This is a genomic window from Frigidibacter sp., from assembly GCF_030695035.1.
Lineage (GTDB): Bacteria > Pseudomonadota > Alphaproteobacteria > Rhodobacterales > Rhodobacteraceae > Frigidibacter.
This window is the reverse complement of record NZ_JAUYTT010000016.1, coordinates 1-54,117: the sequence shown is the minus strand read 5'-3', so window position 1 is coordinate 54,117 and position 54,117 is coordinate 1. Positions and strand designations below refer to the sequence as shown.

The 54,117-nt window shown below is 67.3% G+C and carries 59 protein-coding genes, 1 other RNA gene and 1 pseudogene (1 of these 61 only partly in view); 31 read left to right on the top strand and 30 right to left on the bottom strand.

Annotation, left to right across the window (positions count from 1 at the left end; all coding sequences use genetic code 11):
- From Q8S30_RS16395 to ffs, 5 genes are all read left to right on the top strand, one after another.
- Positions 1–605 carry the 3' portion of an ABC transporter substrate-binding protein gene (locus Q8S30_RS16395; RefSeq protein ID WP_371135542.1) on the top strand. Its footprint begins 391 nt before the window's first position, so only the last 605 of its 996 coding nucleotides appear in the window; the start codon falls outside the window, past its left edge; it ends in the stop codon at positions 603–605.
- 62 nt (positions 606–667) lie between these two features.
- A complete protein-coding gene (locus Q8S30_RS16390; protein WP_305667100.1) occupies positions 668–1,456 on the top strand; it encodes an ABC transporter ATP-binding protein in 789 nt (262 codons plus the stop codon).
- Positions 1,456–2,220: an ABC transporter permease gene (locus Q8S30_RS16385; RefSeq protein ID WP_305667099.1), complete on the top strand. Its 765-nt coding sequence runs from the start codon at positions 1,456–1,458 to the stop codon at positions 2,218–2,220. Before Q8S30_RS16390 ends, Q8S30_RS16385 begins: the two co-directional genes overlap by 1 nt.
- 146 nt (positions 2,221–2,366) lie before the next feature.
- Positions 2,367–2,711, top strand: a complete 345-nt coding sequence (locus Q8S30_RS16380) for a hypothetical protein (protein WP_305667098.1) — start codon at positions 2,367–2,369, stop codon at positions 2,709–2,711.
- Positions 2,712–2,782: 71 nt separating this feature from the next.
- An RNA gene (gene ffs, locus Q8S30_RS16375) (signal recognition particle sRNA small type) lies at positions 2,783–2,881 on the top strand.
- 71 nt (positions 2,882–2,952) lie between these two features.
- On the opposite strand, the gene cysW (Q8S30_RS16370) is transcribed toward ffs, so the two are convergent.
- The 10 genes from cysW (Q8S30_RS16370) to Q8S30_RS16325 form a co-directional block, all read right to left on the bottom strand.
- The gene (gene cysW, locus Q8S30_RS16370; protein WP_305667097.1) at positions 2,953–3,777 is read right to left on the bottom strand and encodes a sulfate ABC transporter permease subunit CysW; all 825 of its coding nucleotides are present in this window, start codon (positions 3,775–3,777) and stop codon (positions 2,953–2,955) included.
- The gene (gene cysT, locus Q8S30_RS16365; protein ID WP_305667096.1) at positions 3,777–4,619 is read right to left on the bottom strand and encodes a sulfate ABC transporter permease subunit CysT; all 843 of its coding nucleotides are present in this window, start codon (positions 4,617–4,619) and stop codon (positions 3,777–3,779) included. The genes cysW (Q8S30_RS16370) and cysT (Q8S30_RS16365) overlap by 1 nt, the downstream gene beginning before the upstream one ends.
- Entirely contained in the window at positions 4,616–5,617 is a 1,002-nt protein-coding gene (locus Q8S30_RS16360; RefSeq protein ID WP_305667095.1) for a sulfate ABC transporter substrate-binding protein, read from the bottom strand. The genes cysT (Q8S30_RS16365) and Q8S30_RS16360 overlap by 4 nt, the downstream gene beginning before the upstream one ends.
- The gene (locus Q8S30_RS16355; protein ID WP_305667094.1) at positions 5,614–6,711 is read right to left on the bottom strand and encodes a sulfate/molybdate ABC transporter ATP-binding protein; all 1,098 of its coding nucleotides are present in this window, start codon (positions 6,709–6,711) and stop codon (positions 5,614–5,616) included. The genes Q8S30_RS16360 and Q8S30_RS16355 overlap by 4 nt, the downstream gene beginning before the upstream one ends.
- A gap of 227 nt (positions 6,712–6,938) precedes the next feature.
- Positions 6,939–7,670 carry a sulfate/molybdate ABC transporter ATP-binding protein gene (locus tag Q8S30_RS16350; protein WP_305667093.1) on the bottom strand — a complete coding sequence of 244 codons (732 nt, stop codon included), beginning with the start codon at positions 7,668–7,670 and terminating at the stop codon, positions 6,939–6,941.
- 10 nt (positions 7,671–7,680) lie between these two features.
- A complete protein-coding gene (gene cysW, locus Q8S30_RS16345; protein ID WP_305667092.1) occupies positions 7,681–8,541 on the bottom strand; it encodes a sulfate ABC transporter permease subunit CysW in 861 nt (286 codons plus the stop codon).
- On the bottom strand, positions 8,534–9,340 hold the full coding sequence (gene cysT, locus Q8S30_RS16340) for a sulfate ABC transporter permease subunit CysT (protein WP_305667091.1): 807 nt from the start codon (positions 9,338–9,340) through the stop codon (positions 8,534–8,536). The genes cysW (Q8S30_RS16345) and cysT (Q8S30_RS16340) overlap by 8 nt, the downstream gene beginning before the upstream one ends.
- 38 nt (positions 9,341–9,378) lie before the next feature.
- Entirely contained in the window at positions 9,379–10,494 is a 1,116-nt protein-coding gene (locus Q8S30_RS16335; protein ID WP_305667090.1) for a sulfate ABC transporter substrate-binding protein, read from the bottom strand.
- Between the two features lie 98 nt (positions 10,495–10,592).
- Positions 10,593–10,844: a hypothetical protein gene (locus Q8S30_RS16330; RefSeq protein WP_305667089.1), complete on the bottom strand. Its 252-nt coding sequence runs from the start codon at positions 10,842–10,844 to the stop codon at positions 10,593–10,595.
- A 184-nt stretch (positions 10,845–11,028) separates the two neighbouring features.
- Positions 11,029–11,493, bottom strand: coding sequence for an Rrf2 family transcriptional regulator (locus Q8S30_RS16325; protein ID WP_305667088.1), 465 nt, complete (start codon positions 11,491–11,493; stop codon positions 11,029–11,031).
- A 187-nt stretch (positions 11,494–11,680) separates the two neighbouring features.
- On the opposite strand from Q8S30_RS16325, the gene Q8S30_RS16320 reads away from it, so the two are divergent.
- The 13 genes from Q8S30_RS16320 to Q8S30_RS16260 all read left to right on the top strand — a co-directional run bounded on the left by Q8S30_RS16320 (position 11,681) and on the right by Q8S30_RS16260 (position 22,914).
- Positions 11,681–12,154, top strand: a complete 474-nt coding sequence (locus Q8S30_RS16320; protein WP_305667087.1) for an Lrp/AsnC family transcriptional regulator — start codon at positions 11,681–11,683, stop codon at positions 12,152–12,154.
- A gap of 106 nt (positions 12,155–12,260) precedes the next feature.
- On the top strand, positions 12,261–12,830 hold the full coding sequence (locus Q8S30_RS16315) for an alpha/beta hydrolase (protein ID WP_305667086.1): 570 nt from the start codon (positions 12,261–12,263) through the stop codon (positions 12,828–12,830).
- The gene (locus Q8S30_RS16310; RefSeq protein ID WP_305667085.1) at positions 12,827–12,982 is read left to right on the top strand and encodes a hypothetical protein; all 156 of its coding nucleotides are present in this window, start codon (positions 12,827–12,829) and stop codon (positions 12,980–12,982) included. The genes Q8S30_RS16315 and Q8S30_RS16310 overlap by 4 nt, the downstream gene beginning before the upstream one ends.
- A gap of 36 nt (positions 12,983–13,018) precedes the next feature.
- Entirely contained in the window at positions 13,019–13,177 is a 159-nt protein-coding gene (locus Q8S30_RS16305; RefSeq protein WP_305667084.1) for a hypothetical protein, read from the top strand.
- Positions 13,174–14,595, top strand: coding sequence for an FAD/NAD(P)-binding protein (locus Q8S30_RS16300; protein WP_305667083.1), 1,422 nt, complete (start codon positions 13,174–13,176; stop codon positions 14,593–14,595). Before Q8S30_RS16305 ends, Q8S30_RS16300 begins: the two co-directional genes overlap by 4 nt.
- 170 nt (positions 14,596–14,765) lie before the next feature.
- Entirely contained in the window at positions 14,766–15,944 is a 1,179-nt protein-coding gene (locus Q8S30_RS16295; protein ID WP_305667082.1) for an efflux RND transporter periplasmic adaptor subunit, read from the top strand.
- 1 nt (position 15,945) lies between these two features.
- Positions 15,946–17,925 carry a MacB family efflux pump subunit gene (locus tag Q8S30_RS16290; RefSeq protein ID WP_305667081.1) on the top strand — a complete coding sequence of 660 codons (1,980 nt, stop codon included), beginning with the start codon at positions 15,946–15,948 and terminating at the stop codon, positions 17,923–17,925.
- A gap of 125 nt (positions 17,926–18,050) precedes the next feature.
- A complete protein-coding gene (locus Q8S30_RS16285; RefSeq protein ID WP_305667080.1) occupies positions 18,051–19,808 on the top strand; it encodes a DNA polymerase III subunit gamma/tau in 1,758 nt (585 codons plus the stop codon).
- A 12-nt stretch (positions 19,809–19,820) separates the two neighbouring features.
- Positions 19,821–20,165: a YbaB/EbfC family nucleoid-associated protein gene (locus Q8S30_RS16280; protein ID WP_305667079.1), complete on the top strand. Its 345-nt coding sequence runs from the start codon at positions 19,821–19,823 to the stop codon at positions 20,163–20,165.
- Positions 20,166–20,172: 7 nt separating this feature from the next.
- The gene (recR, locus tag Q8S30_RS16275) at positions 20,173–20,772 is read left to right on the top strand and encodes a recombination mediator RecR (RefSeq protein WP_305667078.1); all 600 of its coding nucleotides are present in this window, start codon (positions 20,173–20,175) and stop codon (positions 20,770–20,772) included.
- 136 nt (positions 20,773–20,908) lie between these two features.
- Positions 20,909–21,301 (top strand): MAPEG family protein, encoded by a 393-nt coding sequence (locus tag Q8S30_RS16270; RefSeq protein WP_305667077.1) that lies wholly within the window; start codon positions 20,909–20,911, stop codon positions 21,299–21,301.
- A 13-nt stretch (positions 21,302–21,314) separates the two neighbouring features.
- Positions 21,315–21,674, top strand: a complete 360-nt coding sequence (locus Q8S30_RS16265) for a YciI family protein (protein WP_305667076.1) — start codon at positions 21,315–21,317, stop codon at positions 21,672–21,674.
- A gap of 4 nt (positions 21,675–21,678) precedes the next feature.
- The gene (locus tag Q8S30_RS16260) at positions 21,679–22,914 is read left to right on the top strand and encodes an RNA polymerase sigma factor (RefSeq protein WP_305667075.1); all 1,236 of its coding nucleotides are present in this window, start codon (positions 21,679–21,681) and stop codon (positions 22,912–22,914) included.
- Between the two features lie 66 nt (positions 22,915–22,980).
- Here the strand turns inward: Q8S30_RS16260 and Q8S30_RS16255 are convergent, their stop codons facing one another.
- Positions 22,981–23,745 (bottom strand): DUF1013 domain-containing protein, encoded by a 765-nt coding sequence (locus Q8S30_RS16255; RefSeq protein WP_305667074.1) that lies wholly within the window; start codon positions 23,743–23,745, stop codon positions 22,981–22,983.
- 126 nt (positions 23,746–23,871) lie between these two features.
- Between Q8S30_RS16255 and Q8S30_RS16250 the strand changes: the two genes are divergently transcribed.
- A complete protein-coding gene (locus tag Q8S30_RS16250; RefSeq protein ID WP_305667073.1) occupies positions 23,872–24,519 on the top strand; it encodes a ribonuclease T2 in 648 nt (215 codons plus the stop codon).
- A gap of 14 nt (positions 24,520–24,533) precedes the next feature.
- Here Q8S30_RS16250 and Q8S30_RS16245 read toward each other — a convergent pair whose 3' ends face one another.
- Positions 24,534–25,529: an NAD(P)H-quinone oxidoreductase gene (locus tag Q8S30_RS16245; RefSeq protein WP_305667072.1), complete on the bottom strand. Its 996-nt coding sequence runs from the start codon at positions 25,527–25,529 to the stop codon at positions 24,534–24,536.
- Entirely contained in the window at positions 25,526–26,227 is a 702-nt protein-coding gene (locus Q8S30_RS16240; protein ID WP_305667071.1) for a COQ9 family protein, read from the bottom strand. Before Q8S30_RS16240 ends, Q8S30_RS16245 begins: the two co-directional genes overlap by 4 nt.
- 109 nt (positions 26,228–26,336) lie before the next feature.
- Between Q8S30_RS16240 and rpsU the strand changes: the two genes are divergently transcribed.
- Positions 26,337–26,543, top strand: a complete 207-nt coding sequence (gene rpsU, locus Q8S30_RS16235) for a 30S ribosomal protein S21 (protein ID WP_011748553.1) — start codon at positions 26,337–26,339, stop codon at positions 26,541–26,543.
- Positions 26,544–26,754: 211 nt separating this feature from the next.
- On the opposite strand, the gene map is transcribed toward rpsU, so the two are convergent.
- Complete coding sequence (map, locus tag Q8S30_RS16230; RefSeq protein WP_305667070.1) at positions 26,755–27,576, bottom strand: type I methionyl aminopeptidase; 822 nt, start codon at positions 27,574–27,576, stop codon at positions 26,755–26,757.
- 124 nt (positions 27,577–27,700) lie between these two features.
- On the opposite strand from map, the gene Q8S30_RS16225 reads away from it, so the two are divergent.
- The 4 genes from Q8S30_RS16225 to Q8S30_RS16210 are packed head-to-tail and all read left to right on the top strand — an operon-like array spanning position 27,701 to position 30,335.
- Positions 27,701–28,432, top strand: coding sequence for a molybdopterin-binding protein (locus Q8S30_RS16225; protein ID WP_305667069.1), 732 nt, complete (start codon positions 27,701–27,703; stop codon positions 28,430–28,432).
- Positions 28,429–29,130 (top strand): N-acetyltransferase, encoded by a 702-nt coding sequence (locus tag Q8S30_RS16220; RefSeq protein WP_305667068.1) that lies wholly within the window; start codon positions 28,429–28,431, stop codon positions 29,128–29,130. The genes Q8S30_RS16225 and Q8S30_RS16220 overlap by 4 nt, the downstream gene beginning before the upstream one ends.
- A gap of 54 nt (positions 29,131–29,184) precedes the next feature.
- Complete coding sequence (locus tag Q8S30_RS16215; RefSeq protein ID WP_305667067.1) at positions 29,185–29,373, top strand: hypothetical protein; 189 nt, start codon at positions 29,185–29,187, stop codon at positions 29,371–29,373.
- Positions 29,370–30,335: an OmpA family protein gene (locus tag Q8S30_RS16210; protein ID WP_305667066.1), complete on the top strand. Its 966-nt coding sequence runs from the start codon at positions 29,370–29,372 to the stop codon at positions 30,333–30,335. Before Q8S30_RS16215 ends, Q8S30_RS16210 begins: the two co-directional genes overlap by 4 nt.
- Positions 30,336–30,421: 86 nt before the next feature.
- Here the strand turns inward: Q8S30_RS16210 and Q8S30_RS16205 are convergent.
- The 6 genes and pseudogenes from Q8S30_RS16205 to ilvD form a co-directional block, all read right to left on the bottom strand.
- Positions 30,422–31,328, bottom strand: a pseudogene (locus tag Q8S30_RS16205) (LysR family transcriptional regulator).
- 198 nt (positions 31,329–31,526) lie between these two features.
- Complete coding sequence (locus tag Q8S30_RS16200; RefSeq protein WP_305667065.1) at positions 31,527–33,545, bottom strand: NADPH-dependent 2,4-dienoyl-CoA reductase; 2,019 nt, start codon at positions 33,543–33,545, stop codon at positions 31,527–31,529.
- Positions 33,546–33,623: 78 nt separating this feature from the next.
- Entirely contained in the window at positions 33,624–34,004 is a 381-nt protein-coding gene (locus Q8S30_RS16195; protein ID WP_305667064.1) for a hypothetical protein, read from the bottom strand.
- A gap of 9 nt (positions 34,005–34,013) precedes the next feature.
- On the bottom strand, positions 34,014–34,787 hold the full coding sequence (locus tag Q8S30_RS16190; RefSeq protein WP_305667063.1) for a DUF6478 family protein: 774 nt from the start codon (positions 34,785–34,787) through the stop codon (positions 34,014–34,016).
- A 139-nt stretch (positions 34,788–34,926) separates the two neighbouring features.
- Positions 34,927–35,550: a cation transport ATPase gene (locus tag Q8S30_RS16185; protein WP_305667062.1), complete on the bottom strand. Its 624-nt coding sequence runs from the start codon at positions 35,548–35,550 to the stop codon at positions 34,927–34,929.
- 25 nt (positions 35,551–35,575) lie between these two features.
- The gene (gene ilvD, locus Q8S30_RS16180; RefSeq protein WP_305667061.1) at positions 35,576–37,309 is read right to left on the bottom strand and encodes a dihydroxy-acid dehydratase; all 1,734 of its coding nucleotides are present in this window, start codon (positions 37,307–37,309) and stop codon (positions 35,576–35,578) included.
- Positions 37,310–37,574: 265 nt separating this feature from the next.
- On the opposite strand from ilvD, the gene accD reads away from it, so the two are divergent.
- The 3 genes from accD (at position 37,575) to Q8S30_RS16165 (ending at position 40,958) form a co-directional block, all read left to right on the top strand.
- Entirely contained in the window at positions 37,575–38,555 is a 981-nt protein-coding gene (gene accD / locus Q8S30_RS16175; protein ID WP_305667060.1) for an acetyl-CoA carboxylase, carboxyltransferase subunit beta, read from the top strand.
- A complete protein-coding gene (locus Q8S30_RS16170) occupies positions 38,552–39,829 on the top strand; it encodes a folylpolyglutamate synthase/dihydrofolate synthase family protein (RefSeq protein WP_305667059.1) in 1,278 nt (425 codons plus the stop codon). The genes accD and Q8S30_RS16170 overlap by 4 nt, the downstream gene beginning before the upstream one ends.
- Before the next feature lie 100 nt (positions 39,830–39,929).
- Positions 39,930–40,958 (top strand): LLM class flavin-dependent oxidoreductase, encoded by a 1,029-nt coding sequence (locus Q8S30_RS16165; RefSeq protein WP_305667058.1) that lies wholly within the window; start codon positions 39,930–39,932, stop codon positions 40,956–40,958.
- A gap of 31 nt (positions 40,959–40,989) precedes the next feature.
- On the opposite strand, the gene Q8S30_RS16160 is transcribed toward Q8S30_RS16165, so the two are convergent.
- The gene (locus tag Q8S30_RS16160) at positions 40,990–41,997 is read right to left on the bottom strand and encodes a GlxA family transcriptional regulator (protein WP_305667057.1); all 1,008 of its coding nucleotides are present in this window, start codon (positions 41,995–41,997) and stop codon (positions 40,990–40,992) included.
- A gap of 100 nt (positions 41,998–42,097) precedes the next feature.
- On the opposite strand from Q8S30_RS16160, the gene Q8S30_RS16155 reads away from it, so the two are divergent.
- Positions 42,098–43,090 (top strand): GlxA family transcriptional regulator, encoded by a 993-nt coding sequence (locus Q8S30_RS16155; RefSeq protein WP_305667056.1) that lies wholly within the window; start codon positions 42,098–42,100, stop codon positions 43,088–43,090.
- Here Q8S30_RS16155 and zapE read toward each other — a convergent pair whose 3' ends face one another.
- Entirely contained in the window at positions 43,091–44,167 is a 1,077-nt protein-coding gene (zapE, locus tag Q8S30_RS16150; protein WP_305667055.1) for a cell division protein ZapE, read from the bottom strand.
- A 141-nt stretch (positions 44,168–44,308) separates the two neighbouring features.
- Between zapE and Q8S30_RS16145 the strand changes: the two genes are divergently transcribed.
- Complete coding sequence (locus Q8S30_RS16145) at positions 44,309–45,547, top strand: MFS transporter (protein ID WP_305667054.1); 1,239 nt, start codon at positions 44,309–44,311, stop codon at positions 45,545–45,547.
- Between the two features lie 440 nt (positions 45,548–45,987).
- On the opposite strand, the gene Q8S30_RS16140 is transcribed toward Q8S30_RS16145, so the two are convergent.
- From Q8S30_RS16140 to mbfA, 6 genes are all read right to left on the bottom strand, one after another.
- Positions 45,988–46,911: an ornithine cyclodeaminase family protein gene (locus Q8S30_RS16140; RefSeq protein ID WP_305667053.1), complete on the bottom strand. Its 924-nt coding sequence runs from the start codon at positions 46,909–46,911 to the stop codon at positions 45,988–45,990.
- Positions 46,908–47,528 carry an HAD family phosphatase gene (locus Q8S30_RS16135; protein WP_305667052.1) on the bottom strand — a complete coding sequence of 207 codons (621 nt, stop codon included), beginning with the start codon at positions 47,526–47,528 and terminating at the stop codon, positions 46,908–46,910. The genes Q8S30_RS16140 and Q8S30_RS16135 overlap by 4 nt, the downstream gene beginning before the upstream one ends.
- On the bottom strand, positions 47,518–47,985 hold the full coding sequence (locus Q8S30_RS16130) for a YaiI/YqxD family protein (RefSeq protein WP_305667051.1): 468 nt from the start codon (positions 47,983–47,985) through the stop codon (positions 47,518–47,520). The genes Q8S30_RS16135 and Q8S30_RS16130 overlap by 11 nt, the downstream gene beginning before the upstream one ends.
- On the bottom strand, positions 47,985–48,818 hold the full coding sequence (fghA, locus tag Q8S30_RS16125) for an S-formylglutathione hydrolase (protein WP_305667050.1): 834 nt from the start codon (positions 48,816–48,818) through the stop codon (positions 47,985–47,987). Before fghA ends, Q8S30_RS16130 begins: the two co-directional genes overlap by 1 nt.
- A gap of 18 nt (positions 48,819–48,836) precedes the next feature.
- A complete protein-coding gene (locus tag Q8S30_RS16120) occupies positions 48,837–49,769 on the bottom strand; it encodes an AEC family transporter (RefSeq protein WP_305667049.1) in 933 nt (310 codons plus the stop codon).
- A 273-nt stretch (positions 49,770–50,042) separates the two neighbouring features.
- A complete protein-coding gene (gene mbfA, locus Q8S30_RS16115) occupies positions 50,043–51,020 on the bottom strand; it encodes an iron exporter MbfA (protein WP_305667048.1) in 978 nt (325 codons plus the stop codon).
- Between the two features lie 186 nt (positions 51,021–51,206).
- On the opposite strand from mbfA, the gene Q8S30_RS16110 reads away from it, so the two are divergent.
- Both Q8S30_RS16110 and Q8S30_RS16105 read left to right on the top strand, forming a co-directional pair.
- Positions 51,207–51,377, top strand: coding sequence for a hypothetical protein (locus tag Q8S30_RS16110; protein ID WP_305667047.1), 171 nt, complete (start codon positions 51,207–51,209; stop codon positions 51,375–51,377).
- A 92-nt stretch (positions 51,378–51,469) separates the two neighbouring features.
- Positions 51,470–52,087, top strand: coding sequence for a TetR/AcrR family transcriptional regulator (locus Q8S30_RS16105; RefSeq protein WP_305667046.1), 618 nt, complete (start codon positions 51,470–51,472; stop codon positions 52,085–52,087).
- A 3-nt stretch (positions 52,088–52,090) separates the two neighbouring features.
- Here the strand turns inward: Q8S30_RS16105 and Q8S30_RS16100 are convergent, their stop codons facing one another.
- Both Q8S30_RS16100 and Q8S30_RS16095 read right to left on the bottom strand, forming a co-directional pair.
- The gene (locus tag Q8S30_RS16100; protein ID WP_305667045.1) at positions 52,091–52,846 is read right to left on the bottom strand and encodes an NYN domain-containing protein; all 756 of its coding nucleotides are present in this window, start codon (positions 52,844–52,846) and stop codon (positions 52,091–52,093) included.
- A gap of 136 nt (positions 52,847–52,982) precedes the next feature.
- The gene (locus tag Q8S30_RS16095; RefSeq protein WP_305667106.1) at positions 52,983–54,113 is read right to left on the bottom strand and encodes an S-(hydroxymethyl)glutathione dehydrogenase/class III alcohol dehydrogenase; all 1,131 of its coding nucleotides are present in this window, start codon (positions 54,111–54,113) and stop codon (positions 52,983–52,985) included.
- Positions 54,114–54,117 lie beyond the last annotated feature (4 nt).

Below are 54,117 nucleotides of genomic sequence, written 5' to 3'. Positions count from 1 at the left end.
CGCCCGACGGCGCCTGGGCGCAATTCCCGATCTTCGCCGCCGAAAACGGCCTCGACATGGCCTCGATCACCGTCGAGCCGCTTGGCTTCCCGGTGCGCGAGCCGATGCTGGCCGAAGGCAAGGTCGCGTCCGTCACCGGCTTCAGCTTCACCTCCACGCTGAACGTCAAGCGGCTTGGCGTCCCGGCCGACGACATCTCGGTGATCCTGATGGCCGACCACGGCGTCGCGCTTTACGGCAACGCGGTTATCGTCAACACCGACTTCGCCGAAGCCAACCCAGAACTGGTCACCGGCTTCCTCAAAGCCGTCGCCCTTGGCTGGAAAGACGCCATCGCCGACCCCGCGAAGGCCATCGAGGGGCTAATCGAACGTAACCCCGCCGCCGATCCCGCGCTGGAGACCGAGCGCCTGCAGATGTCGATCGAGGACAATGTGCTGACCGACTGGGTCAAGGCCAACGGCCTCGGCGGCATCGACGCCGAACGCATGGCCAAGGCCATCGAGCAGACCGGGACCGTCTACAGCTTCGTCAACGCCCCCGATGCCGCGATGTATTTCGACAGCAGCTACCTGCCCACCGATGGCAGCCTGATGCTGGAATAAGCCGGCGATCTGAACAACCGCACCGGGCGCCCGCGCCCGGTGCAAAGGCGGGGCGGGGAACAGTGGCAAATCTGATCGACATCAAGGGCGTCACGCACGCCTATCGTACCAAGGCGGGCCCGCTTCCGGTGCTGCGCGACCTCAATATCGCGGTGCCCGAAGGCGAGTTCTGCGCCGTCGTCGGCCCGTCGGGCTGCGGCAAGTCCACCCTCACCCGCCTTGTCGCCGGGCTGATGAAGCCTGACACGGGCGAGGTCTGGTTGCATGGCGAGCTGGTGAAATCGCCGCGCAAGACCGTGGGCATGGCCTTCCAGAACCCGGTGATGCTGGAATGGCGCACGATCCTGCAGAACGTGATCCTGCCGCTGGAAATCGTGGCCCCCTCCATGCCCCGCGCCAAGAAAGAAGCCCGCGCGATGGAACTGCTGGAGATGGTCGGCCTCGCCGGCTTCGAGAACAAGACCCCCAGCCAGCTTTCGGGCGGGATGCGCCAGCGCGCCAGCCTCTGCCGCGCCATCGTCCACAAGCCCGATGTGCTGATCATGGACGAACCCTTCGGCGCGCTCGACAATTTCACGCGCGAGGATCTGTGGCAGACCATGCGCGACCTGCGCGCCAAGGAACCCTTCACCTGCGTCCTGATCACCCATGACCTGCGCGAAAGCGTCTTCCTCGGCGATCAGGTCATCGTGCTCTCGGGCCGCCCCGCCACCACGCAATATGTGATGGACGTGACCCTGCCCGCAGACCGCACCCTCGACATCCTCTACACGCCCGAGGTGGCCGACATGCTGCATATCCTGCGCGACCAGATCCGCATCGCCCAGGGCCGCGACGGGGCGGTGCATTGATGGACAACCTGCAGAAATTCGCTGTCCCGCTTGGCGCCATCCTCGGCTTCCTGCTGCTGTGGGAGGGGATCGTTTGGGTCAATGACTGGCCCAACTACGTCATGGCCTCGCCCTCCGACCTGCCCGCCGCCTATATCCGCTTCTGGCCGCTGTTCCTGGAAATGGGCTGGCAGACGCTGTGGCGCACCATCGCCGGCCTTGCGCTGGCGGTGGTCTTCGGCACCTTCCTCGGCATGATGATGGGCTTCTCCCGCATCGCCCGCGACGCGCTCTACCCGCTGCTGGTCGGCTTCAACGCCATCCCCAAGGCCACGCTGGTGCCGGTGCTCGCCCTCCTCTTCATCGGCCAGCATGATTTCAACACCGTGCTGATGGCCTTCCTGATCAGCTTCTTCCCCATCGCCGTCTCCGTCGGCATCGGCCTCTCGACGCTGGAACCCGAATACCGCGACATCCTGCGCTCGCTCGGCGCCTCCAAGATCACCATCTTCCGCAAGATCGCGCTGCCCAAGACGCTACCGGAGTTCTTCGGCGCCCTGAAGGTCTCGGTCACTCTCGCCTTCATCGGCACCAACCTGGTAGAGATCGTCTCCCCCCACGGCCGCGGCCTCGGCGCCCTGTTCAAGTCGGGCGAGACCAATGGCGACTACCCGCTGATGTTCGCCGTCCTCATCGCCCTCGCCTTCCTCGGCATCGTCCTCTACTACGGCGTCGTCGCGCTAGAAAAGACCTTCGCAGGCTGGGCCGAACGCCCCGCGCACTGACCTACTTCTCCTTCGTTTTGGTCCAAATATCCCGGGGGTCCGGGGGCAGCGCCCCCGGCCTTGGGCTGGTCCAGGCGCAGCGCTCGACAACCGGCGCTCCGCAGGGCATACCGCAGGCCAGATCCCGCGCCCCCCGGAGGTTCCCAATGCGCCTGCTCACCCTGCTCGTCCTGCTCCTCGCCGGGGTCGGCATCGCCGCCTTTGCCACCCGCCCCGGCCCCGCCGAGTTCGACGCGACGCTCGAAGCCGCGATCCGCGACCGCGTCGCCAATACCGATGTCGGGGAGGGCAGCGATCCCTTCGCGCAGATCGCCCTGGTCGGCTGCAAGCTCCGCCCCTCCGACTGCATCCGCCTGGTGCGCGACAGCCTCGATGTCACCTTCGAGGACCGCCCCTTCACCACCCGCGTCACGGTGGAAGGTTTGAACCGCTCCGCCACCTGCACCGGCGCCTTCGGCCGCTTCTTCTGCAAGGACCTGCTGGCGAACTGACCGGGGCCTCGCCTCGCGGGGCAGCCTTCGCCCCACTTGCATCGCGCATCGCCCCGTCTTATATCCCTCCGCGAGAGGTTGGCGCGGGCGAGCGCCTCGCCAACCCGGTCAGGTCCGGAAGGAAGCAGCCGTAACGAGCCCCGCTTGGGTCGTTGTCCAGCCTCTCACCCCTCCCCCTTCAGCACCCTGATTTGCGCGGCACCTGAAACCAGGGTGCACGCCGGCCAGACTCACGCCGAAGCTACCGCGCCTTCCGCGCCTCCAGCACGGTCTTGGCGACCAGCGCCACGAGGGCCAGCAGCGTCAGCACCGAGGCTGCGGCAAAGGCGCCTGTCGCGTTCAGGTCGTTGAACAGCAGCTCTACATGCAGCGGCAAGGTGTTGGTCTGGCCGCGAATGTTGCCCGACACGACCGACACCCCGCCAAACTCGCCCACCGCCCGCGCCGTGCACAGGACCGCGCCATACAGCAGCGCCCATTTGATGTTGGGCAGCGTCACGCGGCGGAAGACCTGCCAGCCGCTGGCGCCAAGGGTTACGGCAGCCTGCTCCTGATCCGACCCCTGCGCCTGCATCAGCGGCAGCACCTCGCGCGCGACAAACGGCGCGGTGACGAACATGGTCACCAGCACGATGCCCGGCAGCGCGAACATCACCTGCAGGTCATTGTCCGCCAGCCACGGCCCCAGCAGCCCCTGCCGCCCGTACAGCAGCAGGTAGCAGATGCCCGCGATGATCGGCGAGATCGAGAAGGGGATCTCGATGGCGGTGACCAGCAGGCTCCGCCCCGGAAAGCGGAAGCGCGCGACGACCCAGGCGGCAGAGATGCCGAAGGCGATGTTCACCGGCACCACGATCAGCGCGGTGATCGTGGTCAGCCAGACCGCGTGCAGCGTCGCGGGGTTCAGCAGGTTCTCTGCATAGACCCGCCAACCCTCACCGAAGGCGCGGGCGAAGATATAGACCAGCGGCGCCACGACGATCAGCAGCGTCAGCGCGACGGCCAGCCCGATCAGCAGCCGGGGCACAAGCGACGTCTGCGTAGGGTTGAAGGTGGCAGCCTGCATCACACCCCCTTGTGCCGCATCGCCCAGGCCTGCAGCCGGTTCGACACGAACAGCAGCACCAGCGCGAAGACCAGCAGCACCAGCGCAATCGCCGAGGCGCCGTTGTAGTCGAACTCCTCCAGCCGGATGAAGGCCAGCAGCGCCGCGATCTCGGTCTTCATCGGCAGGTTGCCAGCGATGAAGACGATGGCCCCGAACTCACCCAAGGACCGGGCAAAGGCGATGGTGCAGCCCGCCAGCCAGGCCGGCAGGATCTGCGGGAAGATCACCCGCGTGAAGATGGTGACCTCGGAGGCTCCCAGCGTGCGCGCCGCCTGCTCATAGGCCGGGTCAAGGTCCTCCAGCACCGGCTGGACCGTGCGCACGACGAAGGGCACCGAAGTGAAGGCCATGGCCAGCGCAATGCCCCAGATCGTGTAGACGACGGAAATACCCTGCGGCTCCAGCCAGGCCCCGATCCAGCCATTGGCCGAGAAGAGGGCCGTCAGCGACAGGCCGGCCACCGCCGTGGGCAAGGCAAAGGGAATGTCCATCAGCGCATCCAGCAGCCGCTTGCCCGGAAACTCATAGCGCACAAGCACCCAGGCCATCAGCAGGCCATAGACCGCGTTGAACACCGTGGCGATCACCGCGGCGGTGATCGTCACCTGAAACGCAGCCACCGCGCGGGGTGCCGTGACGATGGCCCAGAACCTTGCGGGGCCGATCTCGGCCCCCTTCAGGATCAGCGCCAGAACCGGGATCAGGATGACCACGGTGAGATACAGCAGCGTCGTGCCGAGGCTCAGCGTGAACCCCGGCAGGACGCGTTTCGCGCGGATGGGTGCCGCGGCAGCGATCATTGGTTGACGAAGACCTGATCCAGAATGGCGCCATCGGCCAGATGCTCTTCGCGCACGGCATCCCAGCCGCCGAAGACCTCATCCACCGTGACCAGCCGGACCTCGGGGAAGTCCGCCGCGTATTTCGCCGCCACCTCGGCATCGGTCACCCGGTAGTCATGCTGCGCCAGGATCTCCTGCGCCTCGGGCGAATAGAGCCATTCGAGATAGGCGGTCGCCACCTCGGCCGTGCCGTTCTTCTCGGCATTCTCGGTCACCACCGCCACCGGGAAGGCGGCAAACAGCGACAGGCTCGGCGTCACGCGGACAAAGCCCTTGTCGGCATATTCCGCGGCGATCTGGCCGGTTTCCGCCTCGAAGGTCACCAGAACGTCGCCGATCTCGCGTTCGGCAAAGGTCTGGGTCGCGGCGCGCCCGCCAGTGTCGAAGACCGGAACCGAGGACAGGATCGCCTTCACGAACTCCTGCGCCTTGGCCTCGTCGCCGTTGTTCTGCTCCAGCCCATAGGCATAGGCGGCCAGATAGGTGTAGCGCGCATTGCCGCTGGTTTTCGGGTTCGGGAAGACCGGCGCCACGTCTTCGCGCGCCAGATCAGACCAGTCCTGAATGTTCTTGGGGTTGCCCTCGCGCACCAGGAAGGCGGGCAGCGAGTAATAGGGCGAGGCGCCGTTGGGCAGCGCGTCGCGCCATGCCGGATCGACAAGGCCGCCCTCGGCCAGCACGTCAATGTCGGTCTCCTGATTGAAGGTCACCACATCGGCGGCGAGGCCTTCCAGAATGGCGCGTGCCTGGCGCGACGATCCGCCGTGACTCTGGTCGATGGTCACATCGCGGCCGCTCTCGGCCTTCCAGGTCGCCACGAAGGCCGGGTTCAGCGCCTCGAACAGCTCGCGCGCGATGTCGTAGCTGACGTTCAGCAGGCTGTCCTGCGCGGCGGCCGGGGCAGCGGCGCCGAGGCCGACGGCCAGAAAGGTCGCCTTGATCAATCCGTGTTTCATTTGCGGTGTTCCTTGAGAAGGGGAAGCGGGCTTGGGCCGCCGCTCTGCGCGGCACCCTCAGCGGAGAAGACTGCGCCGGTCAGCGGACGCAGACGATAGGCAGCGCCGAGGGTGACCTCGGGCGCGGAATGGCGCAGCAGGTCGACGGGCAGTTCCGTGCCGTCCTCGCGGCGCAGCGTGGCGCGGATGACGGCGCCGTTGCTGGCCTTGTGCGACAGGACCCACGGGCTGGCCGCATCCGGCTCCAGCGCGATGGCGTCGGGGCGCAGGAACAGCCGGGCCGGACCATCGGCCATGGCGCGGCGCTCCAGCGCGCTTGCGTCCAGCCCCGCAGCCTCGACCCGGCCGGCGCGCAGGGCCACTGGCAGTTCGACCACCGCGCCCATGAAGCGGGCGACGAAAGGCGAGGCAGGATGGTCATGGATCTGGTCGGCGGTGCCGATCTGCTCGATCCGCCCCTCGCCCATCACCACCACGCGGTCGGCCATCTCGAAAGCCTCTTCCTGATCGTGCGTGACGAAGATGGTGGTGGATTTCGTCGCCTCATGCACCTCGCGCAACCAGCGCCGCAGGTCGCGGCGGATGGCGGCATCCAGCGCGCCGAAGGGCTCGTCCAGCAGCAGCACCGACGGCTCGATGGCCAACGCCCGCCCCAGCGCCACGCGCTGGCGCTGGCCACCCGACAGCTGGGTGGGAAAGCGGTCCGCCAGATGCGGGATCTGCAGCAGGCCGAGGAGCTGATCGACCCGCGCCGCGATGACAGACTTGCCGGGGCGCTCGGCCCGGGGCCGCACGGTCAGACCGAAGGCGATGTTGTCGCGCACGGTCATGTGCGGGAACAGGGCATAGCTCTGGAACACGAACCCGATGCGCCGCTTCTGCGCCGGCAGGGCCAGCCAGTCCTGCCCGTCCACCGCCAGTGCGCCCGCGTCCGGCCAATCGAGCCCGGCGATGATCTTCAGCAGCGTCGTCTTGCCCGAACCCGAGGGGCCCAGCAGCGCCACCAGCTCCCCGGCCTCGATGCCAAGGTCGATGCCGCGCAGGACATGTGTGGGCCCGAAGCTCTTGGTCAGCGATGAGATGGCGATGGTCATGGCGGGATTCCTGTTGCCCCCGGGAAATGGTTCCAAATCGGGGCGGATTCAATCCGAAAATGCCGGGTACCAAGCCAGTCTTGACTACGAGCGCGAACGTTGTTCCGTTCGCGCCCGGGCCACCCGGCTGCCGTCCGTCCTCCGAACGGCGCGGCGGAACACTGTGCTTCCCCGCACAGAGTCGCCGAGAGGGGGTTCTTTTCACACGCGCAGATCCCCTGCCGGGGTCATGCCGCGATGAACTCCCGCACAAAGGCCGACGCAGGCTTGCTGCGAATATCCTGCGGCTTGCCGATCTGCTCGATCCGGCCCCCCGATTGCGATCCGGACATCACCACCACGAGGTCGGCCAGCTCCATCGCCTCGTCCTGATCATGGGTCACGAACACCGTCGTCAACCCGGTCTCGTCATGGATGTCGCGCAGGCCTTGCCGCAGCTCCTTGCGGACCTTGGCGTCGAGGGCGCCGAAGGGTTCGTCCAGCAACAGCATCCGCGGCTCGATCGCCAGCGCCCGGGCCAGCGCCACCCGCTGGCGCTGGCCGCCCGACAGCTGGCTGGGATAGCGCGCGCCGATATCCGGCAGTTGGATCAGATCCAGCAGCCTGGTCACCCGCCGCGCCACCTCCACCTTGTTCGGGCGGCTGGCACGCGGCCGGGCGTTCAGGCCATAGGCGATGTTGTCAAAGACGGTCATGTGCCGGAACAGCGCATAGCTCTGGAACACGAAGCCCGCCCGCCGCTCCTGCACGCTCAGCCCCGTGGCGTCCTGCCCGTCAAAGAGCACGCGGCCGGAGGTGGGGAACTCGAGGCCCCCCAAAATGCGCAGCAGCGTGGTCTTGCCGGAACCGGAGGGGCCAAGCAGCGCTACCAAGGCGCCCGAGGGCAGCGACAGCGACACCGGATGCAGCGCCGCGGTGGTGCCGAAGGTCTTGGCGATTTCGTCGATCTCGATATGCATGGGCGGCCTCCTAAGGATGCAGGGCGGCAAGCTGGTCCGCATGGCGGATCTCCAGCGCGGTTTTCAGCAGCAGGGTGACGAGGGCGAGCAGGGTCAGCACGGCGGCCAGGCTGAAGGCCGCGACCGAGAGGTATTCGTTGTAGAACATCTCGATGGTGATCGGCATGGTTGCGGTCTGGCCGCGGATCTTGCCCGACACGACGGCAACCGCCCCGAACTCCCCCATCGCGCGGGCGTTGCACAGCAGCACGCCATAAAGCAGCGCCCACCGGATGTTCGGCAGCGTCACCGTCCAGAACACCCGCCAGCCCGAGGCGCCAAGCGTCAGCGCCGCCTCCTCCTCGGCGCGGCCCTGCTCGATCATCACCGGGATCAGCTCGCGCGCGACGAAGGGGAAGGTCACGAACATCGTCGCCAGCACGATGCCCGGCAGCGCGAAGACGATGGGATAACCGCTGGCCACCAGCCAGCCGCCGACAAGGCTGTTGGTGCCGAACATCAGCACGATGCACAGGCCCGCGACCACCGGGCTGACCGAGAATGGAAGGTCGATCAGCGTGATCAGGAAGGCCTTGCCGCGGAAGTCGAACTTGGTGATGAACCAGGCTGCGGCGATGCCGAAACCGGCGGTCAGCGGCACCGAGATGCCGGCGATGGTCAGCGTCAGCCTTATCGCCGACAGCGCGTCGCGGTTTCCCAGCGAGGCAACAGCGGCAGCCCATCCCTGCGCCAGCGCCTCGGCGAAGACCACGATCAGCGGCGCGGCGACAAGGATGCCAAGGCCAAGGACGGCGACGGCGATCAGCGCCCGGCGCGCCAGCGGGGTTTCCTCGGTGGCGGACCGGAAACGGACCTGTGCGATATCAGACATAGCCAATCCTCCGGCGGCTCCAGACCTGGATCAGGTTGATCACCAGCAGCATCGCAAAGCTGATCAGCAGCATGGCGATGCCGATGGCGGCGGCGGCGTCATAGTTGAACTCTTCCAGCTGGATCACGATCAGCAGCGGCGCGATCTCGGTCACCAGCGGGATGTTCCCGGCGATGAAGATGACCGACCCATATTCCCCCACCGCCCGCGCCAGCGCCAGCGCGAAGCCGGTCAGCGCTGCCGGGGCCAGCATCGGCGCGATCACATGGCGCAGGGTGTGCAGGCGCGTGGCGCCAAGCGTGGCGGATGCCTCCTCGACCTCGCGCTCGATCTCCTCCACCACCGGCTGCACGGTGCGGGTGACGAAGGGCAGTCCCACGAAGACCAGCGCCAGGAGGATGCCCCATTGGCTATAGGCGATCTTCCAACCGATGCTGGCCGCGAGCGAGCCAAAGGCCCCGTTCGGGGCATAAAGCGCGGTCAGTGCGATGCCCGCCACTGCGGTCGGCAGCGCGAAGGGCAGGTCCACGGAGGCGTCCAGAATCCGCCTGCCGGGGAAGCGGTAGCGCACCAGCACCCAGGCCAGCAGCACCCCGAAGATCAGGTTGAACACCGCCGCGAACAGCGACAGGCGGAACGACAGGAACAGCGCCGCCCAGACCCTCTCGCGGTTGACTGTCTCCCAGATCCCCTCGATCCCGTAGCTGGCGCCCTTCAGAAGAAGGGCGCCGATGGGCAGCAGCACGACGAGCGACAGCATCGTCAGGGTGATCCCCATGCTGAGGCCGAGGCCGGGCATGGGGGAGCGGTGAACAAGGGGCCTGCCCATCGCCAGCCTCACTTCGCCACGTAGATCTGGTCGAAGATGCCGCCATCGCCGAAATGCTCGGGCTGCACCTTTGCCCAACCGCCGAAGCTGGCGATGTCCACCAGCTCCAGATCGGGGAAGCGGGCGACATCTTCCGGCGCGGCGGCCGAAGCATCCCACGCCCGGTAAAAGTGCTTGAAGGCCAGCGCCTGCCCTTCGGGCGTGTAGAGGAAGTTCAGATACGCCGTCGCCAACTCGCGCTGCGCACCCGACTTGATGTTCCCCTCCACCAGCGCCACCGGCGGTTCGGCCAGCACCGAGACCGAGGGCACCACGATGTCGAACTGATCCTCCCCCAGCTCCTTCAGCGCCAGATACGCCTCATTCTCCCAGGCCAGCAGTACATCGCCGATCCCGCGCTGCGCGAAGGTGGTGGTGGACCCGCGCGCGCCGCTGTCCAGCACCGGCACGTTCTTGTAGAGCTTGCCGACGAACTCCTGCGGGTCCTGCCCGTTCTTCTCGGCCCAGGCCCAGGCGGCAAGGTAGTTCCACCGTGCCCCGCCTGAGGTTTTCGGGTTGGGCGTGATCACCTCCACCCCCTCCGCCACCAGATCTCCCCAGTCGGCCAGCCCCTTGGGGTTCCCTTCCCGCACCAGGAACACGATCGTCGAGGCATAGGGCGAGGAGTTGTGCGGCAGCGTGCCCTGCCAACCCGCCGGCAGCTTGCCCGCCTGTGCGATCCTGTCGATGTCCGAGGCCAGCGCCAGCGTCACCACCTGCGCCTCAAGCCCGTCGATCACCGCGCGCGCCTGACTCCCCGACCCGCCATGCGAGGTCTCGAGGATTGGCGCCTCATTGCCCTGCGCCACCCACCAGTCGGCAAAGGCCTCGTTCACCTCGCGATACAGCTCGCGCGTCGGGTCATAGCTGACATTCAGCAGCGTTTCTGCCTGAACCGGGGCCGGTGCGGCACCAAGGGTCAGCGCCAGCGCCAGCACGGGCAGCGCGCCCCGGGCAAAGGCCGGCACCGGCCAGCCGGTCACCCGCTCGCGCCCCGTCTCGATGGTGACGCGGCCATCGGTCAGCTCGGCGACCTTCAGGCCCTGGGCCGTGGCGTTGCCGGACAGCAAAATCGTGGTCTGCATGGTAGTCTCCGTGGAAGCGGGGCGCGCCGTGCGGGCGGCCAGAAAGCGGGGAAGCAACGGCACGAGGCCGTGGAGCATCGGGGGGTGGCCAAAGGGGGTCATTGCCGCACCTCCGGCTCAATGGGATCGATCCGCACCTCCCAGAGCGAGGCATCGCGCCCCTCCAGCAGCTCGGCCGCAGCCTCCTGCGGGCGGCGGGTGAACAGCGTCAGCGGCCGGCCGTTGATCCGATGCGCGGCGCCGGTGCGACGGTCGATCAGGCGGACGGCGCAGGCACGCGGCATCGGGGGGGCGGCAACAGGCATCGCCAGCCCGGCCTGCGCGAAAGGGTGAAAGGCGAAAGCGGTCATCGTCGTTCTCCTTCGGTGCCGGCAAGGATCCGTCCCTGCCATGACCGTAATAACGACACGACTTGTCGAGTATTGCAAAAGCAAATTCACGCTAAATATTGTCGTGTTTATAGAAGAAAATTCTCCGGCCGCAGGAGGCTGTCACGCCTGTCCTGCGGTAGAAAAACCGATAATTATCAGCTAATTAGGCTTGCGCCGCCTCGCCCATGACCTGCTCCGCCACCGCGTCCGACCGCAGCATGTCGGCCAGGGTCAGCGAGTCGATCAGCACCAGATAGGACCAGAACACCTCGGCAAAGATCTTGCGGATCCGGCAGCTTGCCTCATCCGTGCAATCCTCGCAGCGCTGATAGGCACTGCGCGAGAGGCAGGGCAGCGGCGCAATCGGCCCATCTATCGTGCGCAGCAGCGCCGAGATCGACACCTCGGCCGGCGGCTTGATCAGGCTGTAGCCGCCCGAACGCCCGCGGGTCGAGGCGATCACGCCCGCATTGCGCACCTCGAGCAGGATGTGCTCCAGGAACCGCTTGGGCGTGCCCGACCGCTTGGCGATCTCCTCGATGGTCAACGCCCTCGGCTGCTCCTGCGCCGCCTCATCCGCGAGGGCCAGAAGCGCCTTGAGGGCGTATTTCATCTTCTGCGTGATCATCCCCCAGCGATACGCGACCGAATGGCGAGAATCAATGTCGTGATTGTCTGGGCCCGTCGGCCGGCGCGCACCCTTCAAAACAGCGGTAAAACGCCGGCTCGTAAATACACGATAAACACGATAGACTTTAGCGCGCTTTGGTGCATTCTAAGGACAGCCCTCCCGCCCCGCACGGAGCCTTGAGCAGATGACAGAGCTTGACCTCATAGACCGCAAGATCCTCGCAGAGCTGATGCGCGACGCCACCCAGCCCGTTGCCCAGATCGCCGACAAGGCCGGCCTGTCCCAGACCCCCTGCTGGAAGCGGATTCAGAAGCTGGAGGCAGCGGGCGTGCTCACCGGCCGGGTTGCCCTCGCCGACCCGGCAAGGCTGGGCTTCGGCCTCACGGTCTTTGTCGGCATCGAGGCGCCCGACCACTCGGCAGAGTGGCGCGAGGCCTTCGCCACCGCCACGCAAACCATCCCCGAGATCATGGAAGCCTACCGCATGGCCGGAGAGATGGACTACCTGCTGCGCATCGCCGTGTCCGACATGGCAGGCTTCGACAGGCTCTACAAACGCCTGACAGATGCCGTGCCGATCAAGAACGTCACCAGCTACTTCGCGATGGAGCGGATGAAGTTCACGACGGCCTATCCCGTGGACACAAACTCGCGCTGAAGGCGCACCAGAGAGAAGGGCCTTCCCTTCTGCACCTGATCTTTGGAAGCATTAATCACGACAATCTTGCTAGATTATGTGGGACACGAGTCGAAGGAACACGGACATGACCAAGACATTGATCGTCCCCGGCCTGGACGGATCCCCGGCGCCGCATTGGCAGCACTGGTGGGCCGCAACCGAGCACGGCGCGCTGATGGTCGATCTGGCGGATCCGGCGCATCCGGTTCCCGCGGTGTGGGAAATCGAGCTGGCCTCGATGATCCTGCGCCACCCCGACTGCGTCCTTGTCGGCCACTCGCTAGGAGCCGTGCTGATCGCCCGGTTGCTGGCGGCCTGGCCCCACCTTCGCGTGCGGGCTGCGTTGCTGGTGGCCCCGGCCGAGACCCGGGGCAATGACCGAATCGGCCATTTCGGCCCCATACCCGAGCTTCGGCTCGACATCCCGGCCACGGTAGTCGCCAGCCGCAATGACCCGTGGATGCACTTCGATCGCGCAAGACACCTAACGCAGGCATGGGGCAGCAACCTCGTCGATCTTGGGAACGCCGGCCATATCAACGTCGCCTCGGGCTTCGGTCCGTGGGCCAGCGGGAAGGCCCTGCGGGATAACCTGCTCGGGCGCTCTGCCGGATCGCTGTCCCAGCAAAGGCCAGCTCGGAGGTTCGCCCTGTGAAACATCTGTTCCGCCGCCCCGATTCCGGCCTGTCCGGTTACGCCGCACTGGCGCTGTTCGCCGCGGCGTATCTCGCAGTCATCGCCGTGGTGATCGCGCCCGATGCGGTCAAGTCGGCCTTTGACGCGTCCGCGCACCGGACCTTTGACTGACAGCCCCCAGACCCCCAGTCCCAACAGGAGCCGACCATGATGATCGACGGACGCTTCGACCAGGACTTCGCCGAGATATTCGCAGCCTCGCTGGCAAATGAAGGACACGGTGACATGACGGGCCCGGCAATGGCAGCGCTGTTCGCGGCTGCACTTGGGCTCGCAGCGGTCTTCTCCATGCTGGTCCTCGGATGATGGATCACCAGGTTATCCAGAGCCCCTCAGCAAGCCCCAAGCTGCATGGCCCCCATGTCGTGGTCATCGGCGGCGGGGCCAGCGGTGTGCTGATGGCCACGCACCTGCTCTCGCGGCAAGATGTCGCCTTCCGGGTCACGATCATCGAGGGGCGGCATGCACCCGGGCGCGGGGTGGCCTATTCCACCGATGATCCGGACCACCTGCTCAACACCCGCGCCCACAACATGAGCGCGTTTCCGAATGACCCGGGGCATTTCCTGAATTGGCTGCGGACACGGTCGGACGGTCGGGGCGTGACCGGCCAGTGTTTCGTCAGCAGATCGACCTATGGCAGCTACCTGTCCAGCCTCATCTCCCCGTGGCTGCAGGGAGCCGGGCCGCAGCGCCTCAGGTTCGTCCACCAGACCGCCTTGCGCCTGCAAGAGACCCCGGCGGGTGTCGTGGTGCATCTGGGCGACGGGCAAAGCGTGATCGGCGATATCGCGGTTCTCGCCACCGGCCATGTGCTCGAAGCGCCGGATCCCCAAGGCCTGCTGCTTGGTGCATGGGACGATCCGGATGATTTTGACAGGGGCGCCCGCGTCGTTATCATCGGGTCCGGCCTGTCGATGGTGGACCGGGTCATCACCTTGCTGAAGGCAGGCCATCGCGGCGAGATCCTCTGCGTGTCGCGCCGCGGCCAGTTACCCCGAACCCACCGGCCGACCAAACCGTTGGCGCTGACCTTGGCGGAGATTCCGCTGGGAGCACCGATGACAGTGCTGATTGGTTGGGCCCGCGGTCTTGCCAGACAGGCCGAACAGCAAGGCGGCACCTGGCGGGATGCCGTGGATGGCATCAGGCCCCACGTCAAGGCGATCTGGAGAAACCTGCCACTGGCAGAGCGATCCCGTTTCCTGCGCCACGCGGCGACCTGGTGGGACGTCCATCGTCATCGCATTCCGCCCGCGTCCGAGGCGACACTTCAGCAAGCGATGGCTACGGGTCAGATGCGGGTAATGCGGGGCAGCTTTCTGCGCGCCGAGCGTCTGCCCGGTGGACAGGCGGGTGCCCGCATCCTGCCCTCAGGGTCCGCAACTCCGCTGATCCTTCCAGCGACCCTGATCTTCGACTGTCGCGGCATCCGGCGCGACCCTGCGCGCCATGCCTCGCCGCTCATCGCCGATCTGCTGCGCCGCGGAAGCGCCCGGGTGGATCCTCTGAACATCGGGCTCGATGTCGGGTCATCCTGTCGCTTGCTTGGCAAGGATGACTGGGCCTCGGGCAAACTGTTCGCCATCGGCCCCGTCTCTCGCGCAGCGTTCTGGGAGATCACCGCAATTCCGGATATCCGCGAACAGACCTCACGCCTGGCCGCTGTTCTCGCCTTGCTGTCAGCCGATGCCCGGCGCGCCAACGCCCGCGACAAAGCCTAGAAGCGGACGATGCCGGCACAGTCAAGGTAAAGGACTTCTCTCGAACACCTCGCCAGAGGATGGTTCCCTCTCACCCTCTCTCCCAGTATTGCCGCTCGTGCGGGCGCCCGACCGACGGAACCGCTGCGCTGCCGCGTATCATCCGCGGCCTTATCTGCAGGAGCCCCGCAATGAAGAAACCCCTCATGATCGCACTGATCGCCGCGCTTGCCCTCGGCGGCGGCTGGTGGGGGTGGCAAACCTACTCAGGCGACACCGCCGCCCCGCCGGTCACCGTCGCCGTGACCCGCGGCACCGTGGAACGCAGCGTGCTCGCGACTGGCGCCATCGAGGCTTCGCAGCTCGTGTCGGTCGGCGCCCGCGTCTCGGGGCAGGTGGAAACGCTGGCGGTGGAGCTGGGGCAACTGGTGCAGAAGGGCGACCTGATCGCCCAGATCGATTCCGACGACCAGAAGAACGCCGTCCTGCAGGCCGAAGCCACGCTGAAGCAGATCGAGGCGCAGATCGCCGCCAAGCGCGCCTCGATCCTGCAGGCCGATCTGCTGCTGGAGCGTCGCCGCACCCTCAACGAAAAGAACCTGACCTCCAGCGAGGATCTGCAGGCCGCCGAGGCCGGGCTGACCGTCGCCGAGGCGGAACTGGACCAGATCGAGGCCGAGAAGGCGCAGGCCGAGGTCTCGCTCTCCTCGGCCCGCACCGAACTCGACCGTACCCGGATCACCGCACCGATCACCGGCACCGTCGTCGCCATCGTCACCGATGAAGGCGTGACGGTGAACGCCAACACCTCCTCGCCGACGCTGGTCAAGCTCGCCGCACTCGACAAGATGGTGATCAAGGCCGAGATTTCCGAGGCGGATGTGGTCCAGGTCGCCCCCGGCCAGACCGTCAGCTTCACCCTCTCGGGCGCGCCCGACCTGCAGTTCGACGCGACGCTCCGCGCCATCGAACCCGCCCCCGCCACCATCGAGGAAAGCGATACCGTCTCGACCGATACCGCGATCTACTACAATGCCCTCCTTGACGTGGACAATCCCGACGGCATCCTGCGCATCGGCATGACCGCCGAGGTCCGCATCCTGCTGGCGCAGGCGACAGACGTGCTGACCATCCCCTCCACCGCCCTGGGCCCTCGCGCCGAGGATGGAACCCGCTCTGTCAGTGTCTATGACCCCGCCACCGGCGCGGTCGCGGAACGGGCGGTCAAGGTCGGGCTCAACACCAATGTCACCGCCGAGATCACCTCGGGGCTGGAGGAGGGCGAGCGCGTCGTCGCCTCGGCTGGCGCCGCTGCCGCCGCAACCGGCAGCTCTGGCGGCATGGGTGGCCCGCCGATGATGGGCTTCTGACATGGCCAGCTCCGATCGGGCCCCCGACCCAACCGCCCCACTGATCTCGATGCGCGATATCCGCCGCGAATTTACCGCCGGTGACCAACGCATCACCGTCCTCGACGATATCGACCTTGATATCTGGCCCGGTGAGATGATCGCAATCATGGGCGCCTCCGGCTCAGGCAAGTCCACGCTGATGAACCTCATCGGCTGCCTCGACCGCCCCACCGCCGGCCAGTACCACTATGCCGGGCAGGACGTGGCGCAAATGCCCGAGGAAGACCGTGCCCGCCTGCGCCGTGCGCATTTCGGCTTCATCTTCCAGCGCTACCAGTTGCTGCCCGATCTCGACGCCGTCTCGAATGTCGAGGTGCCCGCCATCTATGCCGGCGCCGCCCGGGCCGAGCGCCGTGTCCGCGCCACCGCCCTTCTCGACCGGCTCGGCCTCGGCGACCGCAAAAGCCACCGCCCCGGCGCGCTGTCGGGCGGCCAGCAGCAGCGCGTCTCCGTCGCGCGGGCGCTGATGAATGGCGGCGAGGTGATCCTGGCCGATGAACCCACCGGCGCGCTCGATTCGAAATCGGGGGCCGAACTCCTCGCCCTGCTCGACGACCTGCATGCCCGCGGCCATACCATCGTCATCATCACCCATGACGCCGCCGTCGCCGCCCGCGCACAGCGCGTGGTGGAACTGCGCGATGGCCGCATCACCTCCGACAGCCGCAGCGGCCCGCCTGAAACTCCGCCAATCGCCACGCCAGACCCGGTGCCGCCCGAAAAGTCCGGCCTCGCCGCGCTTGGTGGCCGCATGTCCGAGGCGTTCATCATGGCGGTGCGCGCGCTCAACGCCCACCGGATGCGCAGTTTCCTGACCATGCTGGGCATCATCATCGGCATCGCCTCGGTGGTGTCCGTGGTGGCACTCGGCACCGGCAGCCAGGAAAAGGTGCTGGAAAACATCTCCTCGCTCGGCACCAGCACCATCACTATCCGCCCCGGCACCGGCTTTGGCGACAGGCGGGCCGGCGCCATCGACACGCTGATCTCTGCCGATGCCGATGCGCTGGCCCTCCAGCCCTATGCGGCCTCGGTCTCGCCCGAGGTCAATACAACCTCCAATGTCACCCGCGGCTCTGTCTCCGCCTCCGCCTCGGTGCTCGGCGTCGGCATCGCCTATTTCGATGTGGGCGCCTATACCGTCACGCAAGGTCAGCTGTTCACGGATGCGTCCTTGCAGGCCCGCGATCAGGTGGCGGTGCTCGATGCCGATGCCGCCAGCACCTTCTTCCCGGATGGCGAAAACCCGGTGGGCAAGACCGTGCAGGTCGGCCGGGTGCCACTGCGGGTGATCGGCGTCGTCGAATCCTCGGGCGCCAGCTTCGGCCCTCAATCGATCCGCGTCTTCCTGCCCTACACCACCGCCGTGCTGCGCATCACCGGCGGCAACACCGTCGATGCCATCACCGTCCGCGTCGGCGACGACTACGACATCGACGCCGCCGAGGCGCAGATCGACGCGCTGCTGCGCTCGCGCCACGGCGGCACCAAGGACTTCTTCCTCACCAACTCCGACAGCATCCGCGACAGCATCACCTCCACTGCCCAAACGCTGACCCTGCTGGTCTCGGCCATCGCGGTGATCTCGTTGCTGGTCGGCGGCATCGGGGTGATGAACATCATGCTGGTGTCCGTCACCGAACGCACCAAGGAGATCGGCGTGCGCATCGCCGTCGGCGCCCGACGCTCCGACATCATCGCGCAGTTCCTGACCGAGGCGATTCTGGTCTGCCTTCTGGGCGGCATCATCGGCGTCTTGCTGGCCCTCGGCTCCGGCTGGCTGATCGGCAGCCTGCAAGACACCATGCGCCTGACCTATTCGGCCTCGACCGTGGTGCTGGCCTTCGCCTCCTCCACCGCGATCGGCGTCACCTTCGGTTATCTTCCCGCAAGGTCTGCCGCCCGGCTGGACCCGGTGGTGGCGCTGACGCGGGAGTAAGACCTGTGGCAAATCGTATGTATGACATGCGCATGGGTTCTGCATGATTTCCATATTCGCGGGGGCTGGTTTACGCCGCCCCCGCAAGCGCCTAGATTGGGTCCGTGAATGACCCTGAGGCGCCCATGTCCGAAACCCAAGCCACCGGCTATCAGGTTCTTGCGCGCAAGTATCGGCCGGCCACCTTCGCCGACCTGATCGGGCAAGAGGCGATGGTGCGCACCCTGCGCAACGCCTTCGCCGCCGACCGCATCGCCCATGCCTTCGTGATGACCGGCGTGCGCGGGGTGGGCAAGACCACGACGGCACGGATCATTGCCAAGGGCTTGAACTGTATCGGAAAAGACGGCACCGGCGGGCCGACGACAGAGCCGTGCGACGTCTGCGAGAACTGCCGCGCCATCGCCGACAGCCGCCATGTCGACGTGATGGAAATGGACGCCGCCAGCCGCACCGGCGTCGGCGATATCCGCGAGATCATCGAAAGCGTCCACTACCGGGCCGCCTCGGCGCGCTACAAGGTCTACATCATCGACGAAGTCCACATGCTGTCCACCAACGCGTTCAACGCGCTGCTGAAAACGCTTGAGGAACCCCCCGCCCATGTGAAGTTCATCTTCGCCACGACCGAGATCCGCAAGGTCCCCGTGACCGTCCTTTCGCGCTGCCAACGCTTTGATCTTAAACGGATTGAGCCAGAGGTGATGATCGCCCACCTCGCCCGCATCGCCGGGCTGGAAGGCGCCTCCCTCGCCCCTGACGCGCTCGCCCTGATCACCCGCGCCGCCGAAGGCTCGGCCCGCGATGCCATGTCCCTGATGGACCAGGCCATCGCCCATGGTGCGGGTGAGACCACCGCCGAACAGGTCCGCGCCATGCTCGGCCTCGCCGATCGCGGCCGGGTGCTGGACCTCTTCGACCTCATCATGCGCGGCGACGCCGCCGCCGCCCTGTCGGAACTCTCGGGCCAATATGCCGACGGCGCCGACCCGATGGCCGTGCTGCGCGATCTGGCTGAGGTAACCCATTGGATTTCCGTGGTGAAGATCACCCCGGACGCCGCCGAAGACCCGACCGTGACCCCCGATGAACGCAGCCGCGGCCAGCAGATGGCGACGGCTTTGCCCATGCGCGCCCTGACGCGGATGTGGCAGATGCTGCTGAAATCGCTGGAAGAAGTGGCCCAAGCCCCCAATGCGATGATGGCCGCGGAAATGGCGATCATCCGCCTGACCCATGTCGCTGAACTCCCCGACCCCGAGGCGCTGCTGCGCCGGTTGCAAGACGCGCCGCCCGCCTCCGCCCCGCCGCAAGGCCGCGGCCCCACCCCCGGCGGCAGCCCCGTCCACGCCCCGCCCCGCGCCATCGCCAGCGCCCCGATCAACACTGTCGCCGTCTCTGGCTCAGGCGCCGCCACCGCCCTCGCCACCGCGCCCGATATCGGCCTCGCCCGCTATGCCAGCTTCGACGGTGTGGTCGACCTGATCCGCGAGCGCCGCGACATGAAGCTGCTGGTCGAGGTGGAAACCAACCTCCGCCTCGCCCGCTACAGCCCCGGCCGGATCGAGTTCGAACCCGGTCCCGCCGCCCCCCGCGACCTCGCCTCGATGCTGGCGCAGCGCCTGCAGCTCTGGACCAATGCCCGGTGGGCCGTGTCCGTCGTCGGCCAGGGCGGCGCCGCGACCATCGCCGAACGCCGCGACGAAGGCCGCCTTGCCGCCGAGGCCGAGGCGCAGAAGAACCCGCTGGTGCAGGCGGTCTTCGCCGCCTTCCCCGGTGCGAAAATTACCGACATCAGAACACCCGATGCAAAATCGGCCGAGGCTGCCGTGGAAGCGCTACCCGAGGTCGAGGATGAATGGGATCCGTTCGAGGACAACTGAGGAGAAAGACGCATGTTCAAAGGTTTGGGCGGAATGGGCGACATGGCCAAGATGGTCAAGGCCGCGCAGCAGATGCAGACCCGCATGGCCGAGATGCAAGAGCAGCTCGCCAGCACCATCGTCACCGGCGAGGCCGGCGGCGGGCTGGTGAAGGTCGAGGCGACGGCGAAGGGCGACCTCACCGCGCTCAGCATCGACGCGTCGATCTTCAAGCCCGAAGACAAGGAAGTGGTCGAGGATCTGATCCTCGCCGCGGTGAAGGACGCGCAGAAACGCGCCACCGACCGGGCGCAGGACGAGATGCAGAAGCTGTCCGCCGAGCTTGGCCTGCCGGCCGACATCAAGCTGCCGTTCTGATGCAGGCATGAGCCAGGGCACCCGCGACATCGAGGCATTGATCGAGACGATGGCGCGGCTGCCCGGCCTCGGCCCGCGCTCGGCCCGGCGCGCGGTGCTGCATCTGATCAAGAAGCGCGCGGCGCTGATGGCGCCGCTGGCCACGATCATGGGCCATGTCGCCGCCAGTGCCCGCGAATGCAGCCGCTGCGGCAATATCGGCACCGAAGATATCTGCGCCATCTGCGCCAACCCCGCCCGCCAGACCGGCGAAATCTGCGTGGTCGAGGATGTCGCCGACCTCTGGGCAATGGAGCGTGGGCAGGCCTTCCGCGGCCGCTATCACGTTCTGGGCGGCACCCTGTCGGCGCTGGATGCCGTGGGGCCGGACGAGCTGCACATCCCCCGCCTGCTGGACCGGATCGCCGAGGAAGGCGTCACCGAGGTCATCCTCGCGCTGAACGCCACCGTCGATGGCCAGACCACCGCCCATTACATCGCCGAGGCGCTGGAGGCCTCGGGGGTGCAGGTCACCAGCCTCGCCCAGGGCGTGCCGATTGGCGGAGAGCTGGACTATCTGGATGACGGGACCATTCAGGCGGCACTGAGGGCGCGGAAGCGGTTCTGAGCGGGCGAGGCGTGCCACCAGCACACCGCCATCGACAAAATCGGTCGCGGCATGTGAAATTTTTCTGAACCCTGTCGAAATCTGCAAACCTTGGGCGTCCTTGGGGTATCGAAACCTCACATGCAAAGGAAGGCTCATGGTTTTCGCAACAACCCCCCTCTACGCGCTGCCGGTGGCGGTGATCTATCTGGTCCTGTGGTTCCGCGTCTCGTCGCTGCGCTCGGCCACGGGCGTGTCCTTCGGCGATGGCGGCGACGCCCGGCTGCTGCAGCGGATGCGCCAGCACGGGAACTGCGCCGAATGGTCGGCCTTCGTGCTGATCCTGATGATGCTGGCCGAAGGCATGGGCACGCCCGCGATCTGGCTACATGCCTCGGGCGCGCTGCTGCTGATCGGGCGCATCGCGCATCCCTTCGGCCTGCTGCCGGGCAATGCCGGGCACCCGCTGCGCTATGTCGGCAACGGCACCAACCTGCTGGCCGCGCTGAATGCGATGGTCTGCATCGGCATCCACATCCTTGGCCTCTGACAGGACAAATCCCATGCAATACATGCTGCTGATCTACAACGACCCCGCGCTGGAACCCGCCTATGGCACGCCCGAGTTCAACGAGATGATGGGCGGCTATTTCGCCGCGAACGAGCGGATGAAGGCCGATGGCGTGCTGCGCGGCGGCGAGGGGCTGCAGGGGGTGGAAACTGCCACCTCGCTGCGCATCAAATCGGGCAAGGTCGAGACGATGGACGGCCCCTTCGCCGAAACCCGCGAGCATCTGGGCGGGTATTATGTGATCGACGTGCCCGATCTGGATGCGGCGCTGACCTATGCCGCGCTGATCCCCTCGGCGCATTTCGGCACCATCGAGCTGCGCCCGCTGATGGACTACAACCCCGCGTCCTGAGCCCATGAGCCCCGCCGCCCCCGGGCCTGCAGCTGCCATCGCGGTGGCGAGGGAGCTTGACCGCGTGATGCGGTCAGACCGGGGGCGGCTGCTGGCCGCCCTTGCCGCCGGGCTGCGCGACCTGTCGCTGGCGGAAGAGGCGCTTCAAGAGGCCGCGATCTCGGCACTGGGGCATTGGGCGCGGTCGGGCCTGCCCCGCTCGCCTCAGGGATGGCTGCTGCAGGTGGCGCGGCGCAAGGCCATTGACCGGCTGCGCGGTGCTGGCCGCGATGCCCGCAAGGCCGAGGCGCTGGCAAGGCTGGTGGTGGATGAGGCCGCGCCCGAGCCCGAGGCCATCCCCGACGAGCGCCTGCGCCTGATCTTCGCCTGCTGCCACCCCTCGCTGGAGATGAAGTCGCGGGTGGCGCTGACGCTGCGCACGGTCTGCGGGCTGACCACGCCCGAGATCGCCCGCGCCTTCCTGGATGCCGAACCGACGATGGGCCAGCGCCTCAGCCGCGCCAAGGCCAAGATCGCCGCGGCGGGCATCCCCTTCGCCGTGCCCGAGGCAGAGCTTTGGCCCGCGCGACTGGAGGCGGTGCTGACGACGGTCTACCTGATCTTCACCACCGGCTATGTCGCGGGGCCCGGCGAGCCGCGGGATCTGTGCCATGAGGCCGAATATCTGATGCGCCTGATCGACCGGCTGAGGCCCGAAGACCCGGAAATCGAGGGCGCGCTGGCAATGATGCTGCTGACCGCCGCCCGCCGTGCCGCCCGGATCGGGGCGGATGGGGCCAGCCTGCCGCCCGCCGTGCAGGATCGCAGCCTGTGGGATGGCGCCCGCCTGGCCGAGGGCCGCGCCATCCTCGCCGCAGCGGTCGCCCGCCGCCGACCGGGGCCATTCCAGATCAAGGCCGCCATTGCCGATTGCCAAATGGCCGAGCCCGGCCCCGACTGGCCGCAGATCGCCGCGCTCTATGGCGCGCTATGGCGCCACGAGCCGACGCCGGTGGTCAGCCTCAACGCCGCCGTCGCCCTGGCCGAAGCGGGGGAGCCGGCCCGTGGGCTGGCGATTGTCGAAAGCCTCGAGGGGCATCTTGCCGGCTACCAGCCCTGGCACGCGGCGCGCGCCGCCCTTCTTGCCATGACGGGCGACCGCGCCGCGGCCGCCAGCGCCTACCAACAGGCCATCGCCCTCGCACCCGGACCGGCCGAGGCGCTGTTCCTGCAACGGATGCTTGCCAGCCTGGGCACCTGAGTCCGACCCCAAGCAAAAAGGCCCCGGTCTTCCGACCGGAGCCCCCTCATCCGCCTTGCGCCGCAATCAGCGCTTGTTGTCGTCTTCGTCCTCGTCGTCTTCATCATCCGCGTCGGGCAGGTTGAAGAAGCTCTCGGCATCCGAGAAGTCCTTCGCCGGCCGCTCATCCGCGTCGCTCTGCGACAGCGAGAAGTTTTCCAGCCCGGCAATCGAGGACGGCATCCGCGGCTCGGTGCCCATCCCCAGCGACTGCTCGGTCGAGACCAGCTTGCGCCGCTCGTCATCGGTCATCAGCCCGCCCTCGGCGGCCTTCTTCTTGGCGGCCTTCTGCACGGCCGCATCCAGTTCGGTCTGCCGGCACAGGCCAAGCGCCACCGGGTCGATCGGCTGGATGTTCTGGATGTTCCAGTGCGTCCGCTCGCGGATCGTGGCGATGGTCGGCTTGGTGGTGCCGACCAGCTTGGCGATCTGCGCATCGGCCAGTTCCGGGTGGAACCGCACCAGCCACAGGATCGCGGCGGGCCGGTCCTGGCGCTTGGACAGCGGGGTATAGCGCGGGCCGCGGCGTTTTTCCTCGCCGGTGGCGGCGGCGTTGAACTTCAGCTTCAGCTTGTAGCCCGGATCCTTCTCGCCCTTCTCGATCTCGCCCTGATCAAGCTGGCTGGAAGCGACAGGGTCGAAGCCCTTCACGCCGGTGGCCACGTCGCCATCCGCGATCCCCTGCACCTCAAGCTCGTGCATCCCGCAGAAATCGGCGATCTGCTTGAAGCTGAGCGTGGTGTTGTCGACGAGCCAGACGGCAGTTGCCTTGGCCATCAGAGGTTTCGTCATCGGATCACTCCTTTACAAATCTCTCCCGCGCCGGGAAAACGGCTGCGGCCCGGAGGTCCGCCTTTCCACGTTTTCGGGGAAGTCATCGGCCGATATAGTGCCGATACCGGGCGGAGGAAAGAGAAAATGCGCCAATTGTCCCTATCTGCCGCGCTGCTGGCGCTGGTTCTTGCCGCAACGCCCGCGGCGGCCGAGGGCGAGCGGGCCGGCGCGTTCGACTATTACGTACTGGCGCTCAGTTGGTCCTCCAGCTTCTGCACGCTGGAAGGCGATGCTCGGGGCGAGGATCAGTGCGATCCGCGGCATGATCATTCCTTCACCCTGCACGGGCTTTGGCCGCAGAATGAACGCGGCTGGCCCAGCTATTGCCCCAGCGCCGCCCGCGATCCCTCGCGCCGCGAAACTGCCGCGATGGCCGACATCATGGGCTCGGGCGGGCTGGCCTGGCACCAGTGGAAGAAGCATGGCCGCTGCTCGGGGCTTCCGGCTGCGGAGTATCTGGACGCGTCGCGCGATGCCTACGAGGCGGTGACGATCCCCCCGGTCCTCGCCCGGCTGAACCGTGACGTGACCCTGCCCGCCAAGGTGGTGGAGGATGCGTTTATTGAGGCGAACCCGGGCCTGACACCGCAGGCCATCACCATCACCTGCGCCCAAGGCATGATCCGCGAGGCGCGGATCTGCCTGACCAAGGATCTGGAGTTCCGCGCCTGCGGGGCCGATGTGTCCCGCGACTGCACGCTGCCGAATGCGCTGATGGGGGCGGTTCGCTAACCCGCCACCCTTCGCTAACCCGCCACCCGCAGCACGATCTTGCCGACATGGGTGGAGCCTTCCATCCGCGCATGGGCGGCGGCGGCCTCTTCCAGCGCGAACTCGCTGTCCATTACCGGCGCGACCGTGCCCGCCGCCAGCAGCGGCCAGACCTTCTCGCGCAGCTCGCCCGCAATGCGCGCCTTCGCCAGATCGGACTGGGGCCGCAGCGTGGAGCCGGTCACCAGCAGCCGCCGCGCCATGATCTGGGCAAAGTTCAGCTCGGCCTTCGGGCCCTCCAGAAAGGCGATCATCACCAGCCTCCCGTCATCGGCGAGGGCCTTGATGTTGCGCGGGATGTAGCTGCCGCCCACCATGTCGAGGATCAGGTTCGCCCCGCCTTCCGCCGCCAGCACCTGCACGAAATCCGCCTCGCGGTAGTTGATCGCGGTGGCCCCCAGCCCCTCGCAAGCCGCGCATTTCTCCGCCGATCCGGCGGTGGCAAAGACCCTCGCCCCGAACGCCCGCGCCAACTGGATCGCCGTGGTGCCGATGCCCGACGATCCACCCTGCACCAGGAACCGCTCGCCCGCCTTCAGCCCGCCGCGCATGAAGACATTGGACCAGACGGTAAAGAAGGTCTCCGGCAGGCAGGCCGCCTCGCGCAGCGCCATCCCCTCCGGCACCGGCAGCGCATGGGCCGCGGGCGTCACCACATATTCGGCATAGCCGCCGCCCGGCAGCAGCGCGCAGACCGCGTCGCCAACCTGCCAGCCAGTCACGCCCGGCCCCACGGCGGCAACATGCCCCGAAGCCTCCAGCCCCGGCAGCGGCGAGGCTCCCGGAGGCGGCGCATAGCTGCCCGCGCGTTGCAGCGCATCGGGCCGGTTCACCCCGGCATAGGCCACGCGGATCAGGATCTGGCCGTGGCCCGGCACCGGCACCGGCCGCGTGCAGGGCGCCAATACCTCAGGCCCGCCCGGCGCCGAAATCTCGACCGCGCGCATCATCGTAGGGAGATCGGCGCTCATGCCACCGGGTCCTTGGTCTGCCCCGGCAGATCCTCGGCCCGCGCCCCCGGCGCCTTCACCTTGCCCGCCAGCCACATCGGCCCGGCAAACACCGTCCGCAGCACCTTGTTCTCGCGCACCTGCGCCTTCAGCTTCTCGACCTGCATCACATTGTCGATGCGCCGGTCCAGAAACTCCCAGGTCGCGGCATCGCCCTCGCTGGTATCGCCCAGCCAATACAGCACCGTCGCCGAATAGACCGCCGCCAGCGTCGTGCGCTTGGAATACCAGTTGAGGTCATCCGAGGTGTCGCCAAGTGCTTCCCAGATCGCATCCGCCGTGCCCCAGATCAGCTTCGATCCAGTCCCTGCATTCTGCGGCAGCGCCGACAGCGCCGCCCCGCGCCGCACCAGCTCGCGGTCCGCCACCTCCAGCCGCAGCCGTACCGCCAACGCCACCCGGTCGCGAAAGCGCAGCGCCGCAAGATCCTGCTGCGCCAGCCGCAGCCGCATCTCGGCATCGCCGCGCCGGTGATAGGCCGCCGCCAGATCCACCGCCCCGCGCGGGCAGATCACCTTTGCCAGTGGCAGGTCCACGCCCGCATCCTGCGCCGCCGCCTGAAAGGTCGCATCCGACCAGCCATCGAAAGGCACATGCGCCAAAGCCGCCTCCAGCAACGATTCTTGCACTGCCGCCGGGTTCAAGCCGTTGTTTTCCATCGCACTCGCAGCCTCCGTTCCGCATGGTGGACAAGATGCCCCGCCCCTGATATAGGACCGGCTCCTGCAAATACTTGCAACTTTAACCTAGGAAGGTGGTGACAACCACATGCAGGTCAGCGTTCGCGACAACAATGTCGAACAGGCGCTTCGTGCCCTGAAGAAAAAACTTCAGCGCGAGGGTGTGTTTCGTGAAATGAAGCTCAAGCAACATTTCGAGAAGCCGTCCGTGAAGAAAGCCCGCGAGAAAGCCGAAGCCGTCCGGCGTGCCCGTAAACTGGCGCGCAAGAAGGCCCAGCGCGAAGGCGCTCTCTAAGCGTCTTTTGCGAAGGCGCTCTCTGAGCCCTTCAAGGTCTTTCGGGTCCTGTTTCGCTGGCGGGGAAACCCGCGTCACGATCAACCCCCAGGGCGCAAGTCCGGGGGTTTTTCTTTGCCGAAAGCGGCCCCGCGCACACCTTCCAATTCGTTTTGGTCCAAATATCCCGGGGGTCCGGGGGCAGCGCCCCCGGCGGCCGGCCAAGGGCACCTCACCAGGTCGGGTGAAACCGCCCCGCCGGGCTCAGCGTGAAGATCTCGCAGCCATCCGCCGTCACCCCCACCGAATGCTCGAACTGCGCCGACAGCGACTTGTCGCGGGTCACGGCGGTCCAGTCATCGGCCAGCACCTTGGTCTCGGGGCGCCCCAGGTTCACCATCGGCTCGATGGTGAAGAACATGCCTTCCTCCAGCACCGCGCCCTTCCCCTGCCGCCCGTAATGCAGCACGTTCGGCGGCGCGTGGAACACCCGGCCAAGACCGTGGCCGCAGAAATCGCGCACCACGCTCATCCGCTGCGCCTCGACATAGCTCTGGATGGCAAATCCGATATCGCCGAAGGTATTGCCGGGCCGAACCGCCTCGATCCCCAGCATCAGCGCGTCATGCGTCACCTGGATCAACCGCTCGGCCTTGCGGGCCAGATTACCGGCCACATACATGCGGCTCGAATCCCCAAACCAGCCATCCAGGATCACCGTCACGTCGATGTTCAGGATATCGCCGTCCTTCAGCGTCTTCGGCCCCGGGATTCCGTGGCAGACGACATGGTTGACGCTGATGCAGCTGGCATGGCGATAACCGCGATAGCCGATGGTGGCCGACACGGTGCCAAGCTCCACCACCCGCCGGGTGATGAAATCATCGATGGCCTCGGTCGTGACCCCGGGTTCGACCAGCGCCGCCACCTCGTCCAGAATCCGCGCCGCGACCTGTCCGGCCGCCTGCATTCCGGCGAAGTCGCTGGCCTCGTGAATCCGGATGCCGTCCTTGGTCAGCCTGCCGCGCGGATCGTCCACACCGCTACCCCTCATGCCGTGCCACCTCATTCGTGAATGGCCTCTAGATAGTAACAAATTCCCGCCTTGGCCAGACCTGCGGCCTTTCCGGCCCCCGGGCGCGGGCCTATACCTGTTCCAACCCGCGAAGGAGCCCGCCATGCCCAACCCCACCGCCGCAATTCTGGTCATCGGAGACGAGATCCTGTCGGGCCGCACCCGCGAGGGGAATGCCCATTATCTGGCCGGTGAGCTGACCCGCGCCGGCATCGACCTGCGCGAGATCCGGGTGGTGCCGGACGATCATGACGGCATCGCCGCTGCGGTGAATGCGCTGCGCGCCGCCCATGACCACCTCTTCACCTCGGGCGGCATCGGTCCCACCCATGACGACATCACCGCCGATGCCGTCGCCGCCGCCTTTGGCGTGCCGATCGACGTGCGCGCAGATGCCCGCGCGCTGATGGCCGCGCATTACGAGGCGCGGGGGGTGGAGTTCAACGCCGCGCGGATGCGGATGGCGCGGATCCCCGATGGCGCCGCGCTGATCGAGAACCCGGTGTCGATTGCCCCCGGCTTCACCCTTGGCAATGTGCATGTGATGGCCGGGGTGCCGAACGTGTTTCAGGCGATGGTCGCCTCGGTCCTGCCCACGCTGACTGGCGGGCAGCCGCTGCTGTCGCAATCGCTGCGGGTGATGCGCCCCGAAGGCGCGGTGGCCGAGGCGCTTGGCGCACTGGCGGCGGCCCATCCCGGCGTCAGCATCGGCTCCTACCCGTTCTCGCAGGACGGCACCTATGGCACCAGCCTCGTGGTGCGCGGTCCGGTGGCGGCAGAGGTCGATGCCGCCATGGCCGCGATGAGCGCCGCGTTCGCAGGCGCGCCGGAATGATCGACCTGCCGGGCGTGATGGACGCGACGTGGCCCGCGGCCGCCCTCCACCGTGCCGGCCCCTGGCTGGTGCGCGAGGGACAGGGCGGCGGCAAGCGCGTCTCTGCCGCCAGCGCCGGGGCGCCGTGGCAGCCCGCAGACATTGCGCTGGCTGAAGACACGCAAGCCTCCCTCGGCCAGCCCTCGCTGTTCCTGCTGCGCGAGGGCGAGGAGGCGCTGGATGCCGAGCTGGACGCCCGGGGCTACCGCATCGTGGACCCTGTCATCGCCTACGCCGCCCCCCTCGCACAGCTGACAACCGTTCCCGTCCCGCCCATCCGCGTCTTCCCCATCTGGCCGCCTCTGGCGATCCAGACCGACATCTGGGCCGAGGGCGGCATCGGGCCCGAGCGGCTGGCGGTGATGGCGCGCGCGTCGGACCGCACCTCACTTCTGGGGCGCATCAACGACCGCGCCGCGGGCAGCGCCTTCGTCGCGATGCACGGGGACACGGCGATGCTGCACGCCCTGCACATCCTGCCCGAACAGCAGCGGAACGGACTTGGTGCCCATATGATGCGCGCCGCTGCCTTCTGGGCGCAGGACCGGGGCGCGGTTAACCTGTCCTTGGTGGTCACGCGCGAGAATGCGCCTGCCTGCGCGCTCTATGCTTCCTTGGGGATGCAAATCGTGGGACAGTATCACTACCGAATGAAATGAGCCGCAAAGGCCAGAGCAGTGGACCCATCGCGCAGCCCGACAGCGCTTGACCTGATGGCCAGGCCGCTTCCCGCGGCGACGCCTGCCTGCTTTCTTGTCTCGGCCCGCCCCACTGCGCAAGGGCCGCGCGATGCCGGCGTCGGGAACATCGCCGCCGTGACCGACTTGTACGACATGACCACCCGCATCGCCTTGGCCACCGGAATGCACCCTGACCCCGACCATCACGGCGCGGCCCTATGATCCGCGCCGCCGCCCTGCTGGCGCTGGCGCTGGCACATCCGCTTGCAGCCGGCGCGCAATCCCTTGCAGCCCAGGGCGCGCCGCTGACCCTACCAGCCGCGGCGGAGCGCAGCGCCGAGCGGATCGAGGCGCTTGGAAGCCATGCGCTGCCGCTTGGCCCCTACATGGACGGTGCAGTGCGGATGCTGCCCGTCGAGGGCGCGATCAGCCAGAGTGCGTGGCGCCTGCATGCCCCCGGGGCCACCACGCTGCAACTGCTGGCGCCGCTGCGCGAGCAGCTGGATGCCACCGGCTTCACGCCACTTTATGAGTGCGAGGATGACATCTGCGGCGGCTTCGACTTCCGCTATGCCGCCGCGCTGCTGCCAGAGCCCGACATGCATCTCGATCTGGGCGACTACCGCTTCCTGTCGGCACAGAAGGGCGAGGGCGCGGCGGCAGAGTATCTGGAGCTGTGGGTCAGCCGGTCCAGCGAGCATGGCTTCGTGCAGATCACCCATATCCGGCCCGCCGATGCCGCGCCGCTGGCGGTGACCGGCTCTGCCAAGGCGCCCGCGGCATCCAGCCCCTTCAGCGATACCGCCAGCGACATCGCCAGCGCCCTTCAATCGTCGGGCGTGGTGGCGCTGGACGATCTGGACTTCGCGACCAACTCGTCGAACCTCGGCGACGGCACCTATGCCTCACTCGCCGACCTTGCCGCCTATCTTGCGGCGAATTCGGACCAGCGGATCACCCTTGTCGGCCATACGGACGCGGTGGGCAGCATCGACGCGAATATCACCCTGTCGCGCAGCCGTGCAGCCTCGGTGCTCGACAGGCTGGTCAGCTTGCATGGCACGGACCCGGCGCAGTTGGCGGCAGAGGGGGCGGGCTATCTGGCCCCGCGCGCCTCGAACCTGACGGATGAAGGGCGCGCCAGAAACAGAAGGGTCGAGGCCATGTTGACCCCGACCCAGTAGCGCCATTTTGGCGCGCGGGCGCACGGCGCCCAGTTTGGTTCACGGCGCGCGTGGCGCGCCGCCCTTGTTGAATTAGCAGAAGTTTGTCACCAGTTATCGGGGCCCTTGTCGGCAAAGGTCCGGGTCAGGAAATCGATGAAGGCGCGCACCTTCGGCTGGGTGAATCGCCCCGGCGGATAGACGGCATAGATCCCCAGCGTCTCCAGCGGCAGTTCCGGGATCGCATCCTCGACCTGCCCCCTGCGCATTGCCTCGGCATACAGGAACGACGGCAGATAGGCGATCCCCAGCCCCGACACCGCGGCGTTCAGCAGCGATTGCCCGTCATTCACCGTCAGCCAGCCTGCCGTCCGGACCTGCCGCTTCTCGCCCGAGGGGGCCGAGATGCGCCAGACGTTGGCGCTCGACTGGTTGGAGTAATGCAGCAGCTTGTGATCGTTGAGATCGTCGATCTTTTGCGGATGGCCGTATTTCTGGAAATACTCCGGCGCGCCGATCATCCGCTTGGCGGTATCGGTCAGCTTGCGGGCGCGCAGCGTGCTGTCCTCCAGCTCGCCGATGCGGATCGCCATGTCGAAGCCTTCGGAAATCAGCTCCACATAGCGGTTGTTCAGCACCATGTTGACGGTAATGTCTGGATATTCCTGCAGGAAATCGCCCAGAACGGGGGACAGCAGGTTCACCCCGAAATCGGTCGCCACCGAGATGCGCAGCAGGCCCGAGGGTGCCGATTGCATCGAGGTGACCAGCGCATCCGCCTCGCCCGCATCGTTCAGGACCCGCCGGGCCCGGTCGTAATAGGCCAGCCCGATTTCCGTCGGGCTGACACGGCGGGTGGTGCGGTTCAGCAGCCGTGCCCCCAGCCGCGCCTCCAAGGCAGACACATGCTTGGACACGGCGGATTTGGAGATCCCCATCTTCTTGGCCGCGTCGGTAAACCCCCCCTTGGTCCACCACCGTGGCGAAGGCCTCCATTTCGGTCAATCGGTCCATTGTGCACCTCTGCAAGACACTCGCTTGTGTCAGCCTGTATCGGTGCCAAATCGGGCAGGAATGCGGAGAGGGTCCGGCAAATGTCGGGTATTGTGACAGATCGTAAATGGGGTGGAAACGGTGCAGGGGGCGCGAGGGGGGCAGCGCTGCAAGGCGTTTCGTTTACATTACAGCATCTTGCGGGGCGAAGCTAACAAATTACATCAACGCCGCCAAACGCGCCGCCTGATCGATCGCCCGCTTTGCATCCAGCTCTGCCGCGACATCGGCGCCGCCGATGATATGGGCGGTTATGCCCGCGGCGCTGAGGTCGTCCAGCAGCCCGCGTTCGCTGTCTTGTCCTGCGCACAGCACGACGGTATCGGCCCCGATCAGCTCCGGCCGCTCGCGCGCCGCGCCGAAGCTGATCCACAGGCCCTCGGGCGTGATGCGTTCGTAGTTCACGCCGCCCAGCATGGTCACGCCCTTCGCCGCCAGCGCGGCGCGGTGGATCCAGCCCGTGGTCTTGCCCAAGCGGCGCCCGGGCTTTTCCGGTTTGCGTTGCAGCAGCGTCACCTGCCGCGCGGGCGGCGAAGGCTGCGGCGGCGCGAGGCCGCCGGGGCTGCTGGCCGGATCACCCACGCCCCATTCCTGCCGCCACTGGTCGGGGTGCAGGGTCAGGCTTTCGCCCTCCACCAGATACTCCGACACGTCGAAGCCGATGCCCCCCGCGCCGACCACGGCGACCCGCGCGCCCGCCGTCCCGCGCCCGGTCAGCAGATCCACATAGGATACGACCTGCGCCGCGCCCTCGACCGGGATGCCCGGATCGCGCGGGCGCACGCCCGTGGCCACGATCACCTCGTCATACCCCGTCAGCGCTGCCACATCCGCGCGCTGCCCCAGCCGCAGATCGACGCCGGAACGGTCCAGCATCACCGCGAACCAGTCGACCAGCCCGTGAAACTCTTCCTTGCCGGGCACCATCCGCGCCATGTTGAGTTGCCCGCCGATGCGGTCGGCCGATTCAAACAGCGCCACCGAATGCCCCCGCTGCGCCGCGATGATCGCCGCCGTCATCCCGGCAGGACCAGCGCCGACAACCGCGATCCTCTTGGGCGCCGGGGCCGGATCGTAGCGCAGCTGCGTTTCATGCCCCGCGCGAGGGTTCACGAGGCAGCTGGAGATCTTGCCGCTGAAGGTATGGTCGAGGCAGGCTTGGTTGCAGGCGATGCAGGGGGCAATCTCGGCCGCGCGGCCGGTGGCGGCCTTCACCACGAAATCGGCATCGGCCAGGAAGGGCCGCGCCAGGCTGACCATGTCGGCCACGCCCGCCGCCAGCAGCGCCTCGGCCACTTCGGGGCGGTTGATGCGGTTGGAGGTGATGACCGGGATCCCGACCTCGGGCCGCAGCCGCCCGGTCAGATGCGCGAAGGCCGCGCGGGGGACAGAGGTGGCGATGGTCGGCACCCGCGCCTCGTGCCAGCCGATGCCGGTGTTGAGGATCGAGGCCCCGGCCGTCTCGATGGCGCGGGCGAGCGTCACCACCTCATCCCAGGTCGATCCATCGGGGATCAGGTCGATCAGCGAGATGCGGTAGATCAGGATGAAATCGGGGCCGACAGCCTCGCGCACCCGCCGCACAACCTCCACCGGCAGGCGCATGCGGTTGGCGTAGCTGCCGCCCCACGCGTCCTCGCGCCGGTTGGTGTGGCGGACGAGGAACTGGTTCAGCAGGTACCCCTCGCTGCCCATCACCTCGACACCGTCATAGCCAGCCTCGCGGGCCCGGACGGCGGCGGTGACGATGTCGGCGATCTGCTTCTCGATCCCCGCCTCGTCCAGCGCGGCGGGCGGGAAGGGAGAGATCGGCGACTTGATCGCGCTGGCCGAAACGCAATCCTTGCCATAGGCATAGCGCCCGGCGTGCAGGATCTGCATGGCGATGCGCCCGCCCGCGGCATGCACCCGGTCCGTGACAATGCGGTGGTTGGTGATGTCTTCGGGGGTGAACAACCCTGCCGCGCCGGGGAACACCCCGCCCTCGCGGTTCGGGGCCATGCCGCCGGTGACCATCAGCGCCACACCGCCGCGGGCGCGTTCGGCGTAGAACTCCGCGACCCGGTTCCAGTCGCCGGTTTCTTCCAGCCCGGTATGCATGGACCCCATCAGCACCCGGTTCGGCAGCACCACATGGCCAAGGTCCAGCGGGGTGAACAGGTGCGGATAATCGGTCATGGCTGGCCCTCCCAAGCGTGCCGGGGGAGCATGGCGGCGCGGCGCGGCCAAGTCACGCCAAACGCGGCGTCACGGGCTTTAGCCCGCGGTCTGCACCACATGGCGGCGGAAGGCCTTCTTCAGCAGGTCAAGCTCTGCCCGCAGCAGGTCGACCTCGGCGCGGATGTCATCCTCCAGCGGCACGCCGGTGACGATGGTGAAATGCCCCAGCGTGTCGCCGCTGCCCTCGTCGCGGATCACGAAGCTCTGCACCCCGTCCGACAGCAGGTCGGCCGGGATCGGTACGCTGACGCGCCAGCGGCCAGGGCGGTCGGGGATCGACGCCAGCTCCACCCCCGGCAGCGCGGCTTCCAGATGCCAGACGGCCAGCCGCGGCTGCTCATCCGCCGCGGGGGCCTTGAGCACGCCTTCCCACTTGCCCCCGTGGATGCGCGTCTTGGTCAGGATCATCTCGCCCATAGCGCCCTCTTAAAGCTCTGCCCGCGGCCGGCGGCTGAAGGTGATGTCGCGCAGCACGATTTCATTCTGCTGCGGGCCTTCGAAGATCAGGTCCACCCAGGCGCGCTCCACCCGTTTTTCGTTCAGCTTGGTATAGGCGAGGTCGAACTCGACCATCACATGCGGGTCGTTCAGCGGCAGCTCGCGCACCACCTGTTCGGTGTTCGGCCCGTGCTTGACGTTCAGCCGCGCGAAGATCTCCACCGGCTTTTCCGTCTCGATCACCGCCTCCAGCCGCACCAGGTGCCGCAGCTTAAGCCCCTGCGCCGCAGCTTCCGGCAGGTCGATCACCAGGCTGAGGAACGAGCCGTCGAAATGGAACACGTCCATGCGCAGGCCGAAAGGGGCAAGGTCCGCCTCGCGCGTGTTGCGCACCTGGCGCAGGGTCAGCTCGCTTTCGCGGCAGTCATGGAACACGGTCAGCCCGCTGCCCAGCTGGGTGCGGGTTTCAACCCCGGCATGGCCGGCGGGATTGACGGGGCCGGACCACAGGTCAGGTCGCCAGGACCAGTCGGTGCCAAGCGGGGTGCGGATGGCGTTGGACCCGATCAGCGGCAGGGTCAGCCGGCCTTCAGCCACATGCAAAAGCCGGTCCAGCTCTCGCCGGATCTGGCGGGCGCGACCACGCAGGGCGCGCAGGCTGTCCAGGTCGATCTCTTCCGCCTCGGTCGCGGCCCTGCCCCAGCGGCGCAGCACGCGCCGATGCATGAGACGGTCGAACAGGGAGTCGATCTGGTCGCTCATTTTTCAATCCGGGCAGCGGCTTGGCGGCAGGGAATCGCACCGGGCCGTGGGGGTCGCCTTAGCATGGAAACGGTTAACGCAGATGGTTTCACGTCCGGCCGCAAAGGAAAAGCCCCCACGCGCTGCAATGCGGCACAAGTTAGGGATCTGACGGGCGCGACGGGTTGGCGGCCTGCATCCGCGCCACGAATGTGTCCAGCGCCGCGCGTGCGCCGCCCGGTGGCAGCGGACTGCCCGCCTCGGACAGCACCGAGAGCGTAACCATGCGCCCGCGCAGGGGCAGGATGGCGCGCCAGTATTCCGGATCGAGCGCCTGCCCCTCGGCGGCGGCCTGATCGGCGATGCGCAGGTAGAGCACGTCGCCGACCGACAGCGCCTCGAGCACCTGCACGCTGCCCGCGTCCCCGGCACGGCTGAGCGCGGCGCGGCCGGGTTCCGAGGTGAAGAAGGTGGCAAGGCCCGCGAAGCCTTCGGGGCCCAGCCCCTCGCCCGAGGCGCCGGGGGCGATGGTGGCGATCAGCACGGCCGGCGCGTCCTTGGGCGCCGCCCGGCCACCGCCAAGCGCCGCGCAGCTGCCCAGAAGGACGAACGCGCCCTCGGGCCCCTCGCGCGAGGCGCTGCGGTCCACGCAATAGCCCGGCGGCCCGGTGACGACGACGGCGCGGCCATCCACCGTCACCCGCAGCGGCGCGCCGCTTTGGGCGGAGGCGGGCGACGCCAGCGCCAGCAGGGCCGCAAGCAACAGGGCCGCGCCTTTCAGCACGGCCCTGAGACTGCAACTGCGGCGGTCATTGGTCCATATAGACATGCGTTTCGGCTTTGGTGCCGGGATGGGTGACGGCGCCATAGCGGGCCACGCCGACCAACTGCGCGTATTTCCACAGCGCGCCACTGGCATAGTCGTTCTTGCGCGGACCGGCCCAGACAGCCTTGCGCGCCGCCAGTTCCTCATCGCTGAGCGCGACGGAAATCTCGCCCTTGATCGCGTCGATGGTGATCATGTCGCCGTTCTTCAGCAGGGCAATCGGCCCGCCATGCGCCGCCTCGGGCCCGACATGGCCGATGCAGAAGCCCCGGGTCGCACCCGAGAAGCGGCCATCGGTGATCAGCGCCACCTTCTTGCCCATGCCCTGGCCCGAGAGCGCGGCAGTGGTGGACAGCATCTCGCGCATCCCCGGCCCGCCAGCGGGGCCCTCGTTGCGGATGACGATCACATCGCCTTCGGCATAGCCGCGGTTCTGCACCGCCTCGAACGCCTCTTCCTCGCACTCGAACACGCGTGCCGGGCCGGTGAAGACCTGCTGCTCGGGCGCCATGCCGGCGACCTTCACGATGGCCCCATCGGGCGCAAGGTTGCCGCGCAGGCCGACGACGCCGCCGGTGGCGGTGATCGGGGTGCTGATCGGGTAGATGACCTTGCCGTCCGCCTCACGCTCGATCAGGTCCAGCTCTTCGCCAAGCGCGCGACCAGAGGCGGTCATGCACTCTTCATGCAGCAGGCCGGCCTTGCGCAGTTCCTTCATCACCACCGGCACACCGCCAGCCTCGTAAAGATCCTTCGCCACATACTCGCCGCCCGGGCGCAGCGAGACAAAATAGGGCGTGTCGCGGAAGATGTCGCAGACGTCGAACAGGTCGAAATCGATCCCCGCCTCATGCGCGATGGCGGGCAGGTGCAACCCGGCATTGGTCGATCCGCCGGTGCAGGCCACGACGCGGGCGGCATTCTCCAGCGACTTGAGGGTGACGATGTCGCGGGCGCGGATGTTCTTTTCGATCAGGTGCATGATCGCCTGACCCGAGGCATCGCCATACTGGTCGCGCGACTCGTAGGGCGCGGGCGCCCCCGAGGAGTTCAGCAGTGCAAGGCCGATGGCTTCGGACACGCAGGCCATGGTGTTGGCGGTATATTGCCCGCCGCAGGCCCCGGCAGAGGGGCAGGCCACCCGCTCGAGGATCGCCAGTTCCGCATCGGTCATGTTGCCGGCGGCGTGCTGGCCGACCGCCTCGAACACGTCCTGCACCACGACGTCCTTGCCGTTCAGCCGGCCCGGCAGGATCGACCCGCCATAGATGAAGACCGAGGGGGTGTTCAGCCGCACCATGGCCATCATCATCCCCGGCAGCGACTTGTCGCAGCCGGCAAGGCCGACGATGGCGTCATAGCAATGGCCGCGCATGGTCAGCTCGACCGTGTCCGCAATCGCATCGCGGCTGGCGAGCGACGAGCGCATCCCCTCATGCCCCATGGCGATGCCATCGGTGACGGTGATGGTGGTGAACTCGCGCGGGGTGCCGCCGCCCTTCTTCACGCCCATCTTCACCGACTGTGCCTGACGGTTCAGCGCGATGTTGCAGGGCGCCGCCTCGTTCCAGCAGGTGGCAACGCCGACCCAGGGCTGGTGAATCTCTTCTTCCGTGATGCCCATCGCATAGAAGTAGCTGCGGTGCGGCGCGCGCTCCGGCCCTTCGGTGACATGGCGGCTGGGAAGCCGGGACTTGTCGAAACGGGTGTTCTTCATGGGGCTGTCCTCCCGGAATTGGCTGGGCCAAGGGAATAGTGTCCAGATCGGGCCGGGGCAAGGCAGGATTCTGCCGCAGCAGGCGCCCCAGCTTTGCGGAAATGTCGCGCGGCCCTGCTTTGGTGGGGGCAGGTCGCGGGTGGCGGCGCCATTTGGCCGGCTGCGGCCCATGCCTGCGATTGCATTTCCTGCCCTTGCCGCTTATTTCGGGGCGCAGCAAGGCAGACAGGTGGCCGGCAGACACACGGCCGAGCGGGAGCGCGCGATGAACTGGATCTCGAACTACGTCCGACCCAAGATCAACTCGCTGTTCTCTCGCCGCGAGGTGCCCGAGAACCTGTGGACCAAATGCCCCGAATGCGGGACCATGCTGTTCCACCGCGAGCTGGCCGACAACCTGAACGTCTGCACCAATTGCGAACATCACATGGGCATCACGCCCCGCGCCCGCTTTCACGCGCTGTTCGATGGCGGGATCTTCACCGAGGTGAAGGTGCCGGAACCGGTGATCGACCCGCTGCAATTCCGCGACCAGAAGAAATACCCCGACCGGATGCGCGGCGCGCAGAAGGCCACGGGCGAGAAAGAGGCGATGCTGGTGGCCGAGGGCGAGATTGCCCGCACGCCGGTGGTGGTCGCCGCGCAGGACTTCAGCTTCATGGCCGGCTCGATGGGCATGTATGTCGGCAACGCGATCATCGCCGCCGCGCAGCGCGCCGTGGCGCTCAAACGGCCGCTGGTGTTGTTCTCGGCCGCGGGCGGCGCGCGGATGCAGGAAGGGATCCTGAGCCTGATGCAGATGCCGCGCACGACCGTTGCCGTGCAGATGCTGAAGGAAGCGGGCCTGCCCTATATCGTGGTGCTGACCCATCCGACCACCGGCGGCGTAACCGCCAGCTATGCGATGCTGGGCGATGTGCATATTGCCGAGCCGAACGCGCTGATCTGCTTCGCCGGGCCGCGGGTGATCGAACAGACGATCCGTGAAAAGTTGCCCGAAGGCTTCCAGCGCGCCGAATACCTGCTGGATCACGGGATGCTGGACCGGGTGACCCACCGCAAGAAGCTGCGCGAGGAACTGGTCACGGTGCTGCGGATGCTGACCGGGCAGCCGCCCGCAGTGAAGGGCGACCTGCCCGCGCCCAAGCCCGAGGTGAAGGCCATCGCAGAACCCGTTCCGGCAGCCGCTATGGAACCGGCACCCGCTGTTAAGGCCGCAGACCCCAAGCCCGCCGCCAAACCGTGACGCGGCCCGCCGGATCCGACGCCATCCTCGCGCGGATGATGGCGCTGCATCCCAAGATCATCGACCTGACGCTGGACAGGGTCTGGCGCCTGCTCGGCGCGCTTGGCAACCCCGAGCAGCGCCTGCCGCCGGTGATCCATGTCGCCGGAACCAACGGCAAGGGCTCGACGCAGGCGATGATCCGGGCCGGGCTCGAATCGCGGGGGGAGAAGGTCCACGCCTATACCTCGCCGCATCTGGCCTGGTTCCATGAGCGCATCCGCATCGCCGGCCGGACCATCCCCGAGGCCGACCTGACCGCTCTGCTGGAGGAATGCTGGCGCGCCAATGACGGGCAGAACATCACCTTCTTCGAGATCACCACCTGCGCCGCCTTGCTGGGATTCGCCCGCACCCATGCCGACTGGACACTGCTGGAGGTGGGGCTTGGCGGGCGGCTGGATGCGACCAACGTGATTGAGGCGCCGCGGCTAACCATCATCACCCCGGTGTCGATCGACCATCAGCAATATCTGGGCGAAACACTGGCCGAGATCGCGGGCGAGAAGGCGGGCATCCTGAAACGCGGCGTCCCCTGCATCGTCGGCCCGCAGCAGGATGACGCGCTGGAGGTGATCGAGCGGCGGGCGGCAAGGCTGGGCGCGCCGCTGCTGGTGCATGGCCAGCACTGGCATGTGCAGGCAGAAGGAGGCCGGCTGGTCTATCAGGACGAGACCGGCCTTCTGGACCTGCCGCTGCCGAACCTGCCCGGCCCCCACCAGATCCACAATGCCGGGTCCGCGTTGGCCGCTTTGCGCCATCTGGGGGCCGATGAGGCGGCCTGCGAGGCAGCAGTGACCCGCGCCGACTGGCCCGCGCGCATGCAGCGCTTGCGCCGGGGCCCGCTGCCGATGGCGGCACCCGAGGCGGAGCTGTGGCTCGACGGTGGGCACAACCCCGCGGCGGGCGAGGCTCTGGCGGAAACGCTGGCGGCGATGCCGCGGCGGGCGACGCATCTGGTGGTGGGGATGCTGAACACTAAGGATATCGGCGGCTACCTGCGCCCGCTGGCTGCCCATGCCGACAGCCTGATCGCCGTGTCGATCCCCGGCGAGGCGAACACGCTGAGCGCCGAGGAAACCGAGGCCGCCGCCCATGCCGCCGGGCTGGCGGCGACCACCGCGCCCTCGGTGCTGGAGGCCGTGCAGCGGATCGTGGCGGCGGATGCCGGGGCGCGGGTGCTGATCTGCGGCTCGCTCTACCTCGCCGGCAGCATCCTGCGCGAGAACGGCTGAGGCAGCGCACAGGGCCGGGGCGCGGGCGCACAGGGCTGGCCGTTGTGGCGGCGGCCCCGCAGCCTTACCTTTGCGGCAACGCTGAACAGGAGGCATTCCCATGACCACCCAGATCGAACTCGGCCTCGACACCTTTGGCGATGTCACCGGAAACCCGGATGGCACGCTGCAATCCCATGCCGAAACCCTGCGCAATGTCGTCGCCGAGGCGGTGATCGCCGACCAGACCGGAGTCGACTTCATCGGCATCGGCGAGCATCACCGTGCCGACTTTGCCGTCTCGGCCCCGGAGATCGTGATGGCGGCGATTGCCGCCAAGACCCGGCGGCTGCGCATCGGCACCGCCGTGACCGTGCTGTCCTCGGATGATCCGGTGCGGCTGTTCCAGCGTTTCGCCACGCTGGATGCGCTGTCGGACGGGCGGGCAGAGCTGATCCTGGGGCGCGGGTCCTTCACCGAAAGCTTCCCGCTGTTCGGCTTTGCGATGCGCGATTACGAGGTGCTGTTCGAGGAGAAGCTGGACCTGCTGACCCGCCTGCTGCGCGATGAGAAGGTCAGCTGGCACGGCCGCACCCGGGCGGAGCTGAAGGCGCAGGTGGTCTATCCGCGCCCCGAGCGCCCCCTAAAGGCCTGGATCGGCGTCGGCGGCAGCCCGGAATCGGTGCTGCGCGCGGTCAGCCACGGCTTGCCGATGATGCTGGCGATCATCGGCGGCGATCCGGCGCGGTTCAAACCCTATGTCGATCTCTACCATCAGGCCTGGGAGCAGGTGGGCACCCCCGCCCTTCCCATCGGCGTGCATTCCCCCGGCCATGTCGGCCCCACCGATGCCGAGGCGCGCGCGCGGTTCTGGCCGGCCTACAAGGTGATGCATGACCTGATCGGCGGCTCGCGCGGTTGGGCCCCGCTGCGGATCCAGGATTTCGAGCGCGAGATCGACCATGGCTCGCTGTACGTCGGCAGCCCCGAGACGGTGGCGAAGAAGATCGCCGCCACGGTGCGCAAGCTGGGCGTGCAGCGGTTCGACCTGAAATATTCGGCAGGCCCGCAGCAACCGAGCGTGCTGCTGGACGGGGTCGAGCTTTACGGGACCAAGGTGATCCCGATGGTCCGCGACATGCTGGCCTGAACGCCACCGTTTCTAAAAACGGCCCCTGCCGTCACGCGGCGGCGGGGGCACCCACCACCCGCATATGCCGCGGGTTCACGCCAAAGGCGGCGCGATAGCGTTTGGCAAAATGCGAGGAGGACTGGAACCCGCAGGCCACCGCCACCTCGGTGATCGACAGTTCGGTCTGCATCAGCAGGCTATGCGCCTTGTCCAGCCGCAACCGCGCGTAGAAGGCCATCGGCGTCATCTTCACATAGCGGGTGAACAGCCGTTCGGTCTGGCGGATCGACATGCCCGCCGCCTCTGCGATCTCGGCCGCGGTCAGCGGCTGTTCCAGCGTCTGCTCCATGAAGCGCAGCACCTTCACCAGACGCGGATTGCGCATCCCGTAGCGCGATTGCAGCGACACGGTCTGATCCGATTGTGGGCTGCGCACGCCGTTGCAGACCATCAGGTCCGCCAGCCGCGCCGGCAGCTCGGCGCCATGATCGGCGGCGATCAGGTGCAGCATCATGTCTGCCGCCACCGCCCCGCCCGGTGCCGTCGGCCGGCGACCAAGGGTGAAGGCGGCGCGGGTGACGTTGATGCGCGGAAACTCCTCGGCGAAGGCATCGGCAAGCTCCCAATGCACCGCGCACTCCTCGCCCTCCAGCAGCCCCGCCCGCGCGAGGATATAGCTGCCCATGCACAGCGCGCCGATACGGGTGCCGCGCACCGCCTCGCGCCGCAATTGCCCCAGCAGCCGGTCGCTGGCCTGCCGCCGCGCCCCGCGCCCGCCGACCACGATCAGAGTTTCGCCCCGGCCCATCGGCTGCATCGGGCCATCGGCCAGAATGGTCATGCCGTTGGAGCAGGTGACCGGCCCGCCCGTTTCGCTCAGCAGCCGCCAGCCATAGGCGGGGCGGCCAAGCGCCTCATTCGCCACGCGCAGCGGCTCCAGCGCCGAGGCGAAGGCCAGATGGGTGAAGCCGTCCAGCAGCAGGAAGGCAAAGCGCGCCTCGCCGACTGGCTGAGGGCTGATCTTGCTGGCGGCGCGGATCGGGCTGTGGCTGGTCATGGGCACTCCGGGCAAGAGGGTGAAGCAAGAATGATTGTCGAAATCCGCCGCGCCGCACTGTATGGATGCGTCACCAGACCATCATGATTGCGTCACGCCCGTGAAACACACTCCGGAACCTGCCTCGGAACCCCGCCTGCGCGTCGGCATCATCCTCGCGCGCCGCTTTACCCTGTGTGCGCTGGCCAATTTCGTCGATGTGCTGCGCCTTGCCGCAGATGAGGGCGACCGATCCCGCCCGATTCTGTGCCGCTGGCGGCTGCTGTCGCAGGCGGGCGAGCCCATCGAGTCCAGCTGCGGGCTGAGCGTACAGCCCGAAGAGCGCCTCGGCGACCCGCGCCGCTTTGATTATATCGCGGTGATCGGGGGGCTGATCGATGAGAACCAGAGCCTGCATCCCGACCTGACCCGCTTCTTGCATCAGGCGGCCGCGGCACGCGTGCCGCTGATCGGAATCTGCACCGGCGCCTTCATCTTGCACCGCGCCGGGCTGATGCAGGGCTATCGCTGCTGCGTGAACTGGTTCCACCACGACGATTTCCGCGATGAGTTCGAGGGGCTGACCCCGGTGTCCGACCGCATCTTCGTGGTGGACCGCGACCGTATCACCTGTTCGGGCGGCGCCAGTTCGGCGCATCTGGCGGCGTTTCTGGTGGACCGTCACATCGGCGCGGCAGCGGCGCGCAAAAGCCTGGCGATCATGATCTTCGATGAGGCGATGGCCGCCGATCGCCCCCAGCCGGGCCTGCCGCTGGAGCTGACCACCGCCGACCCGCTGGTGAAGCGCGCCCTGCTGCGGATCCAGCAGGCGCTGGACACGCCCTTGCCGGTGGCGCGGCTGGCCGAGCAACTGGGCGTCAGCCGCCGCAAGCTGGAACGCCACTTCGCCGCCGCGCTGGATCTGACGCCAACCGAGGCGGCGCGGCGGATGCGGCTGTCGCAGGCGCGGCACCTGCTGGAGCGCGGGGATGTGCCTATCACCCAGATCGCACTGCAGACCGGGTTCTGCGATGCCTCGCACCTGATCCGGGTGTTCCGCGAGGCCGAGGGGCTGACGCCCGACGCCTGGCGCAAGGCGCGGCGCGCGGGCTGATCAGGCGCCCCAGCCCTCGCTCTGCATCTCGCGCAGGCGGCTGGCAGAGCGCACGAATTCGAAGCTGCCCTCGCCCTCGATATAGAGGTTCTCGGGGCTGGCCGCGGCCGAGCAGATCAGCCGCACCTTCGCCTCATAGAGCGCGTCGATCAGCGTCACGAAGCGCTTGGCCTCGTTGAAGTTCGACGACGACAGCAGCGGCACCTCCTCGACGATCAGTACCCGCACCGCGCCCGCGATCGCCAGATAATCGGCGGGGCCAAGCGGCTTGGCACACAGATCCCAGAAGCTGGCGCGCGCCACGCCCGACCGCGCATCGGGCAGCACCACGTCACGGCCCTTGACCTTCAGCACCAAGGGCCCCTCGCCGCCGCCGCCCGTCAGCTCCTGCCAGATCGCCTCGATGGCGCGCGACGCCTTGGCATCGGCGGGGCAGAAATAGACCGGCGTCCCGGCCAGCCGGTGCTGGCGGTAATCGGTCTCGCTCTCCAGCTCATGCACGTCCATGTTGTCTTCGATCAGCGCGATGAAAGGCAGGAACAGCGGCCGGTTCAGCCCGTCCTTGTACAGATCCTCCGGCACCCGGTTCGAGGTGGTGACGACGACCACCCCCATCTCGAACAGGTACTGGAACAGCCGCCCGACGATCATCGCATCGGCGATGTCGGTGATCTGCATCTCGTCAAAGCACAGCAGCTTGGCCTGTTCGGCGACGGCCACGGCCACCGGGCGGATCGCGTCCTGCACGCCGGTCTTGCGCACCTCATGCAGGCGGTTCTGGATTTCCTGCATGAAGGCGTGGAAATGCACCCGGCGCTTGGCGCTGATCGCCACATGTTCCATGAACAGGTCCATCAGCATCGACTTGCCGCGCCCGACCCCGCCCCAGAGGTAGAGCCCCTTGGGCGGCGCCGGCGGCTTGGCCAGAAAGCCGAACAGCCCGCGCTTGGGCGGCTCCGCCTCCAACGCCTCGCGCACCGCTTGCAGCAAAGGCAGGGCCGCGCGCTGCGCCGGGTCGGGGCGCAGGGTGCCGTCCTTGCACAGCCGGTCATAGATCTGGGTCAGCGTCTCTGTCATGCCGACCGAAATAGCGCGCAGGCCGGGGCAAGGGAAGCCGCGTCGGCCCCAGCACGAAACGCAATTGTGCCCGTCACAAAACGGAATTTGACGGCGGCACAATTTCCGGCACCTTGAGGCTCCGCAATCCGGAGTTTCCCCATGCAGGCGCGCACCCCGCTGTTCACATCCGTGCTGATCTCAGGCTGCGTGGTCATCATGCTCAGCTTCGCCATCCGCGCCAGTTTCGGCGTGTTCCAGCTGCCTATCGCCAATGAATTCGGCTGGCCGCGGGCCGATTTCTCGCTGGCCATCGCCATCCAGAACCTCGCCTGGGGCATCGGCCAGCCGATCTTCGGCGCGGTGGCCGAAAAGTTCGGCGACCGCCGCGCGATCATCGCCGGGGCGATCCTCTACGCCGCCGGGCTGGTGCTGTCTTCGCTGGCGGTGACGCCGCTGCAACATCAGCTGCTGGAGATCCTGGTGGGCTTCGGCATCGCCGGCACCGGGTTCGGGGTTATCCTGGCCGTCGTTGGCCGCGCCGCGAGTGCCGAGAACCGCTCGCTGGCGCTCGGCATCGCCACTGCGGCCGGTTCGGCCGGGCAGGTCTTCGGCGCCCCGGTGGCCGAGGCGCTGCTGTCGATCTACACATGGCAGACGGTGTTCGTGATCTTCGCGGGCGTGATCCTGTGCGTGATCTTCGCCCTGCCGTTCATGCGCTCCCCCGCCCCCGCCAGCAAGGCAGAGCTCGAGGAAAGCCTCGGATCAGTCCTGAACCGCGCCTTCCGCGACCCGTCCTTCATCCTGATCTTCGTCGGGTTCTTTTCCTGCGGCTATCAGCTGGGCTTCATCACCGCCCATTTCCCCGCCTTCGTGACCGAGATGTGCGGCGCCATCGACCCGTCGGGCACCCTCGCCTCGCTTGGCGTCTCCACGACCTCGGCGCTCGGGGCCATCGCCATCTCGGTGATCGGTCTCGCCAACATCGTCGGCACCATCACTGCGGGCTGGCTGGGGCGGCGGCATACCAAGAAATACCTGCTGGCCTGGATCTATGTCGGCCGCACCATCGCCTCGGCGGTCTTCATCCTGATGCCGATCACGCCGACCTCGGTGCTGCTGTTCTCGGTGGTGATGGGCTCGCTGTGGCTGGCGACAGTGCCGCTGACCTCGGGCCTCGTCGCGCATATCTACGGGCTGCGCTACATGGGCACGCTCTATGGCTTCGTGTTCCTCAGCCACCAGATCGGCAGCTTCATGGGCGTCTGGCTGGGCGGGCGACTGTACGACGCCTATGGCAATTACAACGCCGTGTGGTGGATCGGGGTCGGCGTCGGCGCCTTCTCGGCCATCGTGCATCTGCCGGTGCGCGAGCGGCCATTGGCGGCGCTGCCAGCCTGAGGCGCGGACAAAAGGAGAACGGGCGCGGTATGGTGGGGCTAGACTCGGCAATAGCAATGCCGGTAGCCTTATCTTGCGCTGGAATCACCTGGAGCCCCTAGCCCTAGACTGAAGCCAGTAGGCAATGCCCGGGAAGGAGGTGATTTAAGTGGCAAAAGCGACGCAGAAGATCGGGAGAAATGCCGGCACCGGTAAGTTCACAACGGTCAAGAAGGCACAACAGGCGCCCAAAACGCACGTTGTGGAAACGATCAAAAAGCCCAGCAAGTAACTAGGCTTCAGGGTGGCTATCTGTGAGAGGACCAGCCACCCTGTTTATTTCATACGGCCACATGCGATTCAAGTAAATCTTTCAACTGCTTAGGCAACGAAAATTGAGTCTCACTTCAATAACTTAGTTCCAGTTGAGAGCTATAGCCGCAGTACATTTTGTGCGCGGCTCACCGCCCCTGCCACGCCGCGAGGATGTATTTTGCCGTCATCAGGTCCAGATGCGCGCCGCCGCCGTTCTTGGACAGGGTGATCTCATCCTCGGACCCGCGGGCATAGGTGCCGGCGGGCAGGTCGTAGAAATCGGCAATCACGTCCGCGGGCGTGATGACGCCCTCCGCCAGCGGCTGCTTCAGCTCTCCGATATGGCCCATCGTGGTGGCGCGGGCATCGACGAAGATCCGTGCGCGGCGCAGGACCGCATCATCGGCCTCGCGCATGTCGGGGCGGTAGGCGCCGATCAGGTCGAGATGGGTGCCGGGTGACAGCCAGTCGCCATTGATCACCGGGGTGGTGGCCATGGTGGTGGTGGCGATGATCTCGGCGCGGGCGACCGCTTCGGGCAGGTCGGTCACGGCGGTGACCGGGGCGATGCCGGCAAAGGCCTCGGCCAGCGCATCGGCGGCGGTGGCGGTGCGGTTCCAGACCTCGAAACGCGCCTCGGGGAAGGCGGCGCCATAGGCCTCGATCATCGAGCGGGCGACGTTGCCGGCGCCGACGATCAGGATGCGGCGCGAGTCCGGGCGGGCGAGGCGGCGGGCGGCGAGCAGCGAGTCGCCCGCGGTCTTCCACTTGGTCACCAGATGGAAATCGACGATCGCCTCCAGCCTTCCATGCGCATCGTCAAACAGGTTCACCGCACCATTGACCATCGGGATGCCCGCGCCCGGATTGCCCGGCATCACCGTCGCGCCCTTGATCGCCAGCCCCAGCCCGTCGATCCAGGCAGAGCGGGTCAGCAGTGTGTCCTTGCCGCGGTAGAGGAAGGTGTCGGCCACCTCGGCGCGCGGCAGGGCGTGGCCGGCCGCGAGCGCATCCGTCAGGGCGATCCAGTCCAGATGCGCCTCTGCCTCGGGTCCGATGATCTGGGTCATGCTGCCTCCTCGGTGGTCAGGAAGCCCTCGGCGACCAGACGCGCGGCCCAGCCTTCGGGGCCGGTGAAATGGTGGGTCTGCCAGCCGCGCGCCTGCGCCGCCGCGATATTGTCAGCGCGGTCATCGGCAAAGATCAGCGCGGCGGGGGGCAGGCCGCAATCGGCCTCCACCGCGGCATAGATCGCGGGGTCGGGCTTGATCAGGCCCATGTGCCCGCTGACATAGGCGCGGTCGAACTCCGACAGGAAGTCATACTGCGTCTGCGCATAGGCGAAGCTGTCGATGCCGAAATTGGTCAGCGCGAAGACCGGCACGCCCTTCTCGCGCAGCTTGCGCAGCAGGCGGACGGAGTGGGGGATCGCCGGGCTGGCCATGTGGATCCAGTCGTCATGCCAACGGCGGATGGCGTCGCGCCATTCCGGGTACAGCTCGGCATGGGCGTAGATCGTGGCCTGGAACGGGGCGCCGCGGTCCACCTCATCATTCATCGCGTGCAGATCGACGGCGGCGAACATCCGGGCGCGCTCGGCCGGGTCCATCAGCGTGTCATAGTGCCGCTCGGGGTTCCATTCGATCAGCACATTGCCGATGTCGAAGACCACTGCCTCAGCTGTCATCTGCGCCCTCTTTGATCGCCGCCCGCAGCATCCGGTCCAGCGCATCGAGAAAACGGGAGCGGTCGGCCTTTGTAAAGCCCTTGCCCCCGCCCTGCCGGAACGGATCGGCGGCGCGCAGATCGGCCATCAGATCGCGTGTCGCCAGAACGTTGCCGATATTGGCCGGGGTCAGCGCCTCGCCATTGTGCTTCAGCACCCGCGCCCCCGCCGCCACGCATTTGGCGGCCAGCGGAATATCCCCGGTCACCACCACATCGCCGCGCCCCGCCCGCTCTGCGATCCAGATGTCCGCCAGATCGGGGCCATCGGGCACGAACACCATCTCCACCAGCGGATGCGGCGAGATGCGCAGGCCCCCGTTGGAGACGAGCAGCATCCGCACGCCAAGGCGTTCGGCCACCCGCAGCGCCTCGTCCTTCACCGGGCAGGCATCGGCGTCGATGTAGAGCGCGGTCATCAGCGCGCGTAGAGGTTTTCGGCGTGGAAGGCGACGTGATCGGCCATGAAGGTCGAGACGAAGTAATAGCTGTGGTCATAGCCCGGCTGCATCCGCATCTGGCCGGGCTGGCGGCGGGCCATCATCGCCTCGGCCAGCGCCTCGGGCTTCAAGAGGTGCAGGAACTGGTCCTTGGCGCCCTGGTCGATCAGCACCGGGCCGTCGAACCCCACGGCGCGCATCCGCAGGCTGGCGTCATGGTCGGCCCAGGTGCTCTCGTCGGGGCCGAGATAGGCCGCGAACTGCTTGCGGCCCCAGTCCGATGTTGTGGGGCTGGCAATCGGCGCAAAGGCCGAGACGGAGCGGAAGCGGCCCTGCAGCCGCATCGCCAGCGTCAGCGCGCCGTGGCCGCCCATGGAATGGCCGGTGATCGACTGGCGTTCATCATCCACCTCGAAATTCGCGGTCACGATGCGCGGCAGTTCGTCGGCGATATAGTCCCACATCTTGTAATGCTTGGCCCAGGGGTCCTGCACCGCGTTCAGGTAGAAGCCCGCGCCCTGGCCGAGGTCAAAGGCCTCGTCATCGGCCACGCCCTTGCCGCGGGGCGAGGTGTCGGGGAAGACCAGCGCCACCCCGTATTCCGCCGCCCATTGCTGCGCGCCGGCCTTCACCATCGCATTCTCATGGGTGCAGGTCAGGCCTGAGAGGTACCACAGCATCGGCACCGGATGCTCCTCTGCCTCTTCGGGCAGGAACAGGCCAAAGGTCATCTCGCAGCCGCAGGCCTCTGACTCGTGGGCATAGACGCCTTGCACGCCGCCGAAGCTCTTGTTTTCCGAAATCGTCCGCATGGTTCTGCTCCTAAGGTTTCAGACGCCCGTGACCCAGGCGATGACCGCGGGCACCGTGAGGATGCTGGCCGCGGTCGAGATCAGGATCGCGGCAGACACCCGTGCCTGCGCGACCCCGTAATGATGGGCGAGGATATAGACATTACCGGCAACCGGAAGCGCCGCCGCGGCGATCATCACGCCGGCGGCATAGGCGTCCACCTGAAACACCCACAGCGCCGCGACAGCGACCGCCGCCGGATGCAGCACCAGCTTGGCGAAGGACAGCCAGAGGGCCGGCGCCACCCGCTCCGCCGCGCGCCGCGCTGCCAGCGAGGCGCCGATGGCAAAGAGCGCGCCGGGCGTGGCAGCGGCGCCGAGGATCTGGGTGAACTCGTCCAGCGGCGCCGGCATCGGCAGGTGCAGGCCGGACCAGGCCAGCCCCGCCAGCATCGACATGATCATCGGGTTGCGCAGCAGGCCCATCGCCAGCGCGCCCAGAAGGGCGACCGAAACCCGCCCCTGACGCGCCCCAGTGACAAGCATGGTGACCAGCGTCGAGAACACGATCATGTCGATGGTCAGCACCATCAGCACCGGCCCCGCCGCCTGCACCCCCAGCAGCACCACCAGCATCGGCACACCCAGGAAGCCGGTATTGCCGGTCATGGCGGTATGTGCCTCCATCGCCGCGGGGGCCAGCGGCTCGCCGCGAAACCGGGCCACGGCCATCGCCAGCACCCAGACGACGGCCGATCCGCAGAGGTAGGCCAGCACGAATCCGGTATCGAAGATCTCGGCCAGCGACAGGTTGGCGGCAAAGCGGAACAGCATGGCCGACAGCGCGAAATAGAACACGAACTTCGTCAGCCAGGCCGTTGCTTCCTCGGGGAAAAAGCGGGTGCGGCCGGCGACCCAGCCAAGGCCGATCAACGCGAAGAAGGGCAGGGTTTTCAGGAATATCGCCAGCATCGCGCAAGGCGTAGCACGCCGCGCTGCCGCGTGCCATATGCGGCTGTGCGGCGGCCGGTTCTTCCGGCGCGATCAGGGGACTTGCCAGTGGCAAGTCACCCGCGTCGGTTGCCCGGAGGCGCAAGCCGCAGGGCAAGGGGGGTGCCGCCTACCCGGACGGTGCCAAATTCTGATGTGTCCGCCCCGGTGGGCACGAATGTGCCCGCCAAGGGGGGGCGGGCACATCAGAATTTCGTCGACGGCCGAAATTCTGAAAAAAGCTAGTGGCGGTGCCTACCCCGCCCCGATCAACGCCCCCGCGGCAAAAACCAGCGCGCCGCCCAGAACCACCTGGAAGGTCGCGCGCAGGAAGGGCGTGTCCATGAAGCGGTTCTGGATCCAGACAATGGCCCAGAGCTCGACGAAGACCACGATGAAGGCGATGATCGTCGCTGTCCAGAAGTCGGTGATCAGATAGGGCAGCGCGTGCCCCAGTCCGCCCAGCGTCGTCATCACGCCCGAAGCGAGGCCGCGCTTCCAAGGCGCACCGCGCCCCGACAGCACCCCGTCATCATGCGCGGCCTCGGTGAAGCCCATGCTGATCCCGGCACCGATCGACGCCGCAAGCCCCACAAGCAGCGTGGTATGCGGATCGCGGGTAGCGAAGGCAGTGGCGAAAATCGGCGCGAGGGTGGAAACCGACCCATCCATCAGCCCCGCCAGCCCCGGCTGCACCCAGGTCAGCAGGAATTGCCGATGTGCCACCTTGTCCTCGACCTCGCGCGCGTCCGGCTCCAGATGCTCGGCGGTCAGCGCATCGGCCTGAGCCTTGTGCCCGGCCTCAGCCGCCGCCAGATCCCCCAGCAGCTTGCGCGTGGCGGCATCGGTGCTGGCCTGCGCCGCGGCGGTGTAGAAGCGCGCCGCATCCTGCTCCATCGCCGAGGCTTCGGCGCGGATGCGGTCCAGCCCCAGCCCCTCGACCAGCCAGACCGGGCGGCGGGCGTAATAGCCCGCCACATGCTCACGTCGGATCAGCGGGATCACCTCGCCAAAGCGGGTGCGGAACGCCTCGATCAGCCGCTGGCGATGCTCATCCTCTTCCGCCGCCATCTCGTCAAAGACCGATGCCGAGGCGGGATAATCGGCGCGCAGGCCTTCGGCATAGCTGCGATAGATGCGCGCGTCGTCTTCCTCGGAAAAGATCGCCAGCGCAAGGATCTCACGCTCGCTGAGATCACTGAATTTTCGCCGCGAGGCAAGGCCGGGGATCATCGGGGGAACTCCTTGTTTAGAATGATTCCAATCTATCGCTCCGCTGCGGCGGCGGCAAGGTCACATGGTGCCGCAGACGAGAAAATGAACTGATCGGTTCATTTTCTGGCTTGCGAATCTGAACCGATAGGTTTAGATCATCCTTATCTGAACCGATCAGTTCAGTTTCAATCTTGGAGCTAACCCATGAAACGCCTTGCTCTTGCTGCCGCCCTTGTCCTGACCACTCTATCGGCCCTCCCCGCTGCCGCCGGATCCATCGGCTTCGACCTGCCGCGGCTCGACTTCCCCGCGCCGACCACGGACGGGCACACCACCCGTGGCGACCAATCCCCCGCCACCGAGGCGACTCGCTGACCCTACGCCCCCCACTGCGCCCTGAGGCCGGGCCGCCTTGCTGTTCGCCGCGCGCTGCGTCTATGATCGCCAGCGCAGGGAAGGATGGCTCCATGGCCGACGGGCAGGAAATCAAGAGAGGCCGCAAGTTCGATCAGGTGCTGGACGGCGCCCGAACGGTCTTTCTGCGCGACGGGTTCGAAGGCGCCAGCGTCGATGACATCGCGCGCGAGGCGGGCGTGTCCAAGGCCACGCTCTACAGCTACTTCCCGGACAAGCGCCTGCTGTTCATGGAAGTGGCCAAATGCGAATGCGCCCGCCAGGCCGATGAGGCGATGGAGGTGCTGGACCTGACCGCGGCGCCCGAAACCGTGCTGCGCGGTGCGGCTGAACGCATCGTGGCCTTCATCTCATCCGAGTTCGGGCAGCGGGTGTTCCGCATCTGCGTGGCCGAGGGCGACCGCTTCCCGCAGCTTGGCCCGCAATTCTACTGCTCGGGCCCGCAGCTGGTCCGCGACCGGCTGGCCCGTTACCTGCGGCTGGCGACAGACCGCGGACAGCTGCGCATTGACGATATCGAGCTGGCGGCGGAGCAATTCGCCGAGCTGTGCAAGGCTGGCATCCATGACCGGATGATCTATGGCATCGGCGAGGCCGGCACCCCCGCCGACGCCCGCCGCACCATCGACGGCGCGGTGGAGATGTTCATGGCGCGCTACGGGGTGAAGTGAGCCCTACGCAAGATCGCGGGCCAGCAGCGTGTTGCCGGGGCCCTGCTTCACCTCGAACCGGCCGGTCTTCTTCACCAGATCGCTGAACTTCGACGCGCCATAGCTGCGCACGTCGAAGTCCGGGTTCGCTTGCGTGATGAACTGCCCGATCGGCCCCAGCGAATACCACTCGCCATCGGGATCGATCGCCCGCATCGCTGCGATGATCAGCGGGATCGCCATCGCCGGCGCTTCCTTGCCGCGCCGCGCCGGCTCGCCCTGCCGCACCGCGGGGGCGGCGTCGCCCTGGGCTTCGGCGGGCTCGGGCGCGGCGTCATCGGCGCCAAGGTTCTCCACATAGATGAAGCGCTTGCAGGCCATGCGGAAGGCCTCGGGCGTCTTCTTCTCACCGATGCCATAGACATCCAGCCCCTGCTCGCGGATCCGCGCCGCCAGCCGGGTGAAATCGCTGTCAGAGCTGACCAGCACGAACCCGTCGAACAGCCGCGAATGCAGGAAATCCATCGCGGCGATCACCAGCCCGATATCCGAGGCGTTCTTGCCCTTGGTGTTGGAAAACTGCTGGTCGGCGACCAGACCCAACGCCGCGACCTTCTCGGCCCAACGGTTCAGCCGCACCGCCGACCAGTCGCCATAGATCCGCCGGACCGAGGCTTCGCCAAGGCTCGCGACCTCATCGAAGATCGCGCCGGCATAGTGGGCGGGCACGTTGTCCGCGTCGATCAGCACACAAAGGCGGGGGGCGCGGTGGTCAGCCATCATTCGGTCTCCTGACATGGGATCATGTCGTTCGGTTTTTGACATGGGATCATGTCGCTGGGGGCCGGTGCGGCCCGCACGTCTGTCATCGGTCAACCCGGGTGGAAGGACAAGACCCGTCCGCCCCGGGGGTAGGTCAATACACCACCACGCTGCGGATGCTCTCGCCCGAATGCATCAGGTCGAAGCCCTTGTTGATGTCCTCGAGGCTGAGGGTATGGGTGATCATCGGGTCGATCTCGATCTTGCCGTCCATGTACCAGTCCACGATCTGCGGCACGTCGGTGCGCCCGCGCGCGCCGCCGAAGGCCGTGCCTTTCCACACCCGCCCCGTCACCAGCTGGAACGGCCGCGTCTGGATCTCGGCCCCGGCGGGCGCCACGCCGATCACCACCGACACGCCCCAGCCGCGATGGGTGCATTCCAGCGCGTCGCGCATCACCTTGACGTTGCCGGTGCAGTCGAAGCTGTAATCCGCGCCGCCGATCTGGTCGAAGGGGGTCTTGGTCAGGTTCACGATATGGGGGACGATGGAGCCCTCGATCTCCTTGGGGTTCACGAAATGGGTCATGCCGAAGCGGCGGCCCCACTCTTCCTTGTCGTTGTTCAGATCGACCCCGATGATCATGTCGGCGCCCGCCAGCCGCAGGCCCTGGATCACGTTCAGCCCGATGCCGCCGAGGCCGAAGACCACGGCCTTGGCGCCAATCTCCACCTTCGCCGTGTTGATCACCGCGCCGATGCCGGTGGTCACGCCGCAGCCGATATAGCAGATCTTGTCGAAGGGCGCGTCGGGGCGGACCTTGGCAAGCGCAATCTCCGGCACCACCGTGTGGTTGGCGAAGGTCGAGCAGCCCATGTAATGGTGGATCGGGGTGCCATCGAGCATGGAAAACCGCGTGGTCCCGTCCGGCAGCAGCCCCTGGCCCTGGGTCGAGCGGATCGCCGTGCAGAGGTTGGTCTTCTGGCTGAGGCAGCTCGGGCATTGCCGGCATTCGGGCGTATAGAGCGGGATGACATGGTCGCCCGGCTTCAGCGTGGTCACCCCGGGGCCGCATTCCAGCACGATCCCCGCGCCCTCATGGCCGAGGATCGCCGGGAACAGCCCCTCCGGATCCGCGCCCGACAGGGTGAACTCGTCGGTGTGGCAGATCCCCGTCGCCTTGATCTCCACCAGAACCTCGCCGGCCTTCGGCCCTTCAAGGTTCACCTCCATGATCTCCAGCGGTTGTCCCGCTGCAACGGCAACCGCGGCGCGCGTTCTCATGTCT

Excerpts from the sequence above, each read along its gene's own strand:
- Q8S30_RS16270 (WP_305667077.1), top strand. The coding sequence starts at position 20,909 with ATGGTTTTCGCAACAACCCCCCTCTACGCGCTGCCGGTGGCGGTGATC.
- fghA (WP_305667050.1), bottom strand. The coding sequence starts at position 48,818 with ATGCGGACGATTTCGGAAAACAAGAGCTTCGGCGGCGTGCAAGGCGTC.
- ilvD (WP_305667061.1), bottom strand. The coding sequence starts at position 37,309 with ATGAAGAACACCCGTTTCGACAAGTCCCGGCTTCCCAGCCGCCATGTC.
- Q8S30_RS16355 (WP_305667094.1), bottom strand. The coding sequence starts at position 6,711 with ATGACCATCGCCATCTCATCGCTGACCAAGAGCTTCGGGCCCACACAT.
- Q8S30_RS16335 (WP_305667090.1), bottom strand. The coding sequence starts at position 10,494 with ATGCAGACCACGATTTTGCTGTCCGGCAACGCCACGGCCCAGGGCCTG.
- Q8S30_RS16280 (WP_305667079.1), top strand. The coding sequence starts at position 19,821 with ATGTTCAAAGGTTTGGGCGGAATGGGCGACATGGCCAAGATGGTCAAG.
- Q8S30_RS16100 (WP_305667045.1), bottom strand. The coding sequence starts at position 52,846 with ATGGCTGACCACCGCGCCCCCCGCCTTTGTGTGCTGATCGACGCGGAC.
- Q8S30_RS16350 (WP_305667093.1), bottom strand. The coding sequence starts at position 7,670 with ATGCATATCGAGATCGACGAAATCGCCAAGACCTTCGGCACCACCGCG.
- Q8S30_RS16140 (WP_305667053.1), bottom strand. The coding sequence starts at position 46,911 with ATGACCCAGATCATCGGACCCGAGGCAGAGGCGCATCTGGACTGGATC.
- Q8S30_RS16130 (WP_305667051.1), bottom strand. The coding sequence starts at position 47,985 with ATGACCGCGCTCTACATCGACGCCGATGCCTGCCCGGTGAAGGACGAG.
- Q8S30_RS16325 (WP_305667088.1), bottom strand. The coding sequence starts at position 11,493 with ATGATCACGCAGAAGATGAAATACGCCCTCAAGGCGCTTCTGGCCCTC.
- Q8S30_RS16160 (WP_305667057.1), bottom strand. The coding sequence starts at position 41,997 with ATGACCAGCCACAGCCCGATCCGCGCCGCCAGCAAGATCAGCCCTCAG.
- Q8S30_RS16260 (WP_305667075.1), top strand. The coding sequence starts at position 21,679 with ATGAGCCCCGCCGCCCCCGGGCCTGCAGCTGCCATCGCGGTGGCGAGG.
- Q8S30_RS16095 (WP_305667106.1), bottom strand. The coding sequence starts at position 54,113 with ATGAGAACGCGCGCCGCGGTTGCCGTTGCAGCGGGACAACCGCTGGAG.
- Q8S30_RS16320 (WP_305667087.1), top strand. The coding sequence starts at position 11,681 with ATGACAGAGCTTGACCTCATAGACCGCAAGATCCTCGCAGAGCTGATG.
- Q8S30_RS16315 (WP_305667086.1), top strand. The coding sequence starts at position 12,261 with ATGACCAAGACATTGATCGTCCCCGGCCTGGACGGATCCCCGGCGCCG.
- Q8S30_RS16215 (WP_305667067.1), top strand. The coding sequence starts at position 29,185 with ATGGCCAGGCCGCTTCCCGCGGCGACGCCTGCCTGCTTTCTTGTCTCG.
- Q8S30_RS16300 (WP_305667083.1), top strand. The coding sequence starts at position 13,174 with ATGATGGATCACCAGGTTATCCAGAGCCCCTCAGCAAGCCCCAAGCTG.
- Q8S30_RS16200 (WP_305667065.1), bottom strand. The coding sequence starts at position 33,545 with ATGACCGATTATCCGCACCTGTTCACCCCGCTGGACCTTGGCCATGTG.
- Q8S30_RS16165 (WP_305667058.1), top strand. The coding sequence starts at position 39,930 with ATGACCACCCAGATCGAACTCGGCCTCGACACCTTTGGCGATGTCACC.
- Q8S30_RS16120 (WP_305667049.1), bottom strand. The coding sequence starts at position 49,769 with ATGCTGGCGATATTCCTGAAAACCCTGCCCTTCTTCGCGTTGATCGGC.
- Q8S30_RS16145 (WP_305667054.1), top strand. The coding sequence starts at position 44,309 with ATGCAGGCGCGCACCCCGCTGTTCACATCCGTGCTGATCTCAGGCTGC.
- Q8S30_RS16240 (WP_305667071.1), bottom strand. The coding sequence starts at position 26,227 with ATGGAAAACAACGGCTTGAACCCGGCGGCAGTGCAAGAATCGTTGCTG.
- Q8S30_RS16285 (WP_305667080.1), top strand. The coding sequence starts at position 18,051 with ATGTCCGAAACCCAAGCCACCGGCTATCAGGTTCTTGCGCGCAAGTAT.
- Q8S30_RS16220 (WP_305667068.1), top strand. The coding sequence starts at position 28,429 with ATGATCGACCTGCCGGGCGTGATGGACGCGACGTGGCCCGCGGCCGCC.
- rpsU (WP_011748553.1), top strand. The coding sequence starts at position 26,337 with ATGCAGGTCAGCGTTCGCGACAACAATGTCGAACAGGCGCTTCGTGCC.
- Q8S30_RS16330 (WP_305667089.1), bottom strand. The coding sequence starts at position 10,844 with ATGACCGCTTTCGCCTTTCACCCTTTCGCGCAGGCCGGGCTGGCGATG.
- Q8S30_RS16290 (WP_305667081.1), top strand. The coding sequence starts at position 15,946 with ATGGCCAGCTCCGATCGGGCCCCCGACCCAACCGCCCCACTGATCTCG.
- Q8S30_RS16360 (WP_305667095.1), bottom strand. The coding sequence starts at position 5,617 with ATGAAACACGGATTGATCAAGGCGACCTTTCTGGCCGTCGGCCTCGGC.
- cysW (WP_305667097.1), bottom strand. The coding sequence starts at position 3,777 with ATGCAGGCTGCCACCTTCAACCCTACGCAGACGTCGCTTGTGCCCCGG.
- cysW (WP_305667092.1), bottom strand. The coding sequence starts at position 8,541 with ATGTCTGATATCGCACAGGTCCGTTTCCGGTCCGCCACCGAGGAAACC.
- Q8S30_RS16110 (WP_305667047.1), top strand. The coding sequence starts at position 51,207 with ATGAAACGCCTTGCTCTTGCTGCCGCCCTTGTCCTGACCACTCTATCG.
- Q8S30_RS16245 (WP_305667072.1), bottom strand. The coding sequence starts at position 25,529 with ATGAGCGCCGATCTCCCTACGATGATGCGCGCGGTCGAGATTTCGGCG.
- Q8S30_RS16210 (WP_305667066.1), top strand. The coding sequence starts at position 29,370 with ATGATCCGCGCCGCCGCCCTGCTGGCGCTGGCGCTGGCACATCCGCTT.
- Q8S30_RS16250 (WP_305667073.1), top strand. The coding sequence starts at position 23,872 with ATGCGCCAATTGTCCCTATCTGCCGCGCTGCTGGCGCTGGTTCTTGCC.
- Q8S30_RS16265 (WP_305667076.1), top strand. The coding sequence starts at position 21,315 with ATGCAATACATGCTGCTGATCTACAACGACCCCGCGCTGGAACCCGCC.
- cysT (WP_305667091.1), bottom strand. The coding sequence starts at position 9,340 with ATGCCCGGCCTCGGCCTCAGCATGGGGATCACCCTGACGATGCTGTCG.
- zapE (WP_305667055.1), bottom strand. The coding sequence starts at position 44,167 with ATGACAGAGACGCTGACCCAGATCTATGACCGGCTGTGCAAGGACGGC.
- Q8S30_RS16195 (WP_305667064.1), bottom strand. The coding sequence starts at position 34,004 with ATGGGCGAGATGATCCTGACCAAGACGCGCATCCACGGGGGCAAGTGG.
- Q8S30_RS16385 (WP_305667099.1), top strand. The coding sequence starts at position 1,456 with ATGGACAACCTGCAGAAATTCGCTGTCCCGCTTGGCGCCATCCTCGGC.
- mbfA (WP_305667048.1), bottom strand. The coding sequence starts at position 51,020 with ATGATCCCCGGCCTTGCCTCGCGGCGAAAATTCAGTGATCTCAGCGAG.
- Q8S30_RS16190 (WP_305667063.1), bottom strand. The coding sequence starts at position 34,787 with ATGAGCGACCAGATCGACTCCCTGTTCGACCGTCTCATGCATCGGCGC.
- recR (WP_305667078.1), top strand. The coding sequence starts at position 20,173 with ATGAGCCAGGGCACCCGCGACATCGAGGCATTGATCGAGACGATGGCG.
- Q8S30_RS16225 (WP_305667069.1), top strand. The coding sequence starts at position 27,701 with ATGCCCAACCCCACCGCCGCAATTCTGGTCATCGGAGACGAGATCCTG.
- Q8S30_RS16380 (WP_305667098.1), top strand. The coding sequence starts at position 2,367 with ATGCGCCTGCTCACCCTGCTCGTCCTGCTCCTCGCCGGGGTCGGCATC.
- cysT (WP_305667096.1), bottom strand. The coding sequence starts at position 4,619 with ATGATCGCTGCCGCGGCACCCATCCGCGCGAAACGCGTCCTGCCGGGG.
- Q8S30_RS16135 (WP_305667052.1), bottom strand. The coding sequence starts at position 47,528 with ATGACAGCTGAGGCAGTGGTCTTCGACATCGGCAATGTGCTGATCGAA.
- Q8S30_RS16295 (WP_305667082.1), top strand. The coding sequence starts at position 14,766 with ATGAAGAAACCCCTCATGATCGCACTGATCGCCGCGCTTGCCCTCGGC.
- Q8S30_RS16305 (WP_305667084.1), top strand. The coding sequence starts at position 13,019 with ATGATGATCGACGGACGCTTCGACCAGGACTTCGCCGAGATATTCGCA.
- accD (WP_305667060.1), top strand. The coding sequence starts at position 37,575 with ATGAACTGGATCTCGAACTACGTCCGACCCAAGATCAACTCGCTGTTC.
- Q8S30_RS16255 (WP_305667074.1), bottom strand. The coding sequence starts at position 23,745 with ATGACGAAACCTCTGATGGCCAAGGCAACTGCCGTCTGGCTCGTCGAC.
- Q8S30_RS16105 (WP_305667046.1), top strand. The coding sequence starts at position 51,470 with ATGGCCGACGGGCAGGAAATCAAGAGAGGCCGCAAGTTCGATCAGGTG.
- map (WP_305667070.1), bottom strand. The coding sequence starts at position 27,576 with ATGAGGGGTAGCGGTGTGGACGATCCGCGCGGCAGGCTGACCAAGGAC.